Origin of the sequence: Gillisia sp. JM1 (assembly GCF_000424645.1) — a bacterium.
Lineage (GTDB): Bacteria > Bacteroidota > Bacteroidia > Flavobacteriales > Flavobacteriaceae > Gillisia.
Genome location: NZ_KE384219.1, coordinates 634,387 through 692,057, shown reverse-complemented (window position 1 = coordinate 692,057; position 57,671 = coordinate 634,387). Strand labels below are relative to the sequence as shown.

The 57,671-nt window shown below is 34.4% G+C and carries 50 protein-coding genes (2 of these 50 only partly in view); 39 read left to right on the top strand and 11 right to left on the bottom strand.

Translation table 11 applies throughout. The annotated features are described in order from the left end of the window. The 14 genes from H033_RS0117510 to H033_RS0117445 form a co-directional block, all read left to right on the top strand. Positions 1-316: the 3' portion of a methyltransferase domain-containing protein gene (locus H033_RS0117510; RefSeq protein ID WP_026839458.1), read on the top strand. 314 nt of this gene lie to the left of the window's left edge; the window shows 316 of its 630 coding nt (coding positions 315-630); its start codon lies beyond the left edge, outside the window; the stop codon is at positions 314-316. A 51-nt stretch (positions 317-367) separates the two neighbouring features. After that, a complete protein-coding gene (locus tag H033_RS0117505) occupies positions 368-1,027 on the top strand; it encodes a hypothetical protein (protein ID WP_026839457.1) in 660 nt (219 codons plus the stop codon). Positions 1,028-1,157: 130 nt separating this feature from the next. Beyond that, the gene (locus H033_RS0117500) at positions 1,158-2,156 is read left to right on the top strand and encodes an N-acetylneuraminate synthase family protein (protein ID WP_026839456.1); all 999 of its coding nucleotides are present in this window, start codon (positions 1,158-1,160) and stop codon (positions 2,154-2,156) included. Positions 2,157-2,322: 166 nt separating this feature from the next. Next, positions 2,323-3,903: a glycosyltransferase family 2 protein gene (locus tag H033_RS0117495; RefSeq protein WP_026839455.1), complete on the top strand. Its 1,581-nt coding sequence runs from the start codon at positions 2,323-2,325 to the stop codon at positions 3,901-3,903. A gap of 61 nt (positions 3,904-3,964) precedes the next feature. Beyond that, positions 3,965-5,836: a hypothetical protein gene (locus H033_RS0117490; RefSeq protein ID WP_026839454.1), complete on the top strand. Its 1,872-nt coding sequence runs from the start codon at positions 3,965-3,967 to the stop codon at positions 5,834-5,836. Further along, positions 5,826-6,827, top strand: coding sequence for a glycosyltransferase family 2 protein (locus H033_RS0117485; RefSeq protein WP_026839453.1), 1,002 nt, complete (start codon positions 5,826-5,828; stop codon positions 6,825-6,827). Before H033_RS0117490 ends, H033_RS0117485 begins: the two co-directional genes overlap by 11 nt. Further along, positions 6,824-7,630 (top strand): class I SAM-dependent methyltransferase, encoded by an 807-nt coding sequence (locus H033_RS0117480; protein WP_026839452.1) that lies wholly within the window; start codon positions 6,824-6,826, stop codon positions 7,628-7,630. The genes H033_RS0117485 and H033_RS0117480 overlap by 4 nt, the downstream gene beginning before the upstream one ends. Positions 7,631-7,652: 22 nt before the next feature. Beyond that, positions 7,653-8,204 (top strand): serine O-acetyltransferase, encoded by a 552-nt coding sequence (locus H033_RS0117475; protein ID WP_026839451.1) that lies wholly within the window; start codon positions 7,653-7,655, stop codon positions 8,202-8,204. Further along, a complete protein-coding gene (locus tag H033_RS20610) occupies positions 8,204-9,418 on the top strand; it encodes a glycosyltransferase family 4 protein (RefSeq protein WP_081661898.1) in 1,215 nt (404 codons plus the stop codon). The genes H033_RS0117475 and H033_RS20610 overlap by 1 nt, the downstream gene beginning before the upstream one ends. Beyond that, positions 9,415-10,488, top strand: coding sequence for a glycosyltransferase (locus H033_RS0117465; RefSeq protein ID WP_026839450.1), 1,074 nt, complete (start codon positions 9,415-9,417; stop codon positions 10,486-10,488). Before H033_RS20610 ends, H033_RS0117465 begins: the two co-directional genes overlap by 4 nt. A gap of 20 nt (positions 10,489-10,508) precedes the next feature. After that, a complete protein-coding gene (locus H033_RS0117460) occupies positions 10,509-11,864 on the top strand; it encodes an O-antigen ligase family protein (RefSeq protein WP_034886443.1) in 1,356 nt (451 codons plus the stop codon). After that, a complete protein-coding gene (locus H033_RS0117455) occupies positions 11,821-12,834 on the top strand; it encodes a glycosyltransferase family 4 protein (protein WP_026839448.1) in 1,014 nt (337 codons plus the stop codon). Before H033_RS0117460 ends, H033_RS0117455 begins: the two co-directional genes overlap by 44 nt. Continuing rightward, positions 12,834-13,847: a glycosyltransferase family 4 protein gene (locus tag H033_RS0117450; protein ID WP_026839447.1), complete on the top strand. Its 1,014-nt coding sequence runs from the start codon at positions 12,834-12,836 to the stop codon at positions 13,845-13,847. Before H033_RS0117455 ends, H033_RS0117450 begins: the two co-directional genes overlap by 1 nt. A gap of 58 nt (positions 13,848-13,905) precedes the next feature. Further along, positions 13,906-15,303: a sugar transferase gene (locus H033_RS0117445; RefSeq protein ID WP_026839446.1), complete on the top strand. Its 1,398-nt coding sequence runs from the start codon at positions 13,906-13,908 to the stop codon at positions 15,301-15,303. A 384-nt stretch (positions 15,304-15,687) separates the two neighbouring features. On the opposite strand, the gene lnt is transcribed toward H033_RS0117445, so the two are convergent. After that, positions 15,688-17,274, bottom strand: coding sequence for an apolipoprotein N-acyltransferase (gene lnt, locus H033_RS0117440; protein WP_026839445.1), 1,587 nt, complete (start codon positions 17,272-17,274; stop codon positions 15,688-15,690). A 1,184-nt stretch (positions 17,275-18,458) separates the two neighbouring features. Between lnt and H033_RS0117435 the strand changes: the two genes are divergently transcribed. From H033_RS0117435 to H033_RS0117425, 3 genes are all read left to right on the top strand, one after another. After that, on the top strand, positions 18,459-18,797 hold the full coding sequence (locus H033_RS0117435; RefSeq protein WP_026839444.1) for a type II toxin-antitoxin system RelE/ParE family toxin: 339 nt from the start codon (positions 18,459-18,461) through the stop codon (positions 18,795-18,797). A 4-nt stretch (positions 18,798-18,801) separates the two neighbouring features. Then, entirely contained in the window at positions 18,802-19,128 is a 327-nt protein-coding gene (locus H033_RS0117430) for a helix-turn-helix transcriptional regulator (protein ID WP_410503531.1), read from the top strand. A 246-nt stretch (positions 19,129-19,374) separates the two neighbouring features. Next, positions 19,375-20,148: a CDP-alcohol phosphatidyltransferase family protein gene (locus H033_RS0117425; protein WP_034886517.1), complete on the top strand. Its 774-nt coding sequence runs from the start codon at positions 19,375-19,377 to the stop codon at positions 20,146-20,148. A gap of 5 nt (positions 20,149-20,153) precedes the next feature. Here the strand turns inward: H033_RS0117425 and lptB are convergent, their stop codons facing one another. From lptB to H033_RS0117405, 4 genes are all read right to left on the bottom strand, one after another. Continuing rightward, entirely contained in the window at positions 20,154-20,894 is a 741-nt protein-coding gene (lptB, locus tag H033_RS0117420) for an LPS export ABC transporter ATP-binding protein (RefSeq protein WP_026839441.1), read from the bottom strand. A 167-nt stretch (positions 20,895-21,061) separates the two neighbouring features. Further along, positions 21,062-21,418 carry a carboxymuconolactone decarboxylase family protein gene (locus H033_RS0117415; protein WP_026839440.1) on the bottom strand — a complete coding sequence of 119 codons (357 nt, stop codon included), beginning with the start codon at positions 21,416-21,418 and terminating at the stop codon, positions 21,062-21,064. Between the two features lie 4 nt (positions 21,419-21,422). Further along, positions 21,423-22,271, bottom strand: a complete 849-nt coding sequence (gene tatC / locus H033_RS0117410; RefSeq protein ID WP_026839439.1) for a twin-arginine translocase subunit TatC — start codon at positions 22,269-22,271, stop codon at positions 21,423-21,425. After that, positions 22,271-23,236 carry an SIS domain-containing protein gene (locus tag H033_RS0117405; RefSeq protein WP_026839438.1) on the bottom strand — a complete coding sequence of 322 codons (966 nt, stop codon included), beginning with the start codon at positions 23,234-23,236 and terminating at the stop codon, positions 22,271-22,273. The genes tatC and H033_RS0117405 overlap by 1 nt, the downstream gene beginning before the upstream one ends. A gap of 83 nt (positions 23,237-23,319) precedes the next feature. Between H033_RS0117405 and H033_RS0117400 the strand changes: the two genes are divergently transcribed. Beyond that, complete coding sequence (locus H033_RS0117400) at positions 23,320-25,515, top strand: ATP-dependent DNA helicase RecQ (protein ID WP_026839437.1); 2,196 nt, start codon at positions 23,320-23,322, stop codon at positions 25,513-25,515. Between the two features lie 407 nt (positions 25,516-25,922). Continuing rightward, positions 25,923-26,855 carry a peptidylprolyl isomerase gene (locus tag H033_RS0117390; protein WP_026839435.1) on the top strand — a complete coding sequence of 311 codons (933 nt, stop codon included), beginning with the start codon at positions 25,923-25,925 and terminating at the stop codon, positions 26,853-26,855. Positions 26,856-27,078: 223 nt separating this feature from the next. Here H033_RS0117390 and H033_RS0117385 read toward each other — a convergent pair whose 3' ends face one another. Together H033_RS0117385 and H033_RS0117380 are read right to left on the bottom strand one after the other, a co-directional pair. Continuing rightward, positions 27,079-27,726 carry a peroxiredoxin gene (locus tag H033_RS0117385; RefSeq protein ID WP_026839434.1) on the bottom strand — a complete coding sequence of 216 codons (648 nt, stop codon included), beginning with the start codon at positions 27,724-27,726 and terminating at the stop codon, positions 27,079-27,081. 241 nt (positions 27,727-27,967) lie between these two features. Beyond that, positions 27,968-28,525 carry a thioredoxin family protein gene (locus tag H033_RS0117380; RefSeq protein ID WP_026839433.1) on the bottom strand — a complete coding sequence of 186 codons (558 nt, stop codon included), beginning with the start codon at positions 28,523-28,525 and terminating at the stop codon, positions 27,968-27,970. Positions 28,526-28,625: 100 nt separating this feature from the next. Between H033_RS0117380 and H033_RS0117375 the strand changes: the two genes are divergently transcribed. Further along, the gene (locus H033_RS0117375) at positions 28,626-28,961 is read left to right on the top strand and encodes a tRNA-binding protein (protein WP_026839432.1); all 336 of its coding nucleotides are present in this window, start codon (positions 28,626-28,628) and stop codon (positions 28,959-28,961) included. Between the two features lie 692 nt (positions 28,962-29,653). On the opposite strand, the gene H033_RS0117370 is transcribed toward H033_RS0117375, so the two are convergent. The 3 genes from H033_RS0117370 to H033_RS0117360 form a co-directional block, all read right to left on the bottom strand. Continuing rightward, positions 29,654-32,167, bottom strand: a complete 2,514-nt coding sequence (locus H033_RS0117370) for a M14 family zinc carboxypeptidase (RefSeq protein WP_026839431.1) — start codon at positions 32,165-32,167, stop codon at positions 29,654-29,656. A gap of 234 nt (positions 32,168-32,401) precedes the next feature. Next, positions 32,402-32,782, bottom strand: coding sequence for a PUR family DNA/RNA-binding protein (locus H033_RS0117365; RefSeq protein ID WP_026839430.1), 381 nt, complete (start codon positions 32,780-32,782; stop codon positions 32,402-32,404). 71 nt (positions 32,783-32,853) lie between these two features. Beyond that, a complete protein-coding gene (locus tag H033_RS0117360) occupies positions 32,854-34,611 on the bottom strand; it encodes an ABC transporter ATP-binding protein (RefSeq protein ID WP_026839429.1) in 1,758 nt (585 codons plus the stop codon). 134 nt (positions 34,612-34,745) lie between these two features. Between H033_RS0117360 and H033_RS0117355 the strand changes: the two genes are divergently transcribed. From H033_RS0117355 to H033_RS0117265, 19 genes are all read left to right on the top strand, one after another. Then, complete coding sequence (locus tag H033_RS0117355; protein WP_026839428.1) at positions 34,746-35,846, top strand: Glu/Leu/Phe/Val family dehydrogenase; 1,101 nt, start codon at positions 34,746-34,748, stop codon at positions 35,844-35,846. 82 nt (positions 35,847-35,928) lie between these two features. Beyond that, a complete protein-coding gene (gene nusB, locus H033_RS0117350) occupies positions 35,929-36,873 on the top strand; it encodes a transcription antitermination factor NusB (RefSeq protein WP_026839427.1) in 945 nt (314 codons plus the stop codon). A 46-nt stretch (positions 36,874-36,919) separates the two neighbouring features. Beyond that, positions 36,920-37,381 (top strand): DUF1573 domain-containing protein, encoded by a 462-nt coding sequence (locus H033_RS0117345; RefSeq protein ID WP_026839426.1) that lies wholly within the window; start codon positions 36,920-36,922, stop codon positions 37,379-37,381. Between the two features lie 21 nt (positions 37,382-37,402). Next, positions 37,403-37,711 carry a preprotein translocase subunit YajC gene (gene yajC, locus H033_RS0117340; RefSeq protein WP_026839425.1) on the top strand — a complete coding sequence of 103 codons (309 nt, stop codon included), beginning with the start codon at positions 37,403-37,405 and terminating at the stop codon, positions 37,709-37,711. A gap of 627 nt (positions 37,712-38,338) precedes the next feature. Further along, complete coding sequence (locus H033_RS0117335; RefSeq protein ID WP_026839424.1) at positions 38,339-38,815, top strand: UpxY family transcription antiterminator; 477 nt, start codon at positions 38,339-38,341, stop codon at positions 38,813-38,815. A gap of 481 nt (positions 38,816-39,296) precedes the next feature. Then, positions 39,297-40,409, top strand: coding sequence for a GDP-mannose 4,6-dehydratase (gene gmd, locus H033_RS0117330; protein ID WP_026839423.1), 1,113 nt, complete (start codon positions 39,297-39,299; stop codon positions 40,407-40,409). Between the two features lie 133 nt (positions 40,410-40,542). Beyond that, positions 40,543-41,700 (top strand): GDP-L-fucose synthase family protein, encoded by a 1,158-nt coding sequence (locus tag H033_RS0117325; protein ID WP_026839422.1) that lies wholly within the window; start codon positions 40,543-40,545, stop codon positions 41,698-41,700. A 352-nt stretch (positions 41,701-42,052) separates the two neighbouring features. Then, positions 42,053-43,402: an exopolysaccharide biosynthesis polyprenyl glycosylphosphotransferase gene (locus tag H033_RS0117320; RefSeq protein WP_026839421.1), complete on the top strand. Its 1,350-nt coding sequence runs from the start codon at positions 42,053-42,055 to the stop codon at positions 43,400-43,402. Positions 43,403-43,456: 54 nt separating this feature from the next. After that, positions 43,457-44,353, top strand: coding sequence for a family 16 glycosylhydrolase (locus H033_RS20605; protein ID WP_026839420.1), 897 nt, complete (start codon positions 43,457-43,459; stop codon positions 44,351-44,353). Positions 44,354-44,723: 370 nt separating this feature from the next. After that, positions 44,724-45,485, top strand: coding sequence for a polysaccharide biosynthesis/export family protein (locus tag H033_RS20600; RefSeq protein ID WP_034886442.1), 762 nt, complete (start codon positions 44,724-44,726; stop codon positions 45,483-45,485). Between the two features lie 20 nt (positions 45,486-45,505). Beyond that, positions 45,506-47,842: a GumC family protein gene (locus H033_RS20595; RefSeq protein WP_051228062.1), complete on the top strand. Its 2,337-nt coding sequence runs from the start codon at positions 45,506-45,508 to the stop codon at positions 47,840-47,842. Positions 47,843-47,876: 34 nt separating this feature from the next. Next, on the top strand, positions 47,877-49,256 hold the full coding sequence (locus H033_RS0117300) for a lipopolysaccharide biosynthesis protein (RefSeq protein ID WP_026839419.1): 1,380 nt from the start codon (positions 47,877-47,879) through the stop codon (positions 49,254-49,256). Then, on the top strand, positions 49,222-50,490 hold the full coding sequence (locus H033_RS0117295) for a glycosyltransferase (RefSeq protein ID WP_196809468.1): 1,269 nt from the start codon (positions 49,222-49,224) through the stop codon (positions 50,488-50,490). The genes H033_RS0117300 and H033_RS0117295 overlap by 35 nt, the downstream gene beginning before the upstream one ends. Before the next feature lie 10 nt (positions 50,491-50,500). Continuing rightward, positions 50,501-51,802, top strand: a complete 1,302-nt coding sequence (locus H033_RS0117290; protein WP_051228059.1) for a hypothetical protein — start codon at positions 50,501-50,503, stop codon at positions 51,800-51,802. 9 nt (positions 51,803-51,811) lie between these two features. After that, positions 51,812-53,155, top strand: a complete 1,344-nt coding sequence (locus H033_RS20590; RefSeq protein WP_051228056.1) for a glycosyltransferase — start codon at positions 51,812-51,814, stop codon at positions 53,153-53,155. 545 nt (positions 53,156-53,700) lie between these two features. Continuing rightward, the gene (locus H033_RS0117280; protein WP_026839416.1) at positions 53,701-54,831 is read left to right on the top strand and encodes a glycosyltransferase; all 1,131 of its coding nucleotides are present in this window, start codon (positions 53,701-53,703) and stop codon (positions 54,829-54,831) included. 8 nt (positions 54,832-54,839) lie between these two features. After that, the gene (locus H033_RS0117275; protein WP_026839415.1) at positions 54,840-55,745 is read left to right on the top strand and encodes a glycosyltransferase family 2 protein; all 906 of its coding nucleotides are present in this window, start codon (positions 54,840-54,842) and stop codon (positions 55,743-55,745) included. A 181-nt stretch (positions 55,746-55,926) separates the two neighbouring features. Next, positions 55,927-56,370 (top strand): oligosaccharide biosynthesis protein Alg14, encoded by a 444-nt coding sequence (locus H033_RS0117270; RefSeq protein WP_026839414.1) that lies wholly within the window; start codon positions 55,927-55,929, stop codon positions 56,368-56,370. Continuing rightward, a complete protein-coding gene (locus H033_RS0117265) occupies positions 56,367-56,852 on the top strand; it encodes a glycosyltransferase (RefSeq protein WP_026839413.1) in 486 nt (161 codons plus the stop codon). Before H033_RS0117270 ends, H033_RS0117265 begins: the two co-directional genes overlap by 4 nt. 252 nt (positions 56,853-57,104) lie before the next feature. Here the strand turns inward: H033_RS0117265 and H033_RS0117260 are convergent, their stop codons facing one another. Beyond that, on the bottom strand, positions 57,105-57,671 hold the 3' portion of the coding sequence (locus H033_RS0117260) for a hypothetical protein (protein ID WP_026839412.1). It continues 657 nt past the right edge of the window; the window shows 567 of its 1,224 coding nt (coding positions 658-1,224); the start codon falls outside the window, past its right edge — the gene reads right to left on this strand; it ends in the stop codon at positions 57,105-57,107.

Genomic DNA, 57,671 nt, shown 5'->3' with positions numbered 1-57,671 from the left:
GTTAGAATGTGATTTAAATAGTAGGATTGAATTCACCTTAGATCCTTATGATACAGCTGTTTTTAGCGGGGTTTTTGAATATGTTTACGATGTGGATAAAGTTTTTCGACAGTTGAGTGATTCTATTGATAATGTAGTTCTTTCTTATGCCTGTAGCGATGTGTCAAATGCCGATCGTTTGAGGAGTGGATGGCTAAGTGATTATTCCAAAAAAGAATTGGAAGATATTTTTGAAAAATATAATTATCAAATAGCTGAATATAAGGAATGGAGAAATCAGTCTATATATAATTTAAGACAATCATCAGTGAAGTGATTAAGTGATGAAGTAAATGGGTGGGGACAGAAAACATAAACGGGTGTTTAAATGAATAGAAACGAACAGCTATCTAATTTATACCAATCTTTTTGTGAGGCAGAAGGGAGTCAGCATATAGCAAGTGAATATGCGATTGAGAAAATTAATGGCTTGCTGGATAAATTCCGAACAAAAAAAATTCTGGAAGTTGGATTGGGAATAGGAAGTATATCCGGGACTTTATTAGCAGTTAACAGGAACAAACCTGATCTTAATTATGCCGGTACCGAAGCCAACGACTTTTGTTTAAAGGCCTTAGCTGAAAATTTAAAAGAAGATTATAGGCAGTTGAAAATATATTCAGATTTAAGCGATATACCGGTCAATAAGGAATACGATCTGATTATAATAGATGGGAAAGATCAAAACCTTCAGGCAATTAAAGGTTTGATTTCTAAAAATGGGATACTAGTCATAGAGGGAGACAGAATGCTGCAGCTGGATTTGCTCCAGGAACTTTTTCCAGATAATAGATATGTGCATTGCATCAGTTTGAAGAGGAATAGGGAATATAGTCCTTTTTCTGCTGAGAATTGGCAAGGGGGGGTAAAGATCATCTTCATTAATTCTACTATGAAACAATCGCTTTGGTGGTTTAAGGAAAAACTTTTTACCAAAATAAAATATCAATATCCGGGGAGATATTTGGGAGGAGATGTAACTAAGTGACATTGTTATGAAGTGGTGCCTTAGTAGATTTCCGCGGCTACGCATCTCAATGAGTGGATTTACAAAGCTTCGCTTCGCGATAAATGAGATTGCCGCGACTTCGTCTCGCAATGACTTAAAAGTAGATGATATGTATATAATAGCAGAAATAGCTCAGGCGCATGAAGGCAGCATGGAATTGGCACATGACTATATTGAAGCCTTGTCAAAAACTGGAGTAGATGCGGTGAAATTCCAGGTGCATATAGCCGAGGCTGAGAGCAGTATTCACGAGCCTTTTAGGATAAAATTGACAACACAGGATAAAACGCGTTTCGATTACTGGAAGCGGATGGAATTCACTTTGCAACAATGGAAAGACTTAAAAAAGCACTGTGATGAAGCGGGAGTGGAATTTTTGGCTTCGCCATTTAGCAATAGGGCTGTAGATCTTTTGGAAGAGGTGGGAGTGAAGCGCTATAAAATTGGCTCGGGGGAGGTGAATAATTTTTTGTTGTTGGAAAAAGTTGCACGCACCGGAAAACCGGTTATTCTTTCTTCGGGAATGAGTTCGTTTGAGGAGCTTGGCCATACTGTGGACTTTTTAAAGAAAAGAAAAGTAGATATATCAATTCTGCAATGCACTACTGCTTATCCCACGCAGCCGGAGAATTACGGATTAAATGTGATTGGGGAATTAAATGAACGATATGGAGTTCCGGTAGGATATTCAGATCATTCTGCTAAAATAGAAACCTGTATTGCCGCTGCCTTACTGGGAGCAGAGATTTTGGAATTTCACGCTATTTTTAGTCGGGACAGTTTAGGTCCCGATGCAAGCTCTTCCCTGGAAATGGAAGAGATAACTCAATTGTTGAAAGCAGTAAGGAATATAGAAATTGCTTTAAAGAATCCGGTAGATAAGAGCGATAATTCCAAATTTACCGAGTTAAAGAATATTTTTGAAAAGTCACTTGCGGTGAATAAAGATTTGAAAGCAGGACATATAATTAAATTTGAAGATCTGGAAGCTAAGAAACCTAAAGGTTTTGGGATGGAGGCTTTAAGATTTGAAGAAATTATTGGAAAATCCTTGAAAAATAATTTAAAGCAATGGGAGTTTTTGAGTTGGGAAGACGTTTATGAGTGAAGAGTGAAGAGTGAGAGGTGAAATTATTGGATTTCTCAATCGCCAGATTGCTTCTCCCGATCCAAAAATCGGGATCGAAATGACAGACTCATTTCGAAATGACTTGTTTATAAGAGTGTTCATTATTAATGAATAAATTACATTTGTTTAAAACCAAAACTATTCAATGATAATCCTAATTCATCAGAAAACCCAGCAAGTAGTAAAGGTGTTGAAGGGAGAAGCTCAACTGGAAATTTCAAGCGCCAATTGTACTGAAGCTTTTTGGGAACTGGCCGAAAAATTTCCAGATGAAATTATTGCTTGGTGTGAGGAGGAATTTGTAGATGATTTAAATATCGAGCAATGGTCCCAGATATTTCATCAGGATCTGATAATGGCTTCCTATGCTGTTGAAAATACATTCCTTCCGGATAGTATCGGCTATATAGACCAGTTGCCATTCATAAATGTGAACAGAAAAGTTTTGTATGCAACCTGGCAAATGAGCAGCGATGTAGGCGGAATAAAAGGGGAAACACTTCTAAAATTTAAATCCCTTTTTGAAGAAATAAATAACTTTGATTTTTTGTTGAATTCAATCGGAAAAATTGGACAACAAAACGGATTATTCTGCTATTCTGCTCCAGATTTGGTAAGCAGGATTTTAGATAAAAATCCCGAGGCCACAGCGAATTCAAATCAGTTATTTTCCTTTGTATATCAATATTACAATACAATCTGGCTTTCGGTTTTGTTCTGGTGTTATTGGAAATATGAGAACAAATTTCCTCTCATGGCCTTTATACATGCATTCTCAAAAGAAAAGTTTTTTTTGCAAAACATAGATCTGTCGGCAGTTAAAATTCAATCTAAAAAAGCACCTAAAGCTTCAAATTTCATTGACGTGGTGATCCCTACAATGGGTAGGGCTGAATATCTGATTCAGGTTTTGGAAGATCTGAAGCTTCAAAGTCATCTTCCAAAAAAGGTCATTGTGGTTGAACAGAATCCGGATGTAAATTCCATTTCTGAATTGCCGGAACTGTATTCTAAAACTTGGCCTTTTAAAATCACACACCATTTTATTCATCAAACCGGAGCTTGTAATGCGCGAAATATAGCTTTGAAAGAAGTAGATTCTGATTGGGTCTTTCTGGCTGATGATGATATTCGTTTAGAATCTGATCTATTAAAAAAAGCAATAAAAGGAATAAGAATTTTGGGTGCAAATTCAATTAATATGAATTGTAAACAAGATGGAGAACAAACCATTTTTAATAAGGTTAAGCAGTGGGGAAGCTTTGGTTCTGGAACCAGTATAGTTGAAAGCACGTTTGCGAAAAAATGTTCTTTTTCCAAGATCTTTGAACACGGCTATGGTGAAGATGCCGATTTTGGGATGCAATTACGAAATATCGGTTGTGATATCATTTACCATCCCGAAACTGAAATTAAGCACTTAAAAGCCCCAATGGGTGGATTCCGAGAAAAACCTATTTTAGCCTGGGAACAGAAGCGACCCTTGCCAAAACCTTCACCAACTTTAATGGCTTTCGCACTTAGATATTATACTAAAGAGCAAATAACTGGATTTAAGACATCCCTCTATTTAAAATATTATAATAAGCAATCAGTTAAAAATCCGTTTTCTTATATTCGAAAAATGAATAAATGTTGGAATAAAAGTGAAAAATGGGCGATGAAATTAATTAATTCTGAAAAAAGTTTTGAGAATAATTTGCAAGTCAATACTCAAACTAAATAGTGTCTTTAGATATTATTACTATTTTAAATTGTTCTAACATTCATATTCTTATAAATTATTAATGAGGTTCTTACTTACAAATATCGCACTGGATAAGGCCTCAATCTCGAAGTTGCCATTTAGGTTGACCTTAAGCGAATTTGGTCGAGTTAATTTTTTAATAGATCAGCAAGATGAGATACTGGAAACTGATTCACATGTTAGTGTAACGGAAGGATACTTGAGAGATCTAGATCTGGAGGTCAGTAATATTAAAGGGCAGGAAGAAAGTGCAATCTTCGAAATTTCTAAGAATTGGCCTCTACCTAATAATATCACAGGATCATTTTCGTCAGTAATTATTGATAAAGCATCCTTTGAAATAATAATTTGTAATGACCCCATAGGTGTTTACCCCGTATATTACTTATCCACAGGCCAGGAATATTATATTTCTAATAGTATTATTTTATTAGGTACAGTTTCTCAATGTGAATTTGATGAAGCTGGGATTATTCAAAGAGGTATAGGACCCGAATTTTGTAATTTTGGATCTCGTACAATTTTAAAAGAGTGCAGACGATTGCTTCCCGGGGAATGTCTAAAATTTGATAAAAGCGGGAATATTATATCAAAAAAATACGACAACTCCCTTTATCAAGAAATATCTAATCCAAATCAGGATGCAGAACTGCCCAAGAGATTTTGGGAGGCATATAAGAAAGAGGTCGAATATTCCCTAAATAGTTCTAAACACGTAAATATTGCATTGAGTGGGGGGATAGATAGTAGAATTACACTAGCTGCTATTTCAAAAGAGAAGGATTTAAACTGTCTTACATTTGGGCAGGATAAAAATTATGAAACCGGAATAGCTTCTAGGCTAGCTAAAATAAAAGGCGCAAAATTCCAAAATTATTCTCAGTCTAATTTATATTTTCCCGAAGAGGATATATTGAGAAAATATACCAAGCAAACAGAAGCTTTATATTTATGTTCTTGGTTAGAAATTCTTGAAAATGAAAAACTTGATTCAAAGTCACCTTTTTTGCTAGGGGATTTGACAACAGCCCTAACCGGTCGTACCATAGAAAAATTTTCAACTAAGAAATTTAGACAGGACAATTTCTGGAAGCACTATGTTTTAAATCAGGATTATGTTTTTGAAAATTCTACTGATCAAAGCTTTAGAGATTGGAAAAAAAATAAATCAGAAAATTTCGCGAGATGGTACACAACAGATAGACTTGCACAATTTAAATTTGACATTAGTGAAACTGACCTCCTTAATTCTTTACTTTCAGATATGAATGAAATTTTTGAAAGAGTAGAAAGTCATAAATTGCCTTATGTAGAGTTATATGATGAATTGTTTACCTGGTATACTCACAATAGAATGCAGATAGCTAAACAAATTTTAATTTGTAATAATAACAATATGGCATTTAGTCCATCTATGTCAATGCAAACTCTAAGAATGGCAACAAATATTCACCCTAATTTAAGGTTGAATTTCAGATTTATTAAAGCCCTATTTAAACAATCTAAAGAATTAAACAACTTGGCTACAGTGCCAACAAGCCAAGCCCCATATATACCTCAAAACTACCCTGATATCATAAGATTTGGCGTTTGGGGAATTAGATCTAAACTAGATCAATACTTTATTACAAGAATGATGAAATATAGAAATATCAAGATGAGGTATAGACTGTTTGAATCTATGAATTGGGCTAAAATTTACCATAATCCTGATATGGAAATAAACCTAAAGAATTACTTTCATAATAATCACTTGGGAGATATTTATTTTGAAAATTTGTTAAACCAATCTATAGATAGAAGAGATTTGAAGCAATGGCCTTTTGCCAATTTAGAGATTATAAATGCTTCGAGTTTGAACATGGAAATTGACCTGATAAAATCCTTAAGACAAGAGTTAAATGAAGTTTAGCTTAATTATATGCACCTATCAGAGACCTGATGCCTTGATCAACTTAATGGATTCGATCCAAGTACAGTATTTGGTTCCTGATGAAATTCTAATAATAGACAGCTCTCCAAATAACAACAGTAAGAATTTATTAGAAAAAAAAAATTATTATGGTCTAAAATATTTTAAAGTAGGAGAAGAATTCCGTGGCTTGACAAAACAACGTAATTACGGCATCCATAAAGTAGCTGAGACTTCTGAAATTGTATGTTTTCTTGATGATGATATCGTTTTAACTCCAGAGTATTTTGAAAACATAATGGAATCCTATAAATTCTTTCCAAATGCGCTAGGGGTGGGAGGTTATATCCTAGATGAGGTACAATGGAAAAGATGGACAGGTGAAGCAGATTTACTGTTTGACGAATTTAAAATAGATGGTTACATTCGAAAATTGGGAAGCCGGAATATGCTTCGAAAAAGATTAGGCTTGTTAAGTGATCAACCCCCTGGATTTATGCCTGTATTTTCTAACGGTTTGTCCATAGGATTTTTACCTCCCTCACACAAAACCTATCTTGTGGAATTCTTTATGGGTGGTGTGGCATCTTACAGGAAAGAATTGTTTCAAAAAATAAATTTCTCCACTTATTTTGAGGGTTACGGACTTTATGAGGATATGGATTTTTGTCTACGCGTTTCTAAATTGGGTCAACTTTACGTTAATACCACTGCCCAATTATATCATTATCATGAGAAAGGGGGAAGACCAAATCAATTTACTTATGGAAAAATGGTGATTAGAAACGGGTGGTATGTATGGCGAGTTAAATATCCCAACCCAACTTTTGAAGCTAAATTTAAATGGCACAGTATTGCATTTTTGTTAACTTTAGTGCGTTTGGGAAATGTGTTTACTACTAAAAATAAAATGGAAGCCTTAACAGAAGGTATAGGTAGAATTGTTGGGTGGCTTAGTTTATATATTAATAGTCCAAAGCTGGAAAAATGAGTGTTAAAAAACCTGAGGATATAAATCTCAAGCAAAAGGAATTCTACGAAACAAAAAAAAAGAATTTAGCTACTAAAACATGGTTTGCCTTACGTAACGGGATTCTTCGAAAAGTGAGGAAAGATATAGGGGTAGAAAAACAGATTCATCAACTTCATATGGAATGGTGTGGAGACTTATCCAATAAAAAAGTATTGGACCTAGGATGTTATGAAGGAAATTCCTTGTCTATGCATTTAGCCCAAAACTCAAAAAAATATATAGCGATAGATCTAAGTGAAAAGGGAATTTCTTATTTGAGAACGAGAATAAAGGATATTCCAAATTCCAAAGCTTTTGCCATTGACTTTCTTTCTGAAGAATTTACAGAAAAAAACTTTGACCTTATATATGCCTATGGGGTATTGCATCATTTTAAAGATGTAGAAGGCTTAATATCGAGATTGAATGATAAATTAAGTTCAAGGGGAATTATAATTAGCAATGACCCCCTTCAAACAAGCATTCCGATTAAAATTATTAGAGCGCTTTATCGGCCATTTCAATCAGATAAAGACTGGGAATGGCCATTTTCAAAGAAAGTTTATTATCAATTTGACAGTGCATTTAAAATTAAAGATCGAAGGGCAATGTTAGGAAAATCAAAATGGTTTTTTATGATTAATTTCCTTCCGTTTTCAGCAGAAAAGAAAGCTGTAATTATTAAAAAATGGCACCGAGAAGATTGGGAGAGGTCTAAAAGCTCCGATGCTAATATGTTTAAATGTATGCATTTAACTATGTTGATGCAGAAAAAGAATTAATATGATAAAATTCGAATGATTTATGTGCCATATACTATCCGGAGATTTAAAAAAATACAAAAGGTATAGCGGAAAATCTTCCATCTACTTATTAATAACACAACAAGGTTTATGGGCAATCTTTGTTTATAGAATTAATAATAAAATTTTTAATTCCCGCACACCCAAATGGCTAAAAAATATATTCTTGGGGGTTGGATTGCTATTTCATAAATTTATAGAGATTATAACTGGAATCTCATTGCCATATTCTGCACAAATAGGGAATGATTTTTATATTGGACATTTTGGAGGGATCATTATAAACTCTAAAGCTATAATAGGAAATAATTGTAATATTTCTCAAGGAGTAACAATAGGTGTAAGCGGTAGAGGTCCTAAAAGAGGAGTTCCTAGAATAGGAAATAACGTTTATATCGGCGCCAATGCTGTAATTGTTGGAGATATTTTTATTGGAGATAACGTAGTGATTGGAGCAAATTCTTTAGTAATTGAATCTGTCCCAAATAATTGCACTATGCTAGGAGTGCCAGCAACAAAAGTAAGCGATAATAATTCTGAATTTTATATATAATGAAGTTCTTAGTAGTCACGAGCGCACCTACTCTTTTTAAATCAAATATATATTCTGCTTATGCACCCTATGTAAATGAGATGAATATCTGGTTTTCAAAAGTTGAAGAAGCCGCTATCCTATCCCCTGGGACTTATCCAGACGAAATATTTACAAAAGCATTTGAAAATCAGAATTTGAAATTGTATAAAATTCCTTTTCTAAATTCCAAATCAGTAATTATTTCAATAAGGTCATTGTTGTTATTACCCTTTATTATTAGAAAAATGCTTTTAGCATTTCTTTGGGCGGATCATATTCATTTGCGTTGTCCAGGAAATATTGGTTTAATAGCTTCTATTTTCCAAGTTTTTTTTCCCAACAAACCAAAAACAGTCAAGTATGCGGGGAACTGGGATCCAAATTCCAAACAACCTTGGAGTTATAGGCTTCAAAAGCGAATCTTAAGCAATACTTTTTTAAGCAAGAATATAAAGGTGTTGGTGTATGGGGATTGGCCGGAGCAATCAAAAAATATTGTACCTTTTTTTACGGCCTCTTTTTCTGAAACTGAAAAGGGGATTTATCGCAAAAATTTTACTTCTCCATTTAGATTTATATTCGTGGGTAATTTATCCGCAGGGAAAAGGCCTTTGTTTGCAATACAAATTATTGAAGCCTTGATGACAAAGGGTATTCCAGTAAAACTTGAGATCTATGGAAGTGGGCTAATGAAAAACGAGCTACAGGAATATATAGCCACAAATAATCTGGAACCGTTTGTAAGGCTTATGGGAAACCTAAAACTTAAAGAACTGAAAGAAGTTTATAAAGCTTCACATTTTTTAATCCTTGCATCTCAATCGGAAGGCTGGCCAAAAGCGGTCGCTGAAGCTATGTTTTTTGGGTGTATTCCGATTGCTACACCGGTATCATCTGTGCCTTGGATGCTGAATTATGGAAAAAGAGGAATTTTAATCCCCCCTCCCGATAGCTATCAGGACTTACAGGGGGAGCAAAAAGCTGAATTGTGCATGGAGGAGACTGTGAATAAAATAAAAGAATTGATTGGCGATTCTGAGGAGATGAAACATAAATCTTTGGCGGCGCAGAAGTGGAGTCAGGAGTATACGTTGGAGAAGTTTGAAGAAGCGATAAAGGAGGTTTTGGGTTCTGATAATAGTATAAATATAAAAAGCTCATCTCCCTTTGGGAGAGGCGGGGGAGTGGGATGAGAGTACTACAACTAATCGATAGCTTACGCCCCGGCGGGGCCGAAAAGATGGCGGTGAATATTGCCAATGCTTTGCTGCCTCATGTTGAAGGTTCCTATTTGTGTTGTACAAGGCAGGAGGGGATGTTGATAAATCAGCTGAAACCAGAAGTTGGGTATATTTTTTTGAATAGGAGATCAAGTCTGGATCCCAAAGCTATATTAAAACTAAGGAAATATATTAAAGAAAACAAAATCGATATTGTACACGCGCACAGTACCTCTTATTTCCTGGCAGGACTGCTTAAATTGAGTGGAGGCAGGTTCAAACTGATCTGGCATGACCATTACGGAGAAAGTGAATTTCTTGAAAAAAGAAAATTTCCTGTTTTGAGTTTTTTTTCTAGATTTTTTACCGGTATTATTTCGGTTAATAAAATATTAAAAGACTGGGCTGTTCAGAATTTGAAATGTAAAAATGTTATAGAAATAAAGAATTTTATTCTTGAAGATCAGGGATCAAAAACTTCTAAGCTAAAGCTGAAAGGGAATTTAACAGATTTTAAAATCATTTGCGTTGCTAATCTTAGGCCTCAAAAAGATCATTTAAACTTATTAAAGGCATTTGAACTTTTAGATCCCACCTTAAAAATTAGTTTGCATCTTATTGGGGAAGATCCACTATCAAATTATTCAAATTCCATTTTCGAGGCAATAAAGATCTCACCTGTTCAACATAAAATTTATTACTATGGCACGCAACAAGAAATTATTCCTTTATTGCATCAAGGAAATTTAGGAATACTTTCCTCTCGTTCTGAAGGATTACCTTTAGCTCTTTTGGAATATGGTATGGCTGGTTTACCAGTAATTTGTACGAATGTTGGGCAATGTTCCGAAATTATTGGCAGTAATGGTAAAATTGTAGAAGTTGATAATCCGCATCAAATTGCAAATTCAATTTTGGAATATTTCAAAGATCCAGAATTAGCTAAATTACATTCTGATAATTATCAATTTGAAGTATTTAATAAATTTTCAGAAGCTAAAATAATACTCCAATTGATTCAATTCTATTCGGAATCGAAATAAAATATTAACTATTGAATAATATGAATTCAAATTCAAACATCGAATATTTGAAGCTGCTAGGGCTTCATTTTGGTTTTGCTTATTTGATTTATATGTATCGCCCACTATCAACAATGCTTATGTTGTCTGTTTTAGCTTATTTTCTTTTTATAACTATTCAGAATGAAAACAGAAATAATGAAGCACTAATGGGAGCAGCTTATATTGCCGGTGCGGAGGTGTTTTTTAGAATGACGGGAGGAATGGTGTTTTATGAGACAGGTAAATATATGGTGATTGTTTTTCTTATTATTGGGATGGTTTTTAAAGGCACCTCTTCTAAAACAGTTCCCTTCTGGACCTATCTTTTAATTCTTGTTCCCGGGATTATTGTGGCATCAATAACCATGAGTCTTGAAGCAGATTTTAGAAAATCGATTGCTTTTAATTTGAGTGGCCCCGTTTGTTTAGGTGTATCTGCGTTATATTGTTATTACAAAAAAATAAAAAAAGAGGATTTCCAAAAAGTGATTTTAATGTTACTGATGCCCCTAATATCAATCATGTTTTATTTGTATTTATATACGCCCACTTTACAAGAAGGCCTTATTAATATGTCTGGAAATTATGCTGCAACTGGTGGCTATGGTCCCAATCAAATTTCTACAGTTCTGGGGATGGGCGCATTTCTGATAGTTACCCGTTTATTTGCAATAAAGAATAAGTTCATTAATATGATAGACATTATATTATTGGGATTGATGGGATATAGAGCTGTAATTACATTTTCTAGAGGTGGAGTTTTTACTGCCCTTGTATGTATAGCGGTATTTATAATTCTTCATTATTATAAACAAGAGAGGAGGGAACAAAAGAACACTAATTATAAAATAATATTACTTATAAGTTCAATCCTTTTAATTTGGGTTTATTCATCAATAAAGACCTTTGGATTAATAGAAAATAGATATGAAAACCGGGACTCAGCTGGACAGCTGAAAGACGATATTACAACTGGAAGAATTGAACTTGTTACTACTGAATTGGATGCCTTCTATAATTTCCCATTAACTGGTATTGGAGTTGGAAAAGGTTATGAATATAGAGAAGAAACCTTAGGTATTGATATTGCTTCTCACAACGAAATAAGTCGTTTATTATCAGAACATGGATTGTTAGGTTTAATTGCTTTACTAATTCTTATATTTGTCCCGATACTGTTTTGGACCAAGTTTAAAAACAATTATTATTTCTTAGCTTTTATGGCTTTTTGGTTTTTAACCATAAACCATTCCGCCATGAGAATTGCCATGCCGGCCTTTGTTTATGGCTTGGCTTTATTATATATCGTTGATGAGAAAAAACCTCCTGTACATAGGAAACGACTTAGCTATTAACAGCTTTACTGCTACCTACATTTCTTTTTTTAGCAAAGTGCTAAAAAAGGAAGGCTATTGTGTGAGGACTGCTTCTAACAAGAACAATAAAGCATTGCGCTTGGTTGAAATGTTGGGGATGATAGTTAAGCATCATAAGTCTACAGATATTGTACTTATAGACACTTACGGAGCCTTGAATTTTTATTATGCTTATTTAGTTGCTAAAGCTTGTCAGCTTTATAATCTGGAATATATTCCAATACTTCATGGTGGTAATTTGCCAACCAGATTGGAAGAATCCAAAGACTTTAGTAAGGCTTTGTTTGGAAAAGCAAAGATGAATGTGGCGCCTTCACAGTTTCTTTATAGAATTTTTAATAGTGCGGGCTTTGATAATTTACAGATCATTCCAAATGCAATCGAACTAGATAAATTTCCATTTAAGGAAAGGAAGTCCTTTGCTCCAAAAATGCTTTGGGTAAGAAGATTTCAAGGGAGATATAATCCCATGATGTCTATAAAAGTATTAGAGCAATTAAAGAAAGAGTATCCTTTAGCAGAACTTTGTATGGTAGGACCTGAGAAAGATGGGTCGCTTCAGAAATGTAAAGACTATGCAGAAAAGCACGATCTAAAAGTGATATTTACCGGGAAGCTCAAGAAAAAAGAATGGGCAAAGCTGTCTGAAGAATATGATATATTTTTGAATTCTACCAATATAGATAATACTCCCATAAGTGTGATTGAAGCAATGGCTTTAGGTTTAGCTATCGTATCAACAGATGTGGGCGGGATGAAAGATCTAATAGATCATCAGGAAAATGGAGTTTTGGTTCCTTGGAAAGATGAAGCCTCAATGGTGTTAGCGGTTAAATCTTTACTAGAAGATCAGGGACGAACTGCCCAAATGACTTTAAAAGCCCGTAAAAAAGTTTCTAATTTCGACTGGGAGAAGGTGAAGGATAACTGGAATGAACTGCTCAATTAATGGCTGAATCTATTTTATATATAGGTAATAAACTTTCAGATCCCAAAGCAAATCCAACATCTCATAAATCACTTGTCAGAGGATTACAGTCTGAAGGCTTTCATATTTATTCTGCTTCTGGATTGAAAAATAAATATCTGCGATTGGCAGATATGATCTTTACTTTTTTAAAGTATTCAAACGAATTCAAAGTTGTTCTTATAGATGTTTATAGTACTCAGAATTTTTGGTATGCTATTATTATAGCCAGATTATCAAGATATTTTGGAAAGAAGTATATACCGATTCTTCATGGAGGAGATCTTAAAAACAGATTCGAAAATTCCACCTACGCCACAAAAAAACTATTAGAGAATGCATATCATATAGTTTCGCCTTCCGTTTATTATAAAAACGAAGTGATAAAACTGGGATATCAAAAAGTAATACATATTCCAAATCCAATATTTCTTAAGCATTATAACTTTAAGGAGCGTAATCAATTTCAGCCAAAACTTTTATGGGTAAGAGCTTTTGATGATATTTATAATCCTTTAATGGCTATAAAATCTTTAGAATTAATTTTAAAGAAATACCCTTCTGCAGACTTATGCATGGTTGGACCGGATAAGGACGGGAGTTTAGAAGCTTGCAAGAGATATGCTACAAGTAAAGAGCTTCCTGTAACATTTACCGGAAAGCTCAAGAAAAAGGATTGGACTTATCTCGCTTCAAATTTTGATATTTTCTTAAACACCTCTAATATAGATAACAGCCCACTAAGTGTTATAGAAGCAATGGCTCTCGGATTACCAGTAATTACTACGAACGTGGGAGGAATGCCTTTTTTAATTGATGATAAAACAGACGGGCTTCTTATTCAGAAAAATGCTCCTGTAGAGGTTTCTATTTGGGTAGAGTGGATAATGCAAAATCCAGTCGAAACTATGGAAATTACCAGAAGAGCACGAGAAAAAGTGCTTAATTTTGATTGGCATAAGATTAAAGAAGATTGGAAGGAATTACTAAGCTGAAAATTTTTATATTTAAACTGAATTCAAACCAAATCGAACCTAAGCTCCCCTAAAGAATATGGCTCAGAAATCTTTAATTCATTTTGATATTTCAGAACGTAAAGTTTTGTTGCGAATAATGGATATTTTCTGTGTGCTTTTTACATTAACAATTGTTAGTGTAGTATTCAAATTCGATTATTTCAGCATTACTGCAGACTACTGGGGATGGACGGTTGTTTTAATCGGCTATTTAATGCTTTTTTCAACGATCTTCGAGTTGTACGATCTTCAGAAGGCAAGTAAATTTGAGATTGTTTTGAAAAATGTAATTCTAACAGTATCTGTTACCGTATTGTTCTTTATGTTAACTCCTTTTTTTACTCCTAGCCTCCCCGAAAACAGACTCCAGATTTTATTTTTCTTTTTGTCTATGGTAGGTGCATTATTACTTTGGAGATTTGCATATATCACCCTTATATCTTCTCCGAGATTTAATAAAAAAGCATTGTTAATTGGAGATGTTGCTGAACTTAAGCTGATGGTAGAGGCCCTGCAGAAATCAGATCCTAACTATGTAATTACAGGTTATATAAACACTGGAAGGAAGGAAGATGATTTAGATTATGAAGAGTTACAACAGTTTGAGGCGACACATTTAAAATCTATTATTGAAGAGCAGCATATTAATGAAATAGTAGTAGCCAGCTCTAAAGTGAAATCTAAGGCCGTAACAGCTTCCTTGTTAAAGGATCTAAATAGTTTACTAATTGAAGGTTTTCCTATTAAGGATTATACACAGGTTTATGAGAATTTAACGTATCGCGTACCGGTGCAGCATATTGGTAAGGATTTTTATAAATTCTTCCTTTTTAGCCGAAGCAATCATAATAAATTTTACCTCTCTTTTCTCCGTGGTTTCGATATCCTAATCTCTATAATTGGCCTGGCTTTATGTCTATTAATTATCCCATTTGTTTTTATAATTAATCTGTTCGCAAATAAGGGACATCTTTTTTATACTCAACAAAGGGTTGGTAAGAATGCGAAGTGTTTTGCAATATTGAAATTTAGAACAATGTCCAAAGATGCAGAGATCAATGGGCCACAATGGGCAATAAAAAATGATAATAGAATTACAAGCTTCGGAAAGTTTTTGAGAAGAGCAAGACTCGATGAAATTCCCCAGTTCTTAAATGTTTTAAAGGGAGATATGAGTATCATTGGCCCCAGGCCGGAAAGGCCAGTCTTTGTAAATGAACTTTCAAAAACCCTCCCTTTTTATAAAACACGGCATATAATTAAACCGGGTTTAACAGGTTGGGCACAGGTAAAAGCCAATTATGGCTCAAGCTATACTGATAGTCTCGAGAAATTACAATATGACCTTTATTATATTAAACATAGAGGCTTGTTTCTGGATCTGAATATTCTTTTAAAAACCTTCAGTACTATTCTGTTTTATAGAGGGCAGTAATCCCCTCCTAAATCCTCCCCGAAGGGGAGGACTTTAAATCGATATTTGTATGATTTCATTGCTCCCTTCCCGAAGTCAAGGACTTTAAATCTTAATTTGTATGATGATTCATTACTCCCTTTCCTTCGGGAAGGGTTGGGGATGGGATGAAGGCTTGTGGATGGAGACGGCATCCCCTCCTAAATCCTCCCCAAAGGGGAGGACTCTAAATCCTAATTTGTATAATTAAATGACTCCCTTCCCTTTGGGAAGGGTCGGGGATGGGATGAAGGCATCCCCTCCTAAATCCTCCCCAAAGGGGAGGACTTTAAATCCTAATTTGTATAATTAAATGACTCCCTTACCTTCGGGAAGGGTTGGGGATGGGATGAAGGGATGGGATGTTTATCTTTTTCTCTTATATTTTACTACAGAAAATAAGAATAGAAATAATGCTAAAAATTGAGAGATCCTTGCAATATAATCGCCGTATATCACATAAAAGGTTTGCTTATTATTAACAGTGATTTCACTTTTAATACTTCCTTGTTTTGCATAGCCTAAGCTTTTGGTTACCTGTCCTGTTTCATTTATGAAGGCTGAAATACCGGTATTAGCGCTTCTAACCACAGATCGTCTGGTTTCCACCGCTCTTAAGCTGGCGTAGCTTAAGTGTTGTTTATGCCCCTGCGTATTACCCCACCAGGCATCATTTGTTATTATTGTAAGGAAATCAGCTCCGTTTCTCACATATCCGGTTACATACTCCCCATAAACAGATTCATAACAAATAATAGGTGCTGTAGCTTCAGCATTTTTCAGATTAAAAACTTCCCGATCTTCCTGCGTGGTTTTCATAGCAACAGTGCCGCCAAGGTCTATCATTATATTTCCTAAAATCGGTTTAAGAATGTTTTGATAAGGAAAATTCTCTACTCCAACTACCAATTTCGATTTGTGATATAAGTCTGGCTCACTTTCAGAATTCATAAAGAATGCTGAATTGTAATCGTTATACCAATCCTTGGGCCCAATAAAATTACTTTGTTTTCCAACTTTCTTTGGGTCATTGAATCTATCGAACATTGAGATACCACTTAAAAAATTTAGATCTGGATGTTTTTTGATCAGTTGATTTCCGAAATAAATAGCTTCGGAACGTGGAAATTGAGATAATGCTGTTCCATCTGCAAACACTGTTTCTGGAGCAATCAATAGATCTGTGTTTTCTGTAACTAAAGAATCACTTAGTTTTAAAAGTAACTCTCCAATTCTAGTATCTGTAGTATTATATTTTTCGGTGTATGGATTTATATTTGGCTGAAGGATTACCACTTCAATTTTTTCTGTTCCTTCCGTGTAATTTGCAAGGATCACATAGGATAAAGCGATAGGAAGAATAATCATTAAGCTGATCTTGATTGTGCTCCGAATCAAAATTTCCTTTTTTCGATGTTCCTTATAAAGTAAAAGGAATTTAAAAACAGCAATGTTTACAAGCCAGATCCATAAGGTACCCCCAAAAGTTCCGGTATACTCATACCATTGGACCCAGTTTATATAATTGGAAAATCCATTCCCTAAGTTTAACCAAGGCCATGAAAACTCCCAATTTAAATGCAATCTTTCGAACACAATCCACAAGCAGATCAGAAAGGCAGAGGAGGCTTTAAAATTGGTTCTTTTGGCAACTATATGATAGAGTAAAAATAACAAGGCCATCAAAAGGGAATTCACCAAAATTGCGAAAGAACCTCCAAACGGAGTGGAAAAATACAACCAATACGTAGTGATCAAATTCCAGAGGAAGAAAGTGAGGTAGCTATAACCTAACACCTTTAATTTTAAAAATTTTGTGCTAGCTGTTCTTAATTTATATTCAAGATATAAGAGCGGTACAAAAGCAAAAAACAACAAAAGAGGAAAACCGTATGTGGGCCAGGCGAAAGCCAGTAATAATCCGGAAAAGATTGCGTAAAAAAGGTTTTTCATAAAAATTAATTCTATTCAAAAATAGCAAAGACTTTTATATTGGGCGACCCATTAATGAAATTCTTATGTATATCTGCTTTATATCCTAATGGATATTCTAACCATTAATCCCTCAATGAATGTTTAATTCTCCGTCCCGATACCTATCGAAATGCCTCGAATTTTTAAAAGTATTTTCCTCCCGAGCAATCTGGACATACCTTTTGGGCCCGCCCGTACCGTTCGGGCGGGCTTACCCCGAGGTTCTTGATTTAATGCCAAATTTTTGTTTTCCCGACGCTAAAGGGAACAAAAATTTTAGATTTATTCCAAATTTTGAGAATATGATCACCCTTTAGGGCTGGGGCAAAGGCATATTCGGTTTTGATATATTAAAATTAACTTTTAGGACTTTTAATGGATACACTTGAATTCTTGGCTAAATTGAATTTGTGATGCTAATGTTAATGATTTTCAAATTTTGTGATAGTGATCATTTTTCAATAATTTTAATGTATATCCGTTTATTGTCCTAATACGATTTCGTCACCCTGAATTTATTTCAGGGTCTCCCTTTATTGTATTCATTTACAGTTTTATGAGATTCTGAAACTAGTTAGCATTGACGTAATTCCAAGAATCTGGAATACACTCCTTTTGGTCGGTAATGATTTGTTTAATATTTGAGATTGTTCATTTTTTTCTATGCTTTCCTCTCGTTTCAATCGTCGGAGGCAATCAAAACGAACCAAAAACCCGCCTGAACATTTCGGGCAGGAATGGCACTTTTTTGTAGGTGTTTCCAATTGTGCTCCCGCATAATTGGAAATGTACTTCCACGGCTAAATTTTCTCCAAGCCCGCCTGAACGGAACGGGCAGGGCTTCGAAAATTTTACGACGTGGAAGCACTACACTTGCAAAAAAGAAGTTCTTAAGAAAATAAATCTACTAAGAACCATCAAACGTCAAAAACCTAGGCTATATAAATTATTTTATCACGGGTCTCAGATGACGTCTTTTATTAGTTTAGGATACTTTACGAACAATCGCTAATTTTATTTAGGTTTTTCTTTATGCTCTTTCCGCAGCCTATTAAGTTTAGAAGAGACCTAAAAAAAATTGCCTGTAAAACCAGAAATTTATCTGCAAAACAAAATAGTTTCCTAAAGAAGAAACAATTATCTTTGTAAAAACATTAAATTGAATGAATCCAAAATTTAAGGTTGAATTACTTGAAGAAGTAAACGATTTTTTAAATGGACTGAATGAAAAGGCACGCGAAAAAATCATTTATAATATGCGCAAAGCACAAGCTGTAAGTGACCACGAACTTTTCAAAAAATTAAACGATAATATTTGGGAGTTTCGGACTCTTCATAACAAAACCAAATATCGACTTTTTGCGTTTTGGGACAAAACAGACAAAACCGAAACTGTTGTCATATCAACTCACGGAATCGAAAAGAAATCCTCAAAGACACCGAAAAAAGAAATTAAAAAAACCGAGAGGATAATGAAACAATATTTTGATGCTAAAAAATAAAGAGATGGAAAAGAAAGGAATGAAAACTTACAGTTTGGACGAAGTGACCGACAAATACATCGGAAAGAAAGGTACGCAAAAAAGAGACGAATTCGAGAACGAACTTCGTCTTGATCTAATCGGAAACGCAATTAAACAGGCTCGAAAAGAACGGAATTTAACTCAAGCTCAACTTGGAGAATTAGTCGGTGTACAAAAGGCACAAATTTCAAAACTCGAAAATAATTTGACCGATGCTAGATTTGAGACAATTTTAAAGGTTTTTCGAGCATTAGAAGCGAACATAAAATTTAGTGTAGAAATGAATGATTCGGAATTTAAAGTAGCTTAGAACAAGAAATATTAAAGCCAACATCGGTTAAGCCCAAATAGCAGATATTTGAATAAAAAGTGAAATCTATACTGTTTGTCAGTAAGTTAATAACAAGTCTCAAGTTTTGTTTCTTTCAGCGCAGCGGTCTTTTATCTTGATTCTGACATTGCTGATTTGATTAATTATTTATAATTGTATTATTTTTAGAAGCTTTTGATTTCAAATAATTACTTTAGAACCCTGAAAGAAATAATCAAGATAAAAATGAAAAAACACATTCCTAATTTAATCACAGCCTTAAATTTGTTAAGCGGAACAATAGCCGCAATATTTGCAGTTCAAGGCAACCTTATAATGGCTGCATTATTTGTTGGATTAGGTATTTTTTTTGATTTTTTTGATGGATTGGCTGCAAGAGTATTAAATGTGAAAAGTGAAATAGGTTTGCAATTAGATTCTTTGGCAGATATGATAACGAGCGGTTTAGTTCCCGGAATTATTATGTATCAGTTGTTTTTGAGAGCACTACCCGGAACAGTAGATACAACTGCAGATAGTTGGAGTGCAGAAGCCGCCAATACTTGGTTTGAATGGGATATCCCTTTTATAGCATTATTAGGCTTATTAGTGGTTGCCGCTTCTGGGTATAGATTAGCAAAATTCAATGTTGACGAGAGACAAACTGACTCCTTTATAGGGCTTCCAACACCTGCCAACGCAATGCTCATTTTAAGTTTACCACTAATATTAGTCTATCAGCCGCACCCGATTGCGGTGGCCTTAATACTTAACGAATGGTTTTTGGTGGGATTAACTGTTTTTAGTTGCTTTATGCTGAATGCAGAAATTCCGTTGTTTGCATTGAAATTTTCAGATTGGTCTTTCAAACAAAATAAGTTAAGATATTTCTTTATTGCTTACTGTTTAATCATGATAATCCTTTTTCAGTTTATTGCTATCCCATTGATTATTGCTAGTTATATATTACTATCAATTATTTCAAATAAAAGCGATGCTAAAAAAGAGGTGCTTGTATAAATAATCTAATCGAAAATCTTCTTTTTTCTCAACTCGAAATTCTGACCTAGATATACTTTTCTAACCATTTCGTCTTCAGCTAATTCTTCGGGACTACCGTGTTTAAGGATATTCCCTTCGAACATAAGATACGTTCTATCTGTAATAGCCAGGGTTTCCTGTACATTGTGATCTGTAATCAGAATCCCAATATTTTTATTTTTCAACTGTGCTACGATTCGCTGGATGTCTTCTACCGCAACTGGATCTACTCCAGCAAAAGGTTCATCTAAAAGAATAAAATTAGGATCGGTTGCAAGGGCGCGAGCAATTTCTGTACGTCTTCTTTCTCCACCACTCAATAGATCTCCTCTGCTTTTTCTAATGTGGCCAAGTCCGAATTCTTCGATCAAAGACTCCATTTTTATGTGCCGTTCTTTCTTGGACATTTTTGTGAGTTCTAAAACACTCATTATATTGTCCTCGATACTTAGTTTCCGGAAAACCGATGCCTCTTGCGCCAAATAGCCAATTCCGTATTGCGCGCGCTTATACATCGGGAATTTAGTAATGTTTTCATTGTCCAGGTAAATAGTGCCGCCATTGGGTTTTATAAGCCCAACGATCATATAAAAGGAAGTGGTTTTTCCAGCACCATTCGGCCCTAGTAATCCCACAATTTCCCCTTGGTTTACTTCCACAGTGATCCCTTTCACAACCTGCCGGCCTTTATATGATTTCACTAAATTTTCGGCTTTTAACTTCATAGATGTAATTCTTGAACTAAGTTAAGCTTTAATCCTCATTGAGGACTTAATTCCCCGTTCCGATAGCTACCGGGATGTATCGAATTTTTAATAGGTATTCTCTAAAAACACTTTGTGCACTTGCCCCTTGGATTCCTGATTAGGAGTAACGAAAAGCCGGATGAAGACTAAACTTTTTCTGTACTAGTTTCTAGTTCTTCCCAATATTCATATGCTCTTCTTAAATGCGGTATAACAATGGTACCTCCAACTAAAGTAGCAATACTTAGGGCTTCCATAACCTCTTCTTTGGATAAGCCGTGGTTATAAGAAGTTTCCAGATGGTATTTCACACAGTCATCACATCTTAATACTGTAGATGCAACTAAGCCTAATAACTCTTTGGTCTTAACATCTAATGCACCTGGAGCAAATGCATTGGTGTCCAGATTAAATATTCGCTTTATGATCTTATTATTGTCTCCTAAGAGCTTCCCGTTCATGCGCTCTCTATATGCATTGAACTCTTCAACGTTATTTGTCATTCTGTTATTTTCTAGATAATTTATTTTTATTCTCTTTTTCTTCTTTCTGAAGTCTTTTATATACGAACTGAGATATGAAAATACTTATTTCATATAGTATCAATACTGGTATGGCTACGATTATCTGACTTACAATGTCTGGCGGAGTTATAATTGCTGAAAGCACTAATACCCCGATCAAAGCATATTTCCTGTATTTTCTTAAAAAATCTGGGGTAAGTACTTCTACCTTAGTAAGAAAGAAAATCACGATAGGCAATTCAAATATTAAGCCACTTGCTATGACTGAAGCTCTCACAAGACTAATATAACTGTCTAAGTCAAATTCATTTAAAACAATTTCACTTACTTGATATTTTCCTAAAAAATTTATAGATAATGGCGTAATTACATAGTATCCAAAAAGGACTCCAATGAAAAACAAAAGGGAAGAAATAAATATAAATCCTCTCGCATTACTACGTTCGTTATCCTTCATTGCAGGAGCAACAAATTTCCAAAACTCATATAATATATAGGGAAAGGCAATTACAAATCCAGCGGTTATTGCTACCCAAATATGAGCTGAGAATTGACCACCCATTGTTCTGCTTTGAATTCCGAAAGGCATTACATTATTACAAAATCCTCCATCTACCCCAAAAAATGTTGTAATTCTACAAAGAATATCATAAGTCCAGAAATCGGCTTGACTAGGTCCAAAAAGTAAAACGTCAAATATAAAGCCTTTGGCTAAAAATGCTATTGTCGCAGCTATTAATATCGCTAATGTAGATCGTATTAAATGCCATCTTAAATCTTCTAAATGATCCAGAAAAGACATTTCTTCTTCTGGCTTGCTAACTTTTCCCATTATATAATTCCTTCTCGTATTAAGTTATGAATATGCACAATTCCGGCATATTTTCCATCTTCAACAGCAATAAGTTGAGAGATTTTATTTTTTTCTAGAATAGCTAAAGCTTCCACCGCCATCATATCCTGAGACACTGTTTTAGGGTTTTTACTCATAATATCTGCAGCCGTAAGATGTATAAACGCATCATTATTTCTCAGCATCCTACGAATATCCCCATCTGTAACGATTCCAATGACTTTATCTTTTTCTATCACAGCAACTACTCCAAGCATTTTTTCGGAGATCTCAATAATTACATCTCTTACATTGGTTAGTGGTGAAACTTGTGGTAATTGGTTTTGCGCTGTGATATCACTAACACGCAAATATAATTTTTTTCCCAAAGCACCACCTGGATGATATTTTGCAAAATCCTTACTTGAAAACCCTCTTAGATTTAGCAAACAAACAGCTAAAGCATCACCAAGAACCAATTGTGCCGTAGTACTTGTGGTTGGAGCTAAATTATTTGGACAAGCTTCCATCTCTACATACGCATTTAAAACAAAGTCAGATTGCAATCCTAAGAAAGAATCCTTATTTCCGGTAATGGCAATAAGTTTATTGTGAAAGTTTTTAATGAGTGGCACCAAAACTTTGATCTCTGGAGTATTTCCGCTTTTAGAGATGCATATTACCACATCGTCTTTCAGGATAGTTCCAAGGTCTCCATGAATAGCATCTGCTGCATGCATAAAAACAGACGGAGTGCCTGTGGAGTTGAGAGTTGCAACTATTTTGCTTGCAATAATGGCACTTTTTCCTATTCCTGTAATAATTACCCTGCCTTTTGAGTTATATATGCATTCAACCGCATCAGAAAAATCTTTGTCTATTAGATTTTCAAGGTTAGCAATCGCTTTTGCCTCAATGGAAATGGTGTCTTTGGCAACAAAAAGGATTTTTTCTTCTAGTTTCAAATTTGTATAATTATGAATTGTGAATCTTAAAGAAATATGTATCTTTATTAATGCAAATGTAAATAAAATTGTAACACGATTTAATGAGCTCTACTGAAATCGATTTACACCACCAACTTAAAAAGTACTTTGGATTTAGTCAATTCAAAGGTCTTCAAGAACAAGTGATTAAAAGTATAGTGAACAAACACAATACTTTTGTTATTATGCCTACTGGTGGTGGGAAGTCACTATGTTATCAACTCCCAGCTTTAATTGAAGAAGGAACTGCAATAGTGGTTTCGCCTTTAATCGCCTTAATGAAAAATCAAGTGGATGCTATCCGCGGGATTTCTTCTGAATATGGGATAGCACATGTGCTAAATTCATCTTTAAATAAGTCTGAGATCAAGCAGGTGAAAGAAGATATTACCAATGGTGTTACCAAACTGCTTTATGTAGCCCCAGAATCTCTGACAAAAGAGGAGAATGTGGAATTTTTAAGAGGAGTTAAAATTTCTTTTATGGCGGTAGATGAAGCTCATTGTATTAGTGAATGGGGTCACGATTTTAGACCAGAATATAGAAACCTAAGACATATTATAAAACGGATTGGAGATAATATCCCAATTATTGGACTTACAGCAACTGCTACCCCAAAAGTACAAGAGGATATCCTTAAGAATCTTGGAATAACAGACGCCAAGACTTTTAAAGCAAGTTTTAATCGTCCCAATTTGTATTATGAAATAAGACCAAAAACAAAAAATGTAGATTCAGATATTATTCGTTTTGTTAAGCAAAATGACGGAAAGTCTGGTATCATCTATTGTTTAAGTCGTAAGCGGGTTGAGGAATTGGCGCAAGCACTTCAGGTTAACGGCATTAAAGCAGTTCCTTACCACGCTGGTTTAGATCCTAAAACACGTATCAAACATCAGGACATGTTCATTATGGAAGACATAGATGTCGTGGTGGCAACTATTGCTTTTGGAATGGGGATAGACAAACCAGATGTTAGATTTGTGATTCACCATGATATCCCTAAGAGTTTAGAGAGCTATTATCAGGAAACTGGTCGTGCAGGAAGAGATGGGGGAGAAGGTCATTGTCTGGCATATTATGCCTATAAGGATATTGAGAAGTTGGAAAAGTTTATGAGCGGTAAACCTGTTGCTGAACAGGAAATTGGGCATGCATTGCTTCAGGAAGTGGTTGGTTATGCCGAAACTTCTATGTCTCGACGCAAATTCCTACTTCATTACTTTGGAGAACATTTCGATGAAAAAACAGGGGAAGGAGCTTCGATGGATGATAATGTCCAAAACCCTAAAAAGAAACACGAAGCTAAAGACGAGGTTATGCTTTTGCTGAAAACAGTTAAAGAAACCAAACAAATATATAAAGCTAAAGAAGTTGTAAATACACTGATAGGAAAAGCGAATGCTTTGATCGTATCTCACAAAACAGACGAGCATCCACTATTTGGAAAAGGTAAAAATAGGGAAGCTCTATATTGGACAGCTCTTACCCGTCAAGTACTGGTAGCTGGAATGCTAAGAAAAGATATAGAAACTTACGGAGTTGTAAGAATTACAGATAAGGGAAAAGCTTTTATTAAAGACCCAAGCTCCTTTATGATGACAGAGGATCATATTTATGACTTCTCTCAAAACGATTCAATTAGTCCTAAGGCTTTGAACATTGATGCAGACCTTCAATTAGTGAAAATTCTAAAAGATCTTCGTAAGAAAGTAGCTAAAGAACAGAACGTCCCACCTTTTGTGGTTTTTCAAGATGCTTCTATCCAGGATATGGCATTAAAATATCCAATATCTATAGAAGAATTAAGTAATATTCACGGGGTTGGAGAAGGAAAGGCCAAGAAATTCGGAAAAGAATTCGTTGAGATCATTAGTAATTATGTGGAGGAAAATGATATTATTAGACCAGATGATTTTGTAGTGAAATCTACAGGAGCTAACAGTGGTCTTAAACTCTATATAATCCAAAATGTAGATAGAAAATTGCCTTTAACGGACATCGCTTCTGCAAAAGGAATGGAGATGAATGAGTTTATTAAGGAAATGGAAGCTATTGTATATAGTGGAACGAAGCTTAATATTGATTATTGGTTGAATGATATTTTGGATGAAGAGCAACAAGAGGAAATCCATGATTATTTTTTAGAAGCCAAATCTGATAAAATAGAAGAAGCTATTGAAGAGTTTGATGGCGACTATGATGATGAGGAATTACGTCTTTACCGAATTAAATTCATCAGTGAAGTAGCTAATTAATTTTTTAGTTAGAGACTGGAGACTGGAGACTGGAGACTGGAAAATTTTGACTGGAGACTGGGAACTGGGAAACCTGGGAACTGAAAACTGGTAACCGAGACCCAAGAACTTTATACGGGAAACTGAAAACTAGGATTGGAAACTAGAGACTGGGAACTTAAAATTGAGAACTGAGAACTGTGAACTGGGAACAGGAACGGAGAACTTTATACGGGAAACTGAAAACTGGGAACTGAAAACTGAAAACCGAGAACTGGAACTCCAAACTCCAAACCCCAAAGCCCAAACCCCAAACCCCAAACCCCATACCTCACTCCTTCACGCATTATTTCTTAAAATCTCCCTAAGCTTATATAAGTTACTTTTTCAAATTACTATCTTTGCGACAATAATTAAAAATTAGCGTTATGCAAGATGGATTATATGCCAAGTTTCATACATCAAAAGGTGAGATATTGGTAAAATTGGAAAATGAAAAAACACCTGGAACTGTTGGGAACTTCGTAGGACTAGCAGAGGGTAATTTAGAAAATAAAGCGATCCCACAAGGTAAACCTTATTACAACGGATTGAAATTCCATAGAGTAATACCAGATTTTATGATCCAAGGGGGAGACCCAAAAGGGAATGGAACTGGTGGACCTGGTTACAACTTTGAAGATGAAATTCATCCAGAATTAACTCATGATGCTCCAGGAAAGCTTTCTATGGCGAATGCAGGACCTGGAACAAATGGGAGTCAGTTTTTTATTACACATATCGCAACTCCTTGGTTAGATGGGAAACATACCGTTTTTGGAAATGTTGTAGAAGGGCAAGATGTTGTAGATGCAATTGCTCAAGGAGATAAGCTTGATAAAGTTGAGATTATAAGACAAGGTGCTGAAGCTGAAAAATTTAATGGAGTAGAAGAATTTCGCTCTTTTAATGGTGCTAAAGCAGAAAGAGAAGCAGCTGCGAAAAAGAAGCAAGAAGAATTAATGGGAGATCTGTCTCAGGGATTTGAAGAAACTGCAAGCGGACTTAAATATAAAATTGAGCAAAAAGGTGATGGAGTTAAAGCTGAAAAAGGGAAGACCGTTTCAGTTCACTATAAAGGAATGTTGCCAGATGGTAGTGTTTTTGATTCTTCTTATACCCGCAATCAGCCAATAGATTTTAAATTGGGAAAAGGTCAAGTGATCCAAGGTTGGGATGAAGGAATTCAATTATTAAGTGTTGGAGACCAAGCGAGATTTGTAATCCCTTCTCATTTAGCTTATGGAGCGCGTGGAGCTGGCGGAGCAATTCCTCCTAATGCAACTTTGATCTTTGATTTAGAACTGGTAGCGGTTAAATAATTTTATCTGTATATCCGTAAAGTGTCATAAATTGATTAAGTACGTCATTCTGAACTTGTTTCAGAATCTTAGCACGCTAACAAGCAGCATAATAAATTGAGACCCTGAAATAAATTCAGGGTGAAGAAAGAACTATATGACTAAAAGCGGATCTACAATTAATTTTACCAATAATTTATAATAAAAACCTCCCATGTTTACTCAAACACAGGAGGTTTCTTTTTTAACTATTCTTAAGTTCTGGCTGAGGTGTAAGTCTCAAATAAGACTTTACTTCTTTGAATCCCTTAGGAAACATAGTTTTAGCGTCTTCATTAGAAACCGATGGACTAATAACTACATCATCGCCATGCTTCCAGTTTGCTGGAGTTGCAACCTTATTATAAGCTGTGAGTTGTAATGAATCTATTACTCTTAGTAATTCATCAAAATTTCTCCCGGTACTTGCAGGATAGGTTAATAAAAGCTTTATTTTCTTATCTGGTCCTATTATAAATACAGATCGTACGGTAAGAGTATCATCAGCATTAGGATGAATCATATCATATAAATCAGATACTTTTCGCTCTTCATCTGCTATGATAGGAAAATTAACGCTGGTATTTTGAGTTTCATTAATGTCTTTAATCCAGTTCATATGAGATTCAACTCCGTCCACACTAAGTGCGATCATTTTGACATTTCGCTTGTCAAACTCTGGCTTATATCTGGCAGCAGTACCAAGCTCCGTGGTACATACCGGCGTATAATCTGCAGGGTGTGAGAAAAGAATTCCCCAGCTATCTCCTAAATAATCATAAAGATTTAATTTTCCTTCTGAAGTTTCTGCATCAAAATTTGGTGCTTTATCTCCTAATTTTATTGTGCTCATAGAATTTCTATTTTTAATATATGAACTTTAAAGTTACGCAATAACATGGGGAGATGCTGTTAAGGTCTTATCAATTTAATCCCTCATCGAGGGTTAATTTCCGGTACAGAATCTATTTGGTTGCTTCTAATTTCAAAAGTATTTTCCTACCGGACCTTCGGAAAATACCTCGTGTGCATGCTCGTAGCATTCGTTCGGACTTGCCCCAAGGTTCTTGATTAAATTAAAAGTAAGATAAAATCTATTTCTTCCATTTAATATTACAGCCAATACTTGGCTTTTGTGGTGCAGGGACTTGATTATTACTTAATACGGCATCCAAGGCTTCCCGCAGATCTCTTCCGTTAGCCGGAATACCATTTCCTGGACGGGAATTGTCCAATTGCCCTCTATAGATCAATTTTAATTCTGAATTAAATAAATAAAAATCTGGAGTGCAAGCAGCATCATAAGCTTTAGCAACTTCCTGAGTGTGGTCATATAAATAAGGGAAAGGATAATGATATTTTATAGCAGCCTTCAACATAAGGTCTGGATGATCTTCTGGATAAGCTTCTACATTATTACTCATAATGGCAATAAAACTAAATCCCGTGACTCTATAATCGTTAGCCACTCTCACAATTTCATCGTTCACATGCTTTACAAAAGGACAGTGATTACTTAAGAACATGATCACGGTTCCTTTTTCTCCTTTGAGCTCAGATAAGTTATATCTGTTTGAAGTTACCGCATCGGGAAGGTTAAAATCTGGTGCTTTGGTATCTAAAGGAATCATCTTGGAGGGTGTTAAGGACATGGTTTAAATTTTAGGGTGCTAACAAATTTAATATCTTTATTCTAATTGCGATTTTGTTATGCTAGATTAGCACTTCAATTTAAGAATATACAAACGATATATGGAAATAAGCTGGGCCGATTTTGAGAAAGTAGAAATTAGGGTAGGGACAATTTTAAGTGTTCAGGATTTCCCGAAAGCAAATAGACCTGCTTATATTTTGGAAATTGATTTTGGAAATGAACTCGGCATCAAAAAATCATCTGCACAAATAACCAATCGGTATACCAAGGAAGATTTATTAGAGAAACAAATTGTGGCGGTTGTTAATTTTCCGAAGAAACAGATCGCTAATCTTATGAGTGAATGTTTGGTTTTAGGAGCTGTTGGAGTTAAAAACGATATTGTTCTTTTAAATCCAGATTTTCAAGTTGAAAATGGACTGAGAATAGGTTGATTAAAGCTTTACATTGGTGAAAACTCAATTATACTTATCCATACTGCTTTTCGACACCGTTTAAATAATTCGTGTATAATATTTATGTAGATCGGTTTTTCAACAAAAAAGGCAGCTGACCATCTCGTTACCCTGAGACCCGTGTTAACAAAATTTATCTGCTTAGGAAATTGACGTATGAAAGATGCTGAAACGAGTTCAGCATGACGGAAATTAAAACCAGTATCGTCACCCTGAACTGGTTTCAGGGTCTCATATTCGAAACAAATTTAAAAACACGTAAATTTTAACTTGGTTTTGGTTCTCGCAGACTTGCTGGAATGCTGAAACAATTCCAAAAGCTATCGGAACAGCATGACGGAAATTAAAACCAGTATCGTCACCCTGAACTGGTTTCAGGGTCTCATATTCCTAATAACTTAGAAAATAGGTCAATGGTAACTTTTATCAGGGTCTCGCAGACTTGCTGGAATGCTGAAACAATTCCAAAAGCTATCGGAACAGCATGACGGAAATTAAAACCAGTATCGTCACCCTGAACTGGTTTCAGGGTCTCATATTCCTAATAACTTAGAAAATAGGTCAATGGTAACTTTTATCAGGGTCTCCCAGACTTACTGGAATGCTGAAACAATTACGATTATAGGTACCGGAGTACTATGGTGAATCTTGAAATGAATTGGTAAATTAAATTACATTTCATCTCCAAAGAAAATAGCATTCATCAACAACTTGTTCGTTCCGTACCAAAAACCTCTAAAATTCGTATTGTCTGTAAATAGTATCACATTTCCTTTGCCCATTTCAACTTGTTTAAAAGGAACCGTGTTGGCTAATAGATCTAAATTTGGTTTGCTTATATAACCACTCAAAAGAGGTTTTTCAGTATATTTTAAAGGGTTATTAAAACTCGTGGAATCAGCTTTTATAAAAATAGTGGTATCTCTAAATAAAGCGATCTTATTATCTGAATATCCAAAATTTACCGGATGGGATCTGTCTTGAGTAGCTTCAAAAATAGCGCCTCCAATTCCTTGGGCTCCTCTAAAATCGTTGCGTTCCTCAAAACTTATATCTTTGGCTTTCACTTTATTTTCCAAAAATTCCAGTTTCATAAATTCGTTTGTATTAAACCACTTTGCAGCATTTTTATAACCTATCAAAGTACCTCCATCTTTTACCCAATCCTTGATCTTTTCAGTATCTTTTTTTTCTAAAGCAGTACCCCAAGAGTTTGGTAAAATAATATCGGTGTATTTGCTAAGATTTGTACTTCCAAAATCACGGGTATCCAATTTTGTGATATGCATGTCATACCGCTGATCGAACAAATGCCAGATCTCTCCAGCATCGTAAGGAGTGATCCCATCTCCAACTATAATAGCTACTTTTTGAGGTTCCAAAGATCTAAAGTAATTACTCCCCAAATTGATACCCTTTGTGAGGCCAGTATTAACTCCAGTTATAGATACGTTGGATTTTTCGGAAACCTCTTTTAGGAAATTGAAGATCTCTGTTGTATTCATTTTCTGATTCTGAACTGGAATAAGAATAGTTCCATAATCATAGTTCTTGCTATCTGCTTCAAAACTTTTCATCCCCACTTGTGCCCGAAGTCCTTTTTCTAAAATTAGATTAAGTGCTTTTGGAGAATAGTAATCATGCCATTCCATTAGGTAAGCATATTCACTTTTGATTAAAGTATTAATTGAAGGTTTTTGCAGACTGTCTATTTTCTCCCCGGCATATTTAAGCGGAACACTATTGTCAAAATTAAGATCGAATGCTAAAGGAAAGGACCATGCAGAAACATCGTAAAACAAACTATCTGTAAATGAGGTTCTTTTCTCGAACATTGCTTCAACTACTCTATGCTGACGTTGATTTTTAGGAACTATGTATCCAGAACCTTTCTTAAAATTCTTACCATTAAGCTCAAAATCTTCTTTAATCTCATAGATCTCCACTTGCTGACGTTTTAAAATTTCAGCTAAATGATAGGCCTTGTTTTTATCTTTTTCACTCCCAAAAACATAGGCATCTTTCCCCATGGTATTTCTGGAATTTTTATAGAACGATCGTTGATAATCTAAAATCTTACTTCTCATACTGCCAGCAGCTTCTAAAGTGGATAAAGCGGCAGTGAACTGATTTCTAATAGTAAATGGGAAAGTTAATAAACCGTTATCTGTTTCTTGTACATGACCTCTGGAACTCGCTTGTTCAAAAAGGATTCCGATACTTCCGTTGATATCTGGAAAAGTAGAGCCTTTTCCGTAGTAAAAATCGTCATAATCTTCTTCGGTATAATATAGAGACCCAATCTTATCTAGTGCTTTTGCATGATAGGTTCCTATCTCCTTGGTAAGATCTTGATTCATTTGAGGTGTAAGCGGATGGGTTCTTGAAGGAATTCCAGGCTGGAAGAAAAAAGAGGAATTAGAGCCCATTTCATGATGATCTGTAAGTATGTTGGGTTGCCATTTATGAAAAGTGGTAATTCTAGCTCTAGATTCTGGTAATTGCACTGGTAACCAATCCCGGTTCATGTCAAACCAATAATGGTTTGTTCTTCCTCCAGGCCAAACTTCACTAAATTCTCTGTCCTGAGGATCTGGATTTAAATTCTTGCTTTTATTGGTGTTTGCCCAATAAGCAAAACGTTGTAAACCGTCTGGATTTAAAGAGGGATCAAATAAGATCACCGTATTTTCTAGAAGCTTATCTATTTTTTCACCTTGTCCTGCAGCTAAATAATATGCAGCCAACAACGCAGCATTCGATCCACTAGGCTCGTTACCATGAATAGAAAATCCTTGATACACCACAATTGGCATCTCTTCGGTCTTTAAATTCTCACTATTAGCTTCGGTAAGACTTACATGATTCTTACGTATAGTTTCTAGGTTTTTCTGATTTGCTTCTGAAGTGATAAGCATTAATAATAACGGTCTCCCTTCAAAAGTAGTCCCTCTGTTTTCTATTGAAATTCTTGGGGATTCCGAAGCAAGAGTTCGCATATAGGCTACCAACAAATCGTGTGTTACATGCCATTCTCCAGGTATATATCCCAAAACTTCCTGCGGGGTAGTTATTTCTGGATTATAAGAGATGTCTTGAGGAAGATAGTAGGAGAGGTCTAGATTTTCTTGTGCACTTAAATTAAAAGAAAAAGCAAGGATAAGAACTAAATATAAATATTTCATAAATTTGAATTGTTTGATGCCCTAATATAAAAAAACCGCCTCGTTATCTTGAAGCGATTTCAATTTAATCCCTCATTGAAGGTTAATGTGTCGAGATCTGCCCAAATAATTCAGGTGGGCCTTGCTCAAATTTTTTAAATTTTTTTCTCCTCCCGAGCCATCAAAACACAGCTCGTAAACCTGCCCGTGCCTTTCGGGCGGGCTGGCCTGAGGTTCTTATTTTACACTTTAAGCTTAAATATCTTCAAAGCTAATATCTGTAAACTTGTCTGCAGAAGGTGTTGCATTTGTAGCTACTTCATCTTCCTGATATTCTTTTTTGAAATCTTTCTGATGCTTATCACTTATTACTTCTTGCCCTTTTTCTTCAACAATATAACTAGTCATCTCATTCAAGATTTCAGCAAAACCATCAAAATCTTCCTTATACAAGTAGATCTTGTGTTTTTTATAATGAAAAGATCCATCTGCATTGGTAAATTTTTTACTCTCGGTAATAGTAAGGTAGTAATCATCTGCTTTGGTAGCTCTTACATCAAAAAAGTATGTACGTCTTCCGGCTCTTAATACTTTAGAGAATATTTCATCTTTCTCCATCATTCCATTTTCATTCATAAAATAAATCTTAGTGGTTTTATTTAACTAGGTCAAAAATCTAAAAAAAATTAACATTTCACAACAAATTTTCACATTTCTTTTTCACTTAGCTGCTTTGCGTAAAGTTCTTTGTAATATCCATCCAGTTGAATTAATTTTTGATGGCTCCCTTCCTGTACCACAGCACCATCTTTAAGAATTATTATCCTGTCTGCATTTTTTACTGAAGAGATCCTATGACTCACAATAATTGTGGTCTTGCTTTCTGAAATTTTAAATAAATTCTGAAGTATTTCTTCTTCGGTCTCTGTATCTACTGCGGAAAGACTATCATCAAAAAGCAAGATCTGAGGATCATGAATAATAGCCCTAGCTATGGAAACACGTTGCTTTTGTCCTCCAGAAAGCGTTATTCCTCTTTCTCCAAGAACAGTGTCGTACCCTTTAGAAAAACCTTTGATATTCTTATGTACCGAAGCATTTTTTGCTGCTTCTATAACTTCTTCTTCAGTAGCGTTGGTATTTCCAAACATAATATTATTGCGAATAGAATCACTAAAAAGGAAAGCATCTTGCGGCACATAGCCAATACTATCTCTTAAATTGTAGAGATTATGATCCTGAATGTTTTCACCATCAATAAGAATAATTCCTTGATCCACATCATATAATCTACCAATAAGCTCTAGGATAGTAGATTTTCCTGAACCGGTCTTTCCTATAATCGCCAAGGTTTCCCCTCTACTTACTTTAAAAGAAATATTTTTAAGAGCAGTAATATTTGTGTCTTCATAAGTAAAAGTCACATTTTTGAACTCGATATTTCCTTGAATCTCAACAGATTTCTCCTGATGATTTTTTATTTGAGGCTCTTGCTTCAGGAATTCATTGATACGCTTTTGTGAAGCTTCTGCTTGCTGTACTATAGAAGTAACCCATCCCACTATGGCCACTGGCCAAGTAAGCATATTAACATATAATAGGAATTCAACAATGATCCCTATATTTTCAATTTCTCCACTTATCACCTGTTTACCTCCAATGTAGATCACCGTCGTATTACTTACACCAATAAGTAGAACCATCAACGGGAAAAAGAAAGCTTGTACTTTAACTAAATTTAGATTCTTTTCTTTGCTTCCATTGGAAAGCACTTCAAAGTTTTGATTGGTTAGTGGCTCTAATCCATAGGATTTTATAACCGAGATCCCACTAAAGGTTTCTTGGGTAAAAGTGTTCAATTTAGATAGATATTGCTGGACTATCGTACTTCTATTATGAATAGCTACACTTAGTTTGTAAATAGCAAAAGAAAGAAAGGGAAGCGGGGCTAAGGTGTAAAGCGTTAATAAAGGCGCGGTATTAACCATATACCAAATCACGACCACAAATAGTGTAAGGGTAGTAATACTGTACATTATAGCAGGTCCAAGGTACATTCTTACTTTGGAGACATCTTCACTTATTCTATTCATTAAATCTCCTGTACGGTTCTTTTTATAAAAGTTTAAGGATAGGCGTTGGTATTGCTGATAGATCTCATTTTTTAGATCGTATTCCATTTTTCTGGAAGCAACAATAAAGGTCTGGCGCATTATAAAAGTTAAAGCAGCCGCTACCAAATTGGCTCCAATAATGAGAAGAATGTTATAAAATAATTGTTCTCTTAATACTTCGGGATTTGTGATCTCTCCTTTAATATAGCTTTCTATAGCCGTTGTGGAATTTCCAATAAATTGAATGGGATATAAAGTAAATATTCTTGCAGCTATAGTTATTAATAGCCCAAGCAACATATGCCATTTGTATTTGAGGAAATATTTGTTGAGGTGTCTTAATTCTTTCATGTAGTGATGTAGCCTGTATTTCTTACAGTATTCGCATTTTAACAATCGAATTGACTGTGAAAATTAAAATATTGGTTAATTTTGCACATTGATTTTCAGAAATCTGAAAAATCTGAACTTAAATTTAAAATTTTATGCAAGTTGACGTTTTAGCTGCAGATGACCTTAAAAAAACTGCACCTGTTTTTGGGCAATTGTCTTTTGATAATCATGAACAAGTGGTTTTTTGTAATGACAAAGATACGGGTTTAAAGGCAATAATTGGAATTCATAATACTGTTTTAGGACCTGCTTTAGGTGGAACCAGAATGTGGAATTACAATAGCGAATGGGACGCCTTGAATGACGCACTGAGACTGTCTAGAGGGATGACCTTTAAAAGTGCTATCACAGGATTAAATCTAGGTGGAGGTAAAGCAGTTATTATTGGCGATGCCAAAACTCAAAAGACACCAGAATTAATGAGAAAATTCGGTGAGTTTGTACATTCTTTAAGCGGTAAATATATCACTGCGGAAGATGTAGGAATGGATACTGAAGATATGGACATAGTTCGAGAAGTTACACCTTACGTAACCGGAATATCTGAGTCTAAAGGTGGTGCAGGAAATCCTTCTCCTATTACTGCCTATGGTGTTTTTATGGGAATGAAAGCTGCTGCAAAACACAAATTCGGGTCAGATGATCTTGATGGAAGAAAAATACTGGTTCAGGGAATTGGTCATGTTGGAGAAGCTTTAGTAGAACACTTAACCAATGAAGGAGCAATTGTATTTATTAGCGATATTAACCCTGCCAGATTGGAAGAGGTTAGTGCTAAATACGGTGTGACTATTTATACAGAAGATCCTTATGATGCCGAGGTAGATATTTACGCTCCATGTGCTTTGGGTGCAACTATTAATAATGAGACCATTCATAGAATCAAGGCTAAAGTAATAGCCGGTGCTGCAAACAATCAATTGCAAGATGAAAATGCTCACGGATTATTATTACAGGAAAGAGGCATCGTGTATGCTCCAGATTTCTTGATAAATGCAGGAGGGATCATAAATGTTTATGCAGAATTAGAAGGTTACGGAAAACAAGAGATCATCCGTAAGACTGAAAACATTTATAATACAACCTTAGAAATACTTAAAACTGCCCAAGCTCAATCAATAACTACCCACCATGCTGCTCTAAAAATCGCGCAACAGCGAATTGATGACAGAAAAAGGGAAAATTTGAACTAAGTAGTTTGAAATAAATACTATTTTTGCAAGGCGAAAGAGAATTCTTTTCGCCTTGCTAATTTTATAACGTTCTTTTACAGCCATGTTAACCAGAAGACACATTCGAGTTAAGGTAATGCAATCACTATATGCATTCCATCAAAGTGAAAATAAAAACTTCAGTACAGAGGAGAAGTTCCTTCAAAAAAGTATGTTGGAGATGTACGATCTGTTTTTAGTGATGCTCAAATTAATCACTGAAATTAAAACCTATTCAGAAAATTATCTGGAAAAATCCTCAAAGAAGTTTCTTCCTACCCAAGAAGAAATGGATCCTAATAAAAAATTCGTAGACAACAGAGTTGTTAAAATTCTGGAAAGCAATCAGTATTTACAAGATGCCTGGGAGGAACGCGGTATCACCCATTGGAAAAGAGACAGCGAGTATGTCGCTATTTTGTGGGAAGAAATTCGTAATAGTAAGGCTTTCGAGGATTATATGACTACTCGTGAATCTACTTTCAAAGAAGATAAAGATTTTATAATTCTTTTGCTGAGAGAATTTATTGCTCCAAACGATAAACTATACGATTATATAGAGGATACTAAATTAACCTGGGTAGATGATCTTCCTTTAGTAAATACGGCTATCCTGAAGTATTTGAATAAATTAAAGGAGAATACTCCAGACGATGCAAAAATCCCGAAATTGTTTAAGAGTCCAGACGATGAAGAATTTGCTGCGAATTTGTTCAGGAAATCATTAGCAAATGATGATGATCTGGCAAAGGAAATGGTGGATAAAACCCCCAACTGGGATAAGGAACGAATTGCAGAAATAGATACTATCCTTATTAAAATGGGAATTTGTGAAATGCTTCATTTTTCTTCTATACCAGTAAAAGTTAGTATTAATGAATACTTGGAAGTAGCTAAAGAATATAGTACCCCGAAGAGTAGTATTTTTATTAATGGAATTTTAGATAAATTATCTAAAGAATACCAGGAGCAAAACCGTTTAAATAAAATGGGAAGAGGTCTCATGTAGTCAGGAAAATTTATTATTTTTAACTTTTAATTTAAATTAATATATTATGAAAAAAGGAATTTTAATGATAGCAGCTGTTGGTGCGTTATTCTTTACTTCCTGTAAAGATGATGCTTCAAGTAAAGTAAAAGCAGAAAATGTTGAAACGGCGGCAGAGCGTGATGCTCAAGTTGCTGCTTTTGCAGAACTTACTTTTGAAGAAGAAGAATTTGACTTTGGGAACATTGCAAAAGGGGCTCCTCAAGAGCACGTGTTTAAATTCACCAATACGGGAGATGGACCATTGGTAATAACCAATGCGACAAGTACATGTGGATGTACCGTGCCAACTTATCCAAAAAATGAAACTATTGCTCCTGGAGAATCTGGAGAAATGTTAGTGAAATTTAACGGAGCTGGACAAGGTCAAGTAACCAAAACTGTTACCGTAACTGCAAATACAGAAAACGGAACAGAACAAATAAGAATCAAAGCTTTTGTTGAAGGTGGTGAAGAAACTGCTGGATAAACAAAATTTTTAAAAAAATTTATGGAACAATTAACCCAATTTGCACCAATAATATTAATGTTTGTGGTTGTGTATTTTTTTATGATACGCCCACAAATGAAACGCGCTAAACAAGAAAAATCTTTTGCTGCCGAGCTTAAAAAAGGTGATAGAGTAATCACTAAAAGTGGAATGCATGGTAAAATACTTGACTTCAGCGATAAAAATAATTCAGTTATAATTGAAACTGGTGCTGGGAAAATAACTTTTGACCGCTCATCTATTTCTATGGAGTTGAGCAAAAAAATGAATGAACCAGTTGCAGAAAAAAAGGTTCTAGAAAAGAAATAAATATTTAGGATTCTTCCTGATATTTAAAAAACCCTGTTGATGTTTCAACAGGGTTTTTTTTGTTAATCCAATTCAATTTTTAAATGTCTTTGGCATTTTCTTTACAGTGGTTGGTATTGAGTGATGAAACTTTAGCATTGCAGAATCATCAAATGCGTTTGTTAAATTATTATAATAGACATTATGTATCCCCATAATTGTTCGAAATATCTTTTTCTCGAAAGGTGTTATGTAAACCCCCTACAGCTTCGACGATTTTTTATTTAATAAGATTTTCTCATAAACAATTGTATAAGTTGTATAAGGATCCTCATAAGTATAATTGGAACTCAATACTTGATCGTGAACTATTAGTCAGAACCATAACTTTAAGTTCAAATTAGTAAATTCAAACAGGTGGAATATATAATCTCACGGTGACGCGGCATACATATAGGTTTGATCTGAGCTTCCGAAATTCATTGCAAATTTCTTTAAGAATATTAAAATTGAGATCAAGTATGGAGATAGAAGGAACAAAAAAATTAGACAGAAGTTATCACTTACTAATTTTTTAATGTTATGAAATTGTTATTCTTGCCCTCACTCTATATAATTTTATTAAATTTCATTTTCAATATAAACGATATGGCTTGGTATGTTCTGTATGTTAAATCCAATTATGAAATAAAGGCGGCAACTACTTTAGAAAAAATGGGAATAGAAGTTTACTGTCCTGTAATAAAAGAAGTGAGGCAATGGAGTGATAGAAAAAAGATAGTAAGCAAACCGCTGTTTAGTTCATACCTGTTTATCAAAATTCAGGAATCTAACAGGGATATGGTATTTGAGGTAACCGGGATTGTGAGATATGTCTATTGGCTTGGAAAACCGGCAATGGCCCAAGACTTAGAAATTGATACGATAAAGGAATGGTTAGAAAGCGGAAGCACTGAAAAAATCATTGCAGAAGGGTTGCACCCAGGCGACAGGATAAAACTAAAGTCTGGAGTTTTTAAAGACAAGGAAGCTAAAATAATTGATGTTGGTAAAAATACATTGCGACTTATTTTAGTTGATATTGGTTTCACAGTTACAGTAAAATTGAAGGAAATTCAATCTTAGAGTTATTTATGCATGAAATTATGTACGAAAATTCTTTCAAAAATATTTCTTTTACATAAAAAAGTAACTTTTAAATTTTTGAAACTTCAAGCATATCTCAGGTTTTCAATTCTTCGAGTAAGTCCTAACGAGAAATTGGGGGTTTTGGCGAAAAATTTCTTAGAACACAAGTTTTCGTGGTAAGTTTACATGGTAAAAATCAACCCCTCGAATATGATCGTATTTTTTTCCCTGCATTTTTTTTGACCTTTTATTGTTTTCGGTGGTTATAAATTGTGAATATTTTTTTTGCAAATAGCTTTTCCGGATACTTCAAATCAGCATAGGAACCCCCCCCCTTTTCCTCAAATTCCCAATTTGTAGCTGGTTTCGAGGTTTGTATATTATAATCCCCATTTTTTTAAAATTATTAATATGGATCCTATCAGATATGGGACTCAAAGGGCGGAGCCGTTTCTGCCAATAAAAAATATTGATGGATATGAAAAAAGCACTCATTACAGGTGTTACTGGTCAGGATGGAGCTTACCTTAGCGAATTTCTATTGCAAAAAGGCTATATTGTCCATGGGATTAAAAGAAGATCATCTCAATTTAACACACAGAGAATAGACCACCTTTACCAAGACCCACATGAAAGCAACAGAAATTTTGTTCTCCACTATGGAGACCTCACCGATAGCTCTAATATAATAAGCTTAATTCAGGCTATTCAACCAGATGAGATTTATAATCTCGCAGCAATGAGCCACGTTCAGGTTTCATTTGAGATTCCTGAGTACACCGGTAATATAGATGGATTAGGTACCTTACGTATCCTTGAAGCTGTGCGTTTACTGGGTTTGGAAAAGAAAACCAGGATTTATCAAGCGTCTACTTCAGAACTCTATGGCAAAGTCCAAGAGGTTCCACAAACAGAAACCACTCCTTTTTATCCAAGAAGTCCTTACGCAGTAGCTAAACTATATGCTTACTGGATGACTGTGAATTATAGGGAAGCATATAATATGTTTGCATGCAACGGAATTCTTTTTAATCACGAGTCCCCTATACGTGGTGAGACTTTTGTTACAAGAAAAATTACTAGAGCTGCTGCCAGGATAGCTTTGGGTTTGCAAGATAAACTGTACTTAGGGAATCTGGATGCTAGAAGGGATTGGGGCCATGCTAAAGATTATGTAAGAATGATGTGGATGATTTTGCAGGCAGAAGAACCTGAGGATTGGGTAATTGCTACAGGGAAAACCACTACTGTAAGAGATTTTGTGAAAATGGCCTTTGCAGAAGCGGGAATAAAAATTAAGTTCAATGGAGTTGGGATTGAAGAGGTTGGAATAGTGGAAAACTGTAGTATTCCCGAGTATCAACTTGCGGAAGGAAAAGTAGTGCTTGCTATAGATCCAAAATACTATAGACCAACTGAAGTAGATCTTCTGGTAGGCAGTGCTAAAAAAGCAAATAAAAAACTTGGATGGATTCCTGAATATGATCTCAATGATTTAATTCGGGAAATGATGGAAAGTGATTTAATGTTGATGCAAAAGGAGCAATATTTAAAAAATGTAGGTTATAAAGTTTTAAATTATTTTGAATAAAACGGTTTCTATCTGTACCTCAAAATAGGCTTTATACTTTTAACCGTTATACTTTTTCTATTTGATTTTAAATTTTTGTTATCCCTACATAAAGCAATCCAGAAAAATTCCCCCTCAAAAAATAATGAGTGAAATGAACAGAAATTCGAGAATATATATAGCCGGCCATCAGGGAATGGTGGGGAGTGCTATCCTCAACAATCTTACGGACAAGAAATACGAAAATATAATTTTGCGAACTCATCGTGAGCTGGATCTCATCGATAGTTATGCAGTAAAACAATTTTTCGAAGCTGAAAAACCTGAATATGTTATTCTTGCCGCAGCAAAGGTTGGAGGCATCGTAGCTAATAATATATACAGAGCCGATTTCATGTATGAAAACTTGATGATCCAAACAAATGTGATTCATCAAGCTTTCCTGCAAGGCGTTAAAAAGCTCTTATTTTTAGGTAGTACATGCATTTATCCCAGAGACAGTCTTCAGCCAATCAAAGAAGAATATCTTTTAACTGACATACTGGAATATACAAATGAGCCTTATGCTTTGGCAAAAATAGCAGGGGTCAAAATGTGTGAAAGCTATAATTTACAGTACGGAACTAATTTTATTTCTGTAATGCCTACAAATTTATATGGTCCAAGGGACAATTTTAATTTGGAAACTTCACATGTACTACCGGCACTAATCAGGAAGATTCACTTAGGCAAAGCTTTGGAAGAAAATGATTGGATCACTATTGCCGATGATTTTAACAGACGACCGATAGAAGGAATGGATGGCAGCCAGGGTAAAAAACAAATGCTTGGAATTCTTAGCAAGTATGGGATAAAACCTATCTCCAATCCAATGAACTCAGAACTACAGGATGAGGAGGAATTCACTAATGTGTCTGTAGAAATATGGGGAAGTGGAAAGCAAATTAGAGAATTTTTATGGAGCGATGATATGGCCGAAGCTTGTGTTTTTATGATGGAAAATATTGATTTTGTTGATATAATTCCGAAGGATCAACCTAAAAACGAGGTGAGAAATACTCAAATAAATATAGGTACAGGTAAAGAAATAACAATAGCCCATCTGGCTGAGATAATAAAAACCATCATTAAATTTCAAGGGGAACTGGTTTATAATACGAGTAAACCAGAAGGCACCTTACGAAAACTCACCAATGTTTCAAAGCTCCGTTCATTGGGTTGGCGATACTCTGTAGAATTAGATGAAGGGATTAACAGATTGTACAGGTGGTATAAATCCAGTATAAATCATCCTATACCAGCAGGAAAATGATGGCATTCTTTCACCGAATGAGCTTTTTCAGAACGGGTATTTAAAGTTCGCATTCAATTTGCTTCAGGTATTCTTCGTGATATATCTATAAATGACTATTTAATTAAAAACAATAATTAAAGATCATCATCCAAAAACATTCAAGAAGTATTTTGAATTTCGTCAAATATTTACACTTAAGAGTATTTGTGAGTATAGCACAAAGAATTTTGGACGGGTTGAATGTGGGAATTTTCTTGCCTATAATTCAATTGACTCAGAATTTTTACCTAATGTCAAAAAATCTTGGAACTTGAGATTCTTATTAGATACTTACATTTATTTTCGAAATTTATAAATTAACACTAAAGTTGTGAAGGGGTCATTTTTTATTATTCCGTTTTCTGTTGTTATTCATTTATTGATTATCAACCTGACCCTCTATGTGCTAACACCAGGAACTTTTGCCAATTTTACAGTAGCAATATATGTAAATTTAGCTTGGTTGTTAATTGGAATTGGTCTAAGCTTTTATAGTATAGACAGAAAAGAGAAATTTATAGGCAAATTTCATAAATTTTTACGCCACTATTTCGTTTTTTCACTTTCCTATTTCACCGTTTTAGCTTTTACCAAAATTGAATTCAATCCAAAGGAACAAATATTCGTTCTCTTAATTTTACTTGTTTTTCTTTCTGCATATCGCTGGACTTTTTTTGAATTCCGTAAATTATATCGCAAGGGAGGTGGAAATTTTTTGAATGTGGTGGTTCTAGGAAATGATAAAACTTTATCCCGTCTCGAACGTATATTTAATAAACCAGATTATGGTTATAGATATTTGGGGTATTTTAATAATAACGATGGCAATGCATCAGCTGAAAAGCATTTAGGCTCTTTTGAAGATTCCTTTAAGTATATTTTGCAAATGCAGGTTGACGAAATTTATTGTTCTGTAAGTCAGTTCTCTTATGAAGAGCTTGCAAGGCTTAGGACTTTTGCTGATAATAATTTAACCAAATTAAAATTGATACCAGATAATAAGGAATTTTATTCCAGTTCTATGGAATTTGAAATTTTTGAGAATATAACTGTTCTCAATTTGCGTAAATCTCCATTGGATAAAAATTATGCCAAATATGGAAAACGCTTATTTGATATTTTGGCTTCCTCTTTGGTGATTTTATTCGTTCTTTCGTGGCTGGTACCCGTTTTATTTATATTAAATCAAATGGAATCCAAGGGTCCAGTAATATTTAAGCAGTTGCGACATGGTGAAAAGAAAAAATCTTTCTGGTGTTATAAATTTAGGTCAATGGCAATTAACAAGGAAGCAAATAGCCAAATGTGTAGTCGAAATGATTTAAGGGTTACTAAAATTGGCAAATTTATTAGAAAAACCAGTATAGATGAATTACCTCAGTTTATAAATGTATTATTTGGTGATATGAGCATTGTTGGACCACGACCACATATGGAATCCCATACAATAGAATACCAGAAAAATGTTGATAAATACCTCGTAAGGCATTACACTAAACCAGGAATCACTGGTCTTGCACAAGTAAAGGGATACCGTGGAGAAATTGTTAGAAAATCTGATATTGTAAATCGTACACGGATGGATATTTTTTATCTTGAAAAATGGACTCCATGGTTAGACCTTCAAATAATTTATGAAACTATAATCATTTCGGTTAAAGGAGATGATAAAGCCTATTAGCATTTATAATATTCCTCATTATTAGCATTAACTGCAATTTAAAATTTTAAACCAATGAATAAATTTACCATGAAAAAGAAACAAATACTTAATAGAATCCTATTAGCACTAACCCTAAGTTTTATTTTAATGAGTTGCGACTCATCAGATGATTCCGCAACCGATGGTGATATTCTTGGAAGGACAAAAATCAAGATGGAAATTCCGAGCCAGAACATTCTTGAAAATTACAACTGGAATGACGCTACACTAGTCTGGAGTCATCAATTTGACGATAATAACTCTTTTGATGAGAACTGGGTTCTTGAAAACAATCTAGTGTCAGATCAGTTGCAGGTTTATACTAGAAAAAACTTGGAAGTAAGTGGTGGTACTTTAAAAATTTCTGCTACGAAAATTGGCGAGGGTCAAAATAAAGGGGATTATGCCTCTTCAAGGATTACCGGCAAACTCGCATTTCAATATGGTCGCATAGAAATTAGCGCAAAACTTCCTGAAGGTGAAAAGCCTGGAATAGGTTCTAAAATAGGATTAATTGGTGATAATATAAATGTTGTAGGCTATCCGAATAGTGGTGAAATTGATATCATGGAATATTTCAGTTCTTCGCCTAATAAAACTTATGTTTACGTACATACAGCTGCAAATAATAACGATAATGTAATAACAGCAAATACTACTCTTGATACCGCCGAAGAAGAATTTCATGTCTACGGAATTTTGTGGACCAAGGACCGTATAGAATTTTATATTGACGATACAGAAAATATAATTTATACGCTAACCCGTCCATCTGATGCCACTGAATTTAATTGGCCATTTGACCAGCCATTTTATCTTGTAATAGATATGGTTGTAGGAGGAAGATATGCAGGAGAACAAAGTATAGATGATTCTATGTTTCCTGCAATTATGGAAATTAATTATATAAACGTGTACCATGCTCAATAAAAAATATTGACTTCCTCAATTGAATTAAATAATTCATCAATGTTCCGCAGAAGTTGTGCAATTGCATTAATTATTTTTAAAAAAATTGTTATTGTTTGTTAATGTCTTAAAATAATTTTCCAACGATAAAACAAGTTTTGACATTCTATATACAAGCACTTTAAAATTATTTTTTTTATTAAATTAGTAATGATCCTATAATTGATAAATTCTTCTGATAAGAGCAAAATATTCCAGTTTCCATGGAAATACCATAAATTTAATGAATGAAATCAAAAAATTTTATAATTGTTGTCTTCAAGATATACGGATAATGAAAATAAAAAAATATTTTAACCAGAATCTAGAATAATATATACCACTTTAAGCTATGACCAAATTTCATAAATGCATTCATCTATTGGTTGCTGTTTTGTTCCTTACCTCCTGTTCAAATTTGAAAAAAGCGACCTACTTCAATAATGTTCCTGACTCCCAGTTCAAATCGAACCTCGATAATTTGGAACCTGTCTTAGGCCCTAATGATTTATTGAGTATTTCGGTAAGCAGTTTAAATGCAGATGCCACTGAAATTTTTAATCCGGCCAACACTTCAGGTTCTATTAAAAACAATGACAATCGGGCTCCGGAATATTTAATTGATGAAGATGGGAATATACGTTTTCCTTTTTTGGGAAAAATAAAAGCCGCAGGGAAAACCAAACAAGATTTACGCGAAGAAATTACTAATGAACTGATAAAAAGAAAATTATTGGTAGAACCTATAGTAAATATAAGGTATTTAAATTTTAAAGTTTCGGTTATGGGAGAAGTAGGTAACCCTACGGTATTGACAGTTTCTACCGAAAAAGTAAGTTTATTGGAAGCCTTGAGCCTCGCGGGGGATCTTACTATTTATGCCCAAAGGGATAATGTGCTCTTGATCAGGGAAGAAAACGGCATTAAAAATCTTACCAGAATCGATTTAACTTCCGACGACATATTTACATCACCAAATTATTATTTAAAGCCGAATGATGTAATTTATATTCAACCCAACGAATCTAAAGTAGCGAGTACCTCGAGGCTTATCACTTGGCTTCCCGTAATAATTAGTGCGCTGTCTTTTGGGATTATTGCAATTACAAGATAATTTATCTAAAATTAGATTTTATGTCCTACAATAATAAATCGGCCAAAAACGAGAACCTTTTAGGCTCTATGATGGATTTGTTTTTTCCATTTTGGCCGTTGCTTGCTGTAATTTTAGTAGTAGTTTTATTTCTGGCTTGGGGATATAAAAATTATGCTACCCCTACCTACGAAGTTACCGCTACATTAATCATCAAAGATGAGAACAAGGGGGTGGATAATTCTAAAATGGTTGAATCCATGAACCCTTTCGATTCGAAAAAAATCGTGGAGAATGAGATTAAGGTCATCCAATCGCCCGATATCATGAAAAAAGTGGTAGATAGCTTGAATCTTTATGCCCCAATGTATGAAGATGATGATTTTTTGGGCTTGAACGTAAAATCGGTTTCGGCTTATAATTCTTCGCCTATTCAGGTTAAGCTCAAAAACCCAGATAAGATTGTAATTGAAAAAGATGCTCCTGCCGAACATTATTTCACATTCGATTCCTCTAAAAAAAATGTCAGGGTTGATGGGAGAACCTATCCCTTAAACAAATGGGTGAATAGTCCTTTCGGGAGAGTAATGTTTTATCCTAATAAAAACAAGGCCCAACAAGCCAAAAAATCCTTGTACTTCGTATTGATGAACCCTCGTAGTGTTACCGAGGGATTGCTGAAATCACTAGAAGTTACCCCACCAGAAAAATTGTCTACCGTAATCAACCTAATTTTGGAAGATGCGGTGCCCAACAGGGGAGAAGATATTTTGAACGGTATAATAGAAGCTTACAACCAAAAGGCCATTGAAGACAAAAATATTTTGGCTGCGAATACCATGAAATTTATTGAAGCCCGTATTGGCAATTTAGGAGATGAGCTTGATGCTCTTGAAAGCGAAAATGAACAGTATCGTTCTTCAAAAGGGGTTGTGGATCTTAGCGAGCAAAGCAGAATGTATTTACAGGATGCGGGGCAGAATGATCAGCGGATTGCCGATATAAGGCTTAAGCTTTCGGTATTGGATAAAGTGGAAAATTATATTCAATCAAAAGATGGCGGGGGAAGCATTGTTCCTTCTACTTTAGGAATTGATGATCCTGTCTTAACTCAATTGCTCCAGAAGCTGTATAATTCTGAAATAGAATATGAACGCTTGCGAAAGACAACGGCGGTAAATAACCCTATGTTGACTTCCCTTGCCGATGAAATTAATAAAATTCGTCCTAATATTTTGGATAATGTGCAAAGCCAAAAAAGTAATCTTAATGCAAGCCTTTCCAATCTATATGGTAATTCGGGAAAATACAACTCTGCTTTAAAGACCATTCCAGAAAAGGAGCGTAAACTTCTGGAAATAACACGAAGGAAAGCGGTTAAACAAGACATATTTGCTTCATTATTGGAGAAAAGGGAAGAAATAGCATTGTCCTTTATGCCAACAAATGGGGACGATACGGTGGTTACTAGCGCCCAAGCATCTTTAGAGCCAGTAAGTCCTAAAGGGATTAAATTGTATGGAATTGCACTTTTTCTTGGCATAGCCTTCTGGATAGCTTATGTAGTTTATAAAGAAATGCTAAACCAAAAAATACTTTTTCGCTCAGAAATTGAAGAATCTACCCATTTGCCAGTTATTGGTGAATTGTCATATTTGAAAGAAGGCAAACAGCTATCCCATGAAAACCCTGAAGATATGTCTATTATTGAGCAATTCAGGCAACTGGATGCGCAATTAGGGCTATACAGTAGGACTTTCAGAAAAAAGAAGATTTTAGTTACCTCCAGCTTGTCCGGAGAAGGTAAAAGTTTTGTGAGCAAGAACCTAGCGTATAGTTTGGCTCAATCCGGTAAAAAAGTTATTCTTCTGGATATGGACTTTAGAAAACCCAATACCACGAAAGCATTCAAACTTAAGGAGCATAAAGGAATAGTTGATTATTTGAAAGAAGAAGCTAACCTTGAAGAACTTATTGTACAATCTGAGATGGATTCAAATTTATATATTTTGCCTGCCGGCACACCGGGACAGGACCATACCCAGCTGCTCTTAAACGGGAAATTAGAATCACTTTTTGAAAAACTTTCAGATAGGTACGATTATATAATTATGGATTCTGCTCCATTAGGGCTTGTTTCCGATGCCAGCCTATTGGCTGAATTTAGTGAGATAACTTTGCTTGTTGTTAGGCACAATTTCACGCCAAAAAAGGTTGTTCAAAGACTGGATCAAAATCATTCAGATAAGAACTTGAAGCATGCGGGCATCGTTTTTAACGGATTGAAAAAAAGAGGCTTTATAAAGGAAGATAGTGGTTACGGCTATGGATACAGCCAGACTTATGGCTACGGGGCTTATACTAACAAAAATAAGTGAAGGTACTGTTCTTAGAATTTAATTCAACTTTATAATGAACAGATATTTCACGCCTTTACTTGCTTTTTTTCGTAAACACATTAACAATGGACAGGAACGAAGCATAAAAGCCAAAAAAAATATAGCTACTTCAATTTTAATAAAGGGAGGAAGTATTGGAATTAGTTTGTTACTTGTGCCTCTTACTATCAATTATGTAAATGCAGACCGTTATGGTATTTGGTTGACAATTAGTTCAATCGTAGCATGGTTTAGTTTTTTTGATATCGGGCTTACACAGGGGCTAAGAAATAAGTTTGCCGAGGCAAAAGCAAATGGAGATGATGATAGCGCACAGGTCTTTGTAAGTACGGCTTATGCAATACTGGGCATCGTTTTCCTAAGTGTCTGGGGTGTGTTTTTGTTGGTGAATCCATTTTTGGACTGGAGTGACATGCTCAATTTGTCGGTGGTATACAAATCGGAACTTTCAACCTTGGTTTTAATTGTTTTCACCTATTTCTGCTTTCAGTTTGTTTTTAAGATAATTACCACCATTATAACAGCGGATCAAGAACCAGCAAAAGCATCTTTAATAGATTTGATATCGCAAATTTTCTCCCTGATAATTATTGGTTTATTGGTAATGACTACCTCAGGATCATTGATCAATTTAGGCCTTGCTTTATGCATTGCTCCACTACTTACCTTATTTATAGCGAACATATATTTTTTTAGAACAAAGTATAAGCCATATACTCCCACCCTTTCTAAAGTTAGATTTTCACATGCTAAAAGTCTATTTAATTTAGGAGTTGTATTTTTTGTGATTCAAGTAGCAGCTATCATACAATTTGAAACGGCAAACATTATAATAGCCAGAAACTTTGGTCCCTCTCAGGTGACTTCATTCAATATTGTTTATAAATATTTTAATGTTCTTACTATGGGGTTTATTATTTTTCTTTCCCCGTTTTGGTCAGCCTCTACAGAGGCATATTTGAAAAATGATATACAATGGATAAAAAACAGCATGAGAAAATACAATTTGTTGAACATTGCATTTATTTTTATAGGGGTTGTAATGCTGATTTTTTCAAATAAAATTTACGATTTTTGGTTGGGAACTGGAACTGTGGATATTAGTTTTGCTCTTTCCTTTTGGGGGTTTATATATGTTTCAACATTTATTTTCGGTGCTAAATATGTTAATTTTTTGAACGGAATTAGTGCTTTACGTATACAATTTTGGGCCAGTATTTTTAGTCCGTTCCTATTTATAGCTTTGGTCCTTATATTTATAAAATATTATAAAATGGGGGTATATTCTTTATTTCTGGCCTCTATCATTGCTAATTTCAATGGTTTCATTATCGCACCCCTACAATACTATATGATCATTGTTAAAAGTAAAAAGGGGCTTTGGATTAAATAATTACTGTATGAACAATTTAAAGGTTCTCCATCTTCAATATATGACAACCGAGGCGAGTCCGGGTAATAGACTTCACAAAGCTTTTTTAGATGCTGGAATTAATTCCAGCCTTCTTTCTTTACATACCGAGCTAGACGAACAAAAAAATCTTTTTAGTCTTGGAAGAAATTCTAGGTGGATTTCTAAATTAAATAACCGAACTGAATCTTATTTAAAAAGAAAAATGACCTCTGAATTTGGAATTTTTTCCTATCCAGTTATTGGATCTAATATTTCGGAAATGAATGTGGTGTTGGAAGCAGATGTTATATATATACATTGGGTGCTAAATGGGTTTTTAAGCCTCAAAAATATTGAGCAATTGGTTAAGCTTAATAAGCCCATAATATTTTTTATGCATGACATGTGGACTATTACGGGAGGTTGCCACCACAGTTTTGGCTGTGATAAATATTTAGAACACTGTCATAACTGCAAATTTTTTATAGGGGATAAGAAGAATGATTTGGCTACAAGTGAGTTTAAAAAAAAGAAAAAATTATTTTCAACATATGATAATGTGCATTTCATTGCCCCGAGTAAATGGCTCTTTGAATGTGCTAAGCAGTCTGCGCTTACAAAAGAAAAACCTGTGTTTTATATCCCTAATTATTTAGACGAGAAAACATTCAAACCATTTGATAAAAACATTGCTAAAAATATTCTCAATATTGAGAAGGATGATTATGTTATTGCTTTTGGTGCAATCTCTATTGATAGTCCTTATAAAGGTTGGAAATATCTGCAGAAGGCATTGGAAATAATGAAAGAAGATGGCTGTTTTAAAAATGTGAGTGTACTGATATTTGGGAGTGGATATAACAAGGAAGTCGCCGAAGCTATACCGTTTAAAACTAAATTTATGGGATTTCTTACTAATGAATATGCAACTAATCTTATGTATAATGCAGCCGATGTATTTCTAGCACCATCTCTTGCTGATAACCTTCCTTATTCCATTTTAGAATCACAAAATTGTGGCACACCAGTAGTTGCTTTTAATATAGGAGGAATACCTGATTTGATCGAGCATAAAGGCAATGGATATCTTGCAGATTATAAGGATTCGATTGATTTAGCTAAGGGGATAAAGTATTGCATTGATAATAACCTAAAGGGTTATGCCTTGCAGGAATTTGATGGGGATTTAATTATGAGGAAACATTTAAGTTTAATTGAACAAATTTTGAACTAAGAATTATTTTTTGAAAAATCAGGATATTTTAGATGATTATTTATTTTGGGATCGCAAGGATCGCCAGATCCTTAATCTTTTTTGGTTCGGCTTTATACTTTATACGGCGAGTTACACAATTTCTACTACTGATACTGTCAATTATAATTTGAGTCAATTTATTCAAATTATAGGGATTCTTATTTTTATCCCTACGGGCATTCATTTAATGAGTTATACTATAAGAAATAGATATTTAAAGGTATTATATATTCTGTATTTATTTTGGCTGTTAATAATAGTGATAAGAGGTGTTGAGTTTAACTTTGAGTCTATAAAGTTTGCGCTTTTTGATGCATGGTTTGGTGTTTTTTTGTATTTAGTCCCACTTTTCCTATTGCTGCCCAAGAAACTGATTTGCTATAAGCGGCTTTTTGATGTAATTATTATTTTAGGAGTTATTTATGTTATTTACGATATTGTTTATATTAAAGAGTTGATGCGTGCGGGTCAAAATCTGCAAAGTCAGGCTATTGTTGAATACTTTTCTAAGACTTTGGCAACCCCGTGTCTATTTTTAATACTTACCTATAAGTACCATTCTTTTCAAAGAAAGGTATTTGCAATAGGTATATTAGTATTAACCGTAATCTTTGCAGTTATTAGGGCAAGGAGAGGTTTATTAATAATGGAAGTGCTTCCATTGGCATTGGTTTATCTTCTTTATCTTTCCAGCACTAGTGGAAAATTCTTGATTATCTTAATGTCGATATTCTTAGGTGGTTTAGTAATGTTCGGAATGGAGTTTTATAATGCGAGTCAAGACGACCTATTTGGTAATCTTATGGATCGAGGTTTGGAAGATACAAGATCAAATGTAGAAACCTGTTTTTATCTCGATATGAGTGCTAAAGACTGGCTAATAGGTCGCGGGATGATGGGCGAATATTTTTGTCCAGATATAGATCCTGATTCGGTGACCAGTTATAGAAGAACTATTGAGACGGATTATCTTCAAATAATCTTAAAAGGCGGAATAATTTCTTTATTTCTCTTTTTAATGATTACAATTCCTGCCATTTATAAAGGGCTTTTCAATTCAAATAATTTGCTTAGTAAGGCGGCAGCTATGTGGATAGTATGGGTATTATTAATAATGTACCCATCAACTGTTCACACCTTCACCATGCAGTATATTTTATTATGGTTAGCTGTTGGGATTTGCTACTCCAAAACCATAAGAAATATTCCAGAACAAATTCTTGTCGAATATTTTAAGGGACATAAAGATCCTATAGAAAAATCTACAGATTTCCGAAATCAAATTCATTAACAATAAAAGATGACCTCACCTAAAGTTCTTATTTTAAAACAACCCTTTAACAACAATACGGGTGGTGGTATTACCCTTTCAAATCTTTTTGATAATTGGGACAGAGAACAACTTGCCGTTGCGTGTTCGGGATATTTGCTGACCGAAGATATGGATCCCAAGTTATGTAATAACTATTATCAGTTGGGCTCTAAAGAGCGTAAATGGATGTTTCCATTTAACCTTTTTAGTCGAAAATATTATTCAGGTGCCATAAAAATTAATGACAAAACATCTACTAAGGACAAGGTTGTTATTAAAAAATCAAAACTACGTGTAAAGCTGATAATGGAATACGTACGTCCAATTTTTGAACAAATTGGATTTTCGTATTTTCAGGCTAAAACAGGGTTGTCTCCAGAATTTTGCAAATGGTTGGATGATTTTAATCCTGATATTTTATATATTCAGGCTGATACTAGGGAAGATGTTTTATTCGGAATCGAGGTCTGTGATTATGTAAAACGACCTATGGTTTTCCATATGATGGATGATTGGCCTACATTAATAGGAGTAAAAGGGATATTAAAAAATTTTTGGAAAAGCAAAATTGACAAAGAATTCAGACTCTTGCTAGATCGGGCAGACTTGCTTATGGGAATAAGCGATTATATGTGCGAGGAATATAAAAAACGATATGGAAAAAAATTCATCACTTTTCATAACCCTATAAAATTGGAATTTTGGGAGAAAGAACAAAGAGGAAATTATGAACTCCCCAAAAATCCAACAGTATTATACGCAGGAAGATTAGGTCTTGGTATCGATAAATCTTTAAAAAGTATTGCTGAAGCGGTGAAAAAAGTTAATAAAGAACTGCAGACAAATATAAAATTTGTAGTTCAGGCACTAGATGCACCGGATTGGATTAAAAATGATCAAAATATAGAACATCGGCAATTTGTGAAATATGAAGAACTTCCAAGAGTTTTTTCTGAAGCCGATCTTTTGATTCTTCCGTACGATTTTAGTTTAGAATCCATGAGTTTCATAAAATATTCAATGCCTACAAAGGCGCCCGAATATATGGCTAGTGGCACACCAATTATCATTTTTGCCCCACAAGATACGGCATTGGTGCAATATGCTGAAAAATACAATTGGGCAGCAGTAATTACAAATAACAACATAGACGAATTAGCAGAAAAGTTAAAACAACTATTTCTCGATAAATCCCTTAGGGAAAAAATAGCAAAAACTGCTAAAACTATAGCTGAAACCCGCCATGATTCAGACTTAGTAGCGAGAGAATTTCAACAAATGATTTTGAATATGAGAGAAAGGAATAATTATAAAAATACAGTAACTTCATGAAGCACTTGGTTATTGGTATTCCAACTTTTAAAAGGCCATTGCTGAAAGATAATTTATTCGATACTATTTAAGAATTCAATATAGACTATAATTTTATTGGTGAAATAGTTCTTGATTGTTAGTAACGCTACAGAAAAAACAGCAGAGACAATATGGATATAAAAATAATAGAATATAACTGGCAATCTTAGTATGCGCTCAAATTTTTCGACATCATCAATAGAAATCAAATACAATGGATTCCAAAGATTTCTACTTTGGTGATTTTGTCTCAAGAAATTTGTAGCAACTATTTGGGAAATTAGAAGCCAATTCAGATCAAATTTATATACTTATTTTTACAAAGCTAAGAGCAGGAAATTTAAATATTGATAGAATATAATTTTACAATCATATTCTATCAATATTTATTTAATTTATAATTAAGGTTTTACTAAAACCTAAAATGGCTCATATTTTAGCATTTCGGAATATTTATTCTTTTAACTGTGGGTTTAAAAATTAATAGACCAATGTTAAGTACGGCATTACCATAAAATATTAATATGAAATTACTATTTATTTGTTCAAATAACTTTAAAACTGTTTCAGGGGGTGGTTCCCAATGTACCAACAGAAATTATCTCTCGCTATGCGAAATTCTTGGAAATGATAAAGTCGATGTTATTCAATTAGATACTCCGCTAGAAAAAAATCTAAATTCCATATTGTCCAGGTTTGGAAACTATACTAAAGGTTACAATGCCGGATTAACAAAAAAAGTGATTACAACTATTTTGGAAGAGTCATCTAAATATAATTATATTTTTATGGATTCCTCATTTTATGGAATATTATGTAAATACCTAAAAAAGAATAATTACAAAGGTCAAATAATATGTTTTTTTCACAATGTTGAACATAAGATGTATCTTCAAGAAGTGAGAGCGAACCCCTTAAAATTTTGGAGAAGCATCATAATCTACTACAATGAAAAAAATGCGGTAAAATTTTCGGATCAGGTTATTGTTCTAAGTGAAAGGGATTTAATGGATCTGGGTCAAATTTATAAAAAGTCACCTCAATTTAAAACCCATGTCATTCCTATAAGTTTTAAATACAGTTATCCTGCTGGAGATATAGACCTTCATGAACAATCAAAATTACCACCGGTCTTTTTATTCGTTGGGAGTGAATGGTTCGCGAATATTCATGGAATTACCTGGTTTGTAGAAGAGGTACTAGATCATGTAGATATAAAACTGCAGATAGCGGGAGGGGCCTCTAATGTGTTGAAAAAAAAATTAATTAATTCTAAGATAGAATATTTAGGATTTGTTCCAGATCTCTCACTCAATATTATTGAAGCTGATTTTATTTTAGCTCCCATCTTTAAGGGAGGAGGTATGAAAGTGAAAATTTGTGAGGCATTAATGTATGGAAAAAATATAATTGGAACTAAAGAAGCTTTTATGGGCTATGATTTAGACTTGGATAAAACGGGTGCAGAATGCAACAACAAAAGCGAATTTATCAATATAATTAATGAATGCTCCTCTTCAAAGAAGCAAAAGTTCAACATGTACAATAGAAATCGTTTTTTAGAAACTTATTCCTTTGCCTCTACATTAGAAAAATTTAAAAGTGTTTTTGAAAGATCAGAAACTCCTGCTTCAAATGTATACACCAAAATATAGTTATATAAATGAAAGGTGTAAGTATAATAATTCCTACATATAATAGAGCAGAATTTGTAAAAGAAGCTTTGCAAAGCGTAATAGAGCAGGACTATCCGGGTCTAATTGAAATCATCGTTTCTGACGATGGCTCTACGGATGAGACCCTTTCCGTGGCATCTTCTTTTGGAAACAAGGTTAAGATTCTTAGAAAACCGGAAGATTGCAAATCTCAGGGAGCTTCGGGTGCTCGTAATCGCGGAATTTTAAGGTCGACACAACCCTATATCTGCTTTTTAGATTCCGATGATTTTTATCTTCCCGGACACTTGCACAAAATGATTCTGGCCATAGAAACTGACCCAGGGTTAGATTTTGCACTCTGTAATTCTTTGGTAATGCTGCAAGTTGAACAGAACAATAAATTTAAACGCTGGACGAAAATCAATATCGAACCAAGGGATATTTTTAATCTTGCCATCTCAACTTTTCATTTTGCACATACCAATGGCTTTATTTTTAAAAAGAAGGTTTTCGAAAAGGTCGGCTTATTTAATGAAAACTATAAAAATGCGGAAGACACTGATATGTGGATGCGTATCAATGAAAATTTTAAAGGCATCCATGCAGACCATTATGGTACAGTAACTCGTCTTCATAATCAGCACCGGCTTACGGATATTTCCAAACACTACTTACTCCAAATTCATTATGATGTTTTTCGCAAGGCGATCAGGCGGTATAAGAATAAAAGCTTAAACGATAAATACAGATTGCGAAAACTTTGGCTACTTTGCTTTAAATACAAAATAAGCCAATGGCCGGGTTTTATTAAAATTTACAAAATTATAAGCGAACATAATACTAAAGAATCTATTTTAGCAGCGGATGATTCTTCATGGAAATCTTTAGAATATTATATCGATTCTCAATAAATATTTCGTTTTTGTAGTTTTTAGCTATATTCTTATAAAAATCCTTATTATATTAGAAAATATAAAGAGAGCCATTGGCCAAAAATTTTAAAATTGGATCAACCTTATATAGTAAAGATCATTTCGAAAAGGAGGTGGATATGAATAAATCACTTGAAATTAATTTATATTAAAAAATACTATGAAAATTCTGGCAGTTGCTTCAGTAGGAGGACATTGGATTGAGCTCTTACGATTGGTACCAGCTTTTGATGGAAACGAGGTTATATATGCATCTACTAAAAAAAGTATTGCAGAAACCGTAGAGTTCTCTAAGTTTCATGTGATTCCAGATATAAACAGAAATGAAAAATTTAAACTTCTGAGTGCGATATATAAAATATTTTCTTTGGTAAGTTCTATCCGGCCCGATGTTATTATCTCTACTGGGGCTCTTCCAGGACTCATTTCGATAATTGCTGGAAAGTTTTATGGGGCAAAAACCATTTGGATAGATAGTATAGCGAATGTAGAAGAGCTTTCACTTAGCGGAAAAATTGCTTCCAAGTTTGCAAATAGAACCTATACTCAATGGCCCGATCTCGCCAACAAAAAATGTTTTTTCCACGGAAATGTGCTTTCATGATATTCGTAACTATTGGTACTCAAGAACCTTTTGATAGGCTTATTAAAGCTGTGGATGACATATTCCCAGAACTGGAAGATCAAGAAATAATTGTTCAGGCTCCTTTAAAGATTTATAAGCCCATTCATTTTGAAACCTTCAATTTTATAAATCCGTTGAAGTATAAAGAAATTTTTGATCGAGCCGATTTTATTATAAGTCACGCCGGCATGGGCACCATACTATCAGCAATGACAAGTGAAAAAGCTTTATTAATTATGCCAAGACTTGTTAAGTATGGTGAACATAGGAATGAGCATCAACTTCATACCGCCCAAAAATTCAAATCCTTAAATTACATCAATGTTGCTGAAAATGAGACAGAGCTAAAAACCATATTATTGAGCAAAAAAAATAAGGATTTAATGGTTTCTAAAAGTATGGGGGACTATGCCTCAGATGAATTGATAAATTCTTTGAGAAAATACATAGCAATTAAATGAGCATTAGAAGATAAAATTTTTAAATGAAAGACCAAATGGGCAGCAATTGCTGGTGAGTGAAATAATAATTCCTTTTAATAAAAAAGATTATCCGTTTAAATGTTTAGAAGTATCCAATATTATATCTTGATGTTACCGCATTAAATTTACGAATGAATAGTTATTTATGTCATTCATAAAAATACAGCTAATGTCAATTCATTTTGGAATTAAACCCAACAAGCTAGATTATTCTGCTTAAGTGATGTACTCCTAATAGGGCAGATCTAAATTAATATTTCCTCCATCTTCATCAACGTATTTTGACCCTCCAATTCCCGTTCTTATAACTTCATTTCTATTTAATGTATTGCCAGTAGCTCCGGAAAAGAAGAATATGGTAACTGCATAATCCCTGGTGGTAATTAAAGTATTATCGTAAAATGAATTATTATTACTTTTATCTTCTACATATAAGCCTATTCCCCCATCAGAAGAATGAAAATTATTCGTAAAGGTTGAATTTTTGACATCATTTAAATGTAATGCATCAGCATTAAATGAATTCTCTGAATATTCTAATCCATCACAATTGTAAAGTTCGATTAAATGAGGGTCACTTCCCGAGACAGTTCCAGAATTTCCGGTTACTGATACACCTGTCATATATTTGCTTCCTCCAGATCTTCTATTCATGGAAATTGGATTATAGGCATTTTTTATAGAAGTTAACGTGTTGTCCTGAATAATTACATTGTCCCAGGCCACGTTTTCAATTCCACGATCCCTTGCATCTACAATAGTATTATTCGAGATAATTGCGTTTCTTCCAGTACCACT

Excerpts from the sequence above, each read along its gene's own strand:
- H033_RS0117495 (WP_026839455.1), top strand. The coding sequence starts at position 2,323 with ATGATAATCCTAATTCATCAGAAAACCCAGCAAGTAGTAAAGGTGTTG.
- H033_RS20590 (WP_051228056.1), top strand. The coding sequence starts at position 51,812 with ATGACCTCACCTAAAGTTCTTATTTTAAAACAACCCTTTAACAACAAT.
- H033_RS0117380 (WP_026839433.1), bottom strand. The coding sequence starts at position 28,525 with ATGTCCTTAACACCCTCCAAGATGATTCCTTTAGATACCAAAGCACCA.
- H033_RS0117460 (WP_034886443.1), top strand. The coding sequence starts at position 10,509 with ATGAATTCAAATTCAAACATCGAATATTTGAAGCTGCTAGGGCTTCAT.
- H033_RS0117435 (WP_026839444.1), top strand. The coding sequence starts at position 18,459 with ATGAATCCAAAATTTAAGGTTGAATTACTTGAAGAAGTAAACGATTTT.
- H033_RS0117280 (WP_026839416.1), top strand. The coding sequence starts at position 53,701 with ATGAAATTACTATTTATTTGTTCAAATAACTTTAAAACTGTTTCAGGG.
- lnt (WP_026839445.1), bottom strand. The coding sequence starts at position 17,274 with ATGAAAAACCTTTTTTACGCAATCTTTTCCGGATTATTACTGGCTTTC.
- H033_RS0117485 (WP_026839453.1), top strand. The coding sequence starts at position 5,826 with ATGAAGTTTAGCTTAATTATATGCACCTATCAGAGACCTGATGCCTTG.
- H033_RS0117370 (WP_026839431.1), bottom strand. The coding sequence starts at position 32,167 with ATGAAATATTTATATTTAGTTCTTATCCTTGCTTTTTCTTTTAATTTA.
- H033_RS0117430 (WP_410503531.1), top strand. The coding sequence starts at position 18,802 with ATGGAAAAGAAAGGAATGAAAACTTACAGTTTGGACGAAGTGACCGAC.
- H033_RS20595 (WP_051228062.1), top strand. The coding sequence starts at position 45,506 with ATGTCCTACAATAATAAATCGGCCAAAAACGAGAACCTTTTAGGCTCT.
- yajC (WP_026839425.1), top strand. The coding sequence starts at position 37,403 with ATGGAACAATTAACCCAATTTGCACCAATAATATTAATGTTTGTGGTT.
- H033_RS0117375 (WP_026839432.1), top strand. The coding sequence starts at position 28,626 with ATGGAAATAAGCTGGGCCGATTTTGAGAAAGTAGAAATTAGGGTAGGG.
- H033_RS0117385 (WP_026839434.1), bottom strand. The coding sequence starts at position 27,726 with ATGAGCACAATAAAATTAGGAGATAAAGCACCAAATTTTGATGCAGAA.
- tatC (WP_026839439.1), bottom strand. The coding sequence starts at position 22,271 with ATGGGAAAAGTTAGCAAGCCAGAAGAAGAAATGTCTTTTCTGGATCAT.
- H033_RS0117265 (WP_026839413.1), top strand. The coding sequence starts at position 56,367 with ATGATATTCGTAACTATTGGTACTCAAGAACCTTTTGATAGGCTTATT.
- H033_RS20600 (WP_034886442.1), top strand. The coding sequence starts at position 44,724 with ATGACCAAATTTCATAAATGCATTCATCTATTGGTTGCTGTTTTGTTC.
- H033_RS0117445 (WP_026839446.1), top strand. The coding sequence starts at position 13,906 with ATGGCTCAGAAATCTTTAATTCATTTTGATATTTCAGAACGTAAAGTT.
- H033_RS0117355 (WP_026839428.1), top strand. The coding sequence starts at position 34,746 with ATGCAAGTTGACGTTTTAGCTGCAGATGACCTTAAAAAAACTGCACCT.
- H033_RS0117475 (WP_026839451.1), top strand. The coding sequence starts at position 7,653 with ATGTGCCATATACTATCCGGAGATTTAAAAAAATACAAAAGGTATAGC.
- H033_RS0117325 (WP_026839422.1), top strand. The coding sequence starts at position 40,543 with ATGAACAGAAATTCGAGAATATATATAGCCGGCCATCAGGGAATGGTG.
- H033_RS20610 (WP_081661898.1), top strand. The coding sequence starts at position 8,204 with ATGAAGTTCTTAGTAGTCACGAGCGCACCTACTCTTTTTAAATCAAAT.
- H033_RS0117425 (WP_034886517.1), top strand. The coding sequence starts at position 19,375 with ATGAAAAAACACATTCCTAATTTAATCACAGCCTTAAATTTGTTAAGC.
- nusB (WP_026839427.1), top strand. The coding sequence starts at position 35,929 with ATGTTAACCAGAAGACACATTCGAGTTAAGGTAATGCAATCACTATAT.
- H033_RS0117275 (WP_026839415.1), top strand. The coding sequence starts at position 54,840 with ATGAAAGGTGTAAGTATAATAATTCCTACATATAATAGAGCAGAATTT.
- H033_RS0117345 (WP_026839426.1), top strand. The coding sequence starts at position 36,920 with ATGAAAAAAGGAATTTTAATGATAGCAGCTGTTGGTGCGTTATTCTTT.
- lptB (WP_026839441.1), bottom strand. The coding sequence starts at position 20,894 with ATGAAGTTAAAAGCCGAAAATTTAGTGAAATCATATAAAGGCCGGCAG.
- H033_RS0117415 (WP_026839440.1), bottom strand. The coding sequence starts at position 21,418 with ATGACAAATAACGTTGAAGAGTTCAATGCATATAGAGAGCGCATGAAC.
- H033_RS0117270 (WP_026839414.1), top strand. The coding sequence starts at position 55,927 with ATGAAAATTCTGGCAGTTGCTTCAGTAGGAGGACATTGGATTGAGCTC.
- H033_RS0117400 (WP_026839437.1), top strand. The coding sequence starts at position 23,320 with ATGAGCTCTACTGAAATCGATTTACACCACCAACTTAAAAAGTACTTT.
- H033_RS0117390 (WP_026839435.1), top strand. The coding sequence starts at position 25,923 with ATGCAAGATGGATTATATGCCAAGTTTCATACATCAAAAGGTGAGATA.
- H033_RS0117480 (WP_026839452.1), top strand. The coding sequence starts at position 6,824 with ATGAGTGTTAAAAAACCTGAGGATATAAATCTCAAGCAAAAGGAATTC.
- H033_RS0117505 (WP_026839457.1), top strand. The coding sequence starts at position 368 with ATGAATAGAAACGAACAGCTATCTAATTTATACCAATCTTTTTGTGAG.
- H033_RS0117465 (WP_026839450.1), top strand. The coding sequence starts at position 9,415 with ATGAGAGTACTACAACTAATCGATAGCTTACGCCCCGGCGGGGCCGAA.
- H033_RS0117365 (WP_026839430.1), bottom strand. The coding sequence starts at position 32,782 with ATGAATGAAAATGGAATGATGGAGAAAGATGAAATATTCTCTAAAGTA.
- H033_RS0117455 (WP_026839448.1), top strand. The coding sequence starts at position 11,821 with ATGAGAAAAAACCTCCTGTACATAGGAAACGACTTAGCTATTAACAGC.
- H033_RS0117360 (WP_026839429.1), bottom strand. The coding sequence starts at position 34,611 with ATGAAAGAATTAAGACACCTCAACAAATATTTCCTCAAATACAAATGG.
- H033_RS0117335 (WP_026839424.1), top strand. The coding sequence starts at position 38,339 with ATGGCTTGGTATGTTCTGTATGTTAAATCCAATTATGAAATAAAGGCG.
- H033_RS0117490 (WP_026839454.1), top strand. The coding sequence starts at position 3,965 with ATGAGGTTCTTACTTACAAATATCGCACTGGATAAGGCCTCAATCTCG.
- H033_RS20605 (WP_026839420.1), top strand. The coding sequence starts at position 43,457 with ATGAATAAATTTACCATGAAAAAGAAACAAATACTTAATAGAATCCTA.
- gmd (WP_026839423.1), top strand. The coding sequence starts at position 39,297 with ATGAAAAAAGCACTCATTACAGGTGTTACTGGTCAGGATGGAGCTTAC.
- H033_RS0117300 (WP_026839419.1), top strand. The coding sequence starts at position 47,877 with ATGAACAGATATTTCACGCCTTTACTTGCTTTTTTTCGTAAACACATT.
- H033_RS0117500 (WP_026839456.1), top strand. The coding sequence starts at position 1,158 with ATGTATATAATAGCAGAAATAGCTCAGGCGCATGAAGGCAGCATGGAA.
- H033_RS0117450 (WP_026839447.1), top strand. The coding sequence starts at position 12,834 with ATGGCTGAATCTATTTTATATATAGGTAATAAACTTTCAGATCCCAAA.